At 71.5% G+C, this 56,012-nt stretch carries 51 protein-coding genes and 1 pseudogene (1 of these 52 running past the window's edge); 21 read left to right on the top strand and 31 right to left on the bottom strand.

The window, feature by feature from the left end; translation table 11 throughout:
* From ACFZCY_RS33710 to ACFZCY_RS33680, 7 genes are all read right to left on the bottom strand, one after another.
* Positions 1–1,498 carry the 5' portion of a DUF2264 domain-containing protein gene (locus tag ACFZCY_RS33710; protein ID WP_391181900.1) on the bottom strand. 425 nt of this gene lie to the left of the window's left edge, so only the first 1,498 of its 1,923 coding nucleotides appear in the window; the start codon lies at positions 1,496–1,498; its stop codon lies beyond the left edge, outside the window.
* Complete coding sequence (locus tag ACFZCY_RS33705; protein ID WP_391181898.1) at positions 1,495–2,544, bottom strand: GDSL-type esterase/lipase family protein; 1,050 nt, start codon at positions 2,542–2,544, stop codon at positions 1,495–1,497. Before ACFZCY_RS33705 ends, ACFZCY_RS33710 begins: the two co-directional genes overlap by 4 nt.
* Positions 2,545–2,699: 155 nt before the next feature.
* Positions 2,700–3,155 (bottom strand): peroxiredoxin, encoded by a 456-nt coding sequence (locus ACFZCY_RS33700; RefSeq protein WP_361476857.1) that lies wholly within the window; start codon positions 3,153–3,155, stop codon positions 2,700–2,702.
* A gap of 74 nt (positions 3,156–3,229) precedes the next feature.
* Positions 3,230–4,426 carry a Gfo/Idh/MocA family oxidoreductase gene (locus ACFZCY_RS33695; RefSeq protein WP_391181896.1) on the bottom strand — a complete coding sequence of 399 codons (1,197 nt, stop codon included), beginning with the start codon at positions 4,424–4,426 and terminating at the stop codon, positions 3,230–3,232.
* A gap of 14 nt (positions 4,427–4,440) precedes the next feature.
* Positions 4,441–5,820 carry an extracellular solute-binding protein gene (locus tag ACFZCY_RS33690; protein ID WP_391181893.1) on the bottom strand — a complete coding sequence of 460 codons (1,380 nt, stop codon included), beginning with the start codon at positions 5,818–5,820 and terminating at the stop codon, positions 4,441–4,443.
* 9 nt (positions 5,821–5,829) lie between these two features.
* The gene (locus ACFZCY_RS33685) at positions 5,830–6,777 is read right to left on the bottom strand and encodes an ABC transporter permease subunit (protein ID WP_391181891.1); all 948 of its coding nucleotides are present in this window, start codon (positions 6,775–6,777) and stop codon (positions 5,830–5,832) included.
* Positions 6,778–6,788: 11 nt separating this feature from the next.
* Entirely contained in the window at positions 6,789–7,685 is an 897-nt protein-coding gene (locus ACFZCY_RS33680; RefSeq protein WP_391181888.1) for an ABC transporter permease subunit, read from the bottom strand.
* A 174-nt stretch (positions 7,686–7,859) separates the two neighbouring features.
* Between ACFZCY_RS33680 and ACFZCY_RS33675 the strand changes: the two genes are divergently transcribed.
* A complete protein-coding gene (locus tag ACFZCY_RS33675; RefSeq protein ID WP_391181886.1) occupies positions 7,860–9,029 on the top strand; it encodes an ROK family protein in 1,170 nt (389 codons plus the stop codon).
* Between the two features lie 27 nt (positions 9,030–9,056).
* On the opposite strand, the gene ACFZCY_RS33670 is transcribed toward ACFZCY_RS33675, so the two are convergent.
* From ACFZCY_RS33670 to ACFZCY_RS33655, 4 genes are all read right to left on the bottom strand, one after another.
* Positions 9,057–9,365 carry a hypothetical protein gene (locus ACFZCY_RS33670; RefSeq protein WP_361475533.1) on the bottom strand — a complete coding sequence of 103 codons (309 nt, stop codon included), beginning with the start codon at positions 9,363–9,365 and terminating at the stop codon, positions 9,057–9,059.
* Between the two features lie 37 nt (positions 9,366–9,402).
* Complete coding sequence (locus tag ACFZCY_RS33665; protein WP_391181883.1) at positions 9,403–10,686, bottom strand: amidase family protein; 1,284 nt, start codon at positions 10,684–10,686, stop codon at positions 9,403–9,405.
* A gap of 37 nt (positions 10,687–10,723) precedes the next feature.
* Positions 10,724–11,569 (bottom strand): family 16 glycosylhydrolase, encoded by an 846-nt coding sequence (locus tag ACFZCY_RS33660; protein ID WP_391181880.1) that lies wholly within the window; start codon positions 11,567–11,569, stop codon positions 10,724–10,726.
* A 205-nt stretch (positions 11,570–11,774) separates the two neighbouring features.
* The gene (locus ACFZCY_RS33655) at positions 11,775–12,194 is read right to left on the bottom strand and encodes an ankyrin repeat domain-containing protein (protein ID WP_361475527.1); all 420 of its coding nucleotides are present in this window, start codon (positions 12,192–12,194) and stop codon (positions 11,775–11,777) included.
* 211 nt (positions 12,195–12,405) lie between these two features.
* Here ACFZCY_RS33655 and ACFZCY_RS33650 point away from each other — a divergent pair, with 211 nt between their 5' ends.
* Together ACFZCY_RS33650 and ACFZCY_RS33645 are read left to right on the top strand one after the other, a co-directional pair.
* Positions 12,406–12,600 carry a hypothetical protein gene (locus tag ACFZCY_RS33650; RefSeq protein ID WP_039936790.1) on the top strand — a complete coding sequence of 65 codons (195 nt, stop codon included), beginning with the start codon at positions 12,406–12,408 and terminating at the stop codon, positions 12,598–12,600.
* Between the two features lies 1 nt (position 12,601).
* Positions 12,602–14,203 (top strand): hypothetical protein, encoded by a 1,602-nt coding sequence (locus tag ACFZCY_RS33645; RefSeq protein ID WP_391181877.1) that lies wholly within the window; start codon positions 12,602–12,604, stop codon positions 14,201–14,203.
* A 47-nt stretch (positions 14,204–14,250) separates the two neighbouring features.
* Here the strand turns inward: ACFZCY_RS33645 and ACFZCY_RS33640 are convergent, their stop codons facing one another.
* A complete protein-coding gene (locus tag ACFZCY_RS33640; protein ID WP_391181874.1) occupies positions 14,251–15,798 on the bottom strand; it encodes an aminotransferase class I/II-fold pyridoxal phosphate-dependent enzyme in 1,548 nt (515 codons plus the stop codon).
* 98 nt (positions 15,799–15,896) lie between these two features.
* On the opposite strand from ACFZCY_RS33640, the gene ACFZCY_RS33635 reads away from it, so the two are divergent.
* Positions 15,897–16,628 (top strand): YitT family protein, encoded by a 732-nt coding sequence (locus tag ACFZCY_RS33635; protein WP_391181871.1) that lies wholly within the window; start codon positions 15,897–15,899, stop codon positions 16,626–16,628.
* 257 nt (positions 16,629–16,885) lie between these two features.
* Positions 16,886–17,263 carry an RNA polymerase-binding protein RbpA gene (locus ACFZCY_RS33630; RefSeq protein WP_055556980.1) on the top strand — a complete coding sequence of 126 codons (378 nt, stop codon included), beginning with the start codon at positions 16,886–16,888 and terminating at the stop codon, positions 17,261–17,263.
* A gap of 72 nt (positions 17,264–17,335) precedes the next feature.
* Here ACFZCY_RS33630 and fxsA read toward each other — a convergent pair whose 3' ends face one another.
* Entirely contained in the window at positions 17,336–17,968 is a 633-nt protein-coding gene (gene fxsA / locus ACFZCY_RS33625; protein WP_391181868.1) for an FxsA family membrane protein, read from the bottom strand.
* A gap of 127 nt (positions 17,969–18,095) precedes the next feature.
* Here fxsA and ACFZCY_RS33620 point away from each other — a divergent pair, with 127 nt between their 5' ends.
* The 6 genes from ACFZCY_RS33620 to ACFZCY_RS33595 are packed head-to-tail and all read left to right on the top strand — an operon-like array spanning position 18,096 to position 21,941.
* Positions 18,096–18,260 (top strand): hypothetical protein, encoded by a 165-nt coding sequence (locus ACFZCY_RS33620; RefSeq protein ID WP_167542470.1) that lies wholly within the window; start codon positions 18,096–18,098, stop codon positions 18,258–18,260.
* The gene (locus tag ACFZCY_RS33615; RefSeq protein WP_391181864.1) at positions 18,257–18,742 is read left to right on the top strand and encodes a monovalent cation/H+ antiporter complex subunit F; all 486 of its coding nucleotides are present in this window, start codon (positions 18,257–18,259) and stop codon (positions 18,740–18,742) included. The genes ACFZCY_RS33620 and ACFZCY_RS33615 overlap by 4 nt, the downstream gene beginning before the upstream one ends.
* Positions 18,739–19,023 carry a hydrogenase subunit MbhD domain-containing protein gene (locus tag ACFZCY_RS33610; protein WP_391181862.1) on the top strand — a complete coding sequence of 95 codons (285 nt, stop codon included), beginning with the start codon at positions 18,739–18,741 and terminating at the stop codon, positions 19,021–19,023. Before ACFZCY_RS33615 ends, ACFZCY_RS33610 begins: the two co-directional genes overlap by 4 nt.
* Positions 19,020–19,781: an MnhB domain-containing protein gene (locus ACFZCY_RS33605; RefSeq protein ID WP_391181859.1), complete on the top strand. Its 762-nt coding sequence runs from the start codon at positions 19,020–19,022 to the stop codon at positions 19,779–19,781. Before ACFZCY_RS33610 ends, ACFZCY_RS33605 begins: the two co-directional genes overlap by 4 nt.
* The gene (locus ACFZCY_RS33600; RefSeq protein WP_055556990.1) at positions 19,778–20,122 is read left to right on the top strand and encodes a sodium:proton antiporter; all 345 of its coding nucleotides are present in this window, start codon (positions 19,778–19,780) and stop codon (positions 20,120–20,122) included. The genes ACFZCY_RS33605 and ACFZCY_RS33600 overlap by 4 nt, the downstream gene beginning before the upstream one ends.
* A gap of 4 nt (positions 20,123–20,126) precedes the next feature.
* Complete coding sequence (locus ACFZCY_RS33595) at positions 20,127–21,941, top strand: proton-conducting transporter membrane subunit (protein WP_391181855.1); 1,815 nt, start codon at positions 20,127–20,129, stop codon at positions 21,939–21,941.
* A gap of 79 nt (positions 21,942–22,020) precedes the next feature.
* Here ACFZCY_RS33595 and ACFZCY_RS33590 read toward each other — a convergent pair whose 3' ends face one another.
* The 5 genes from ACFZCY_RS33590 to ACFZCY_RS33570 all read right to left on the bottom strand — a co-directional run bounded on the left by ACFZCY_RS33590 (position 22,021) and on the right by ACFZCY_RS33570 (position 27,691).
* Complete coding sequence (locus ACFZCY_RS33590) at positions 22,021–22,215, bottom strand: rho termination factor (protein WP_361475505.1); 195 nt, start codon at positions 22,213–22,215, stop codon at positions 22,021–22,023.
* A gap of 84 nt (positions 22,216–22,299) precedes the next feature.
* Positions 22,300–23,022 (bottom strand): polyprenol monophosphomannose synthase, encoded by a 723-nt coding sequence (locus ACFZCY_RS33585; RefSeq protein ID WP_050800284.1) that lies wholly within the window; start codon positions 23,020–23,022, stop codon positions 22,300–22,302.
* A 173-nt stretch (positions 23,023–23,195) separates the two neighbouring features.
* A complete protein-coding gene (gene lnt, locus ACFZCY_RS33580) occupies positions 23,196–24,938 on the bottom strand; it encodes an apolipoprotein N-acyltransferase (protein WP_391181852.1) in 1,743 nt (580 codons plus the stop codon).
* A gap of 587 nt (positions 24,939–25,525) precedes the next feature.
* Positions 25,526–27,169: an amidohydrolase family protein gene (locus ACFZCY_RS33575; protein WP_391181850.1), complete on the bottom strand. Its 1,644-nt coding sequence runs from the start codon at positions 27,167–27,169 to the stop codon at positions 25,526–25,528.
* Between the two features lie 81 nt (positions 27,170–27,250).
* On the bottom strand, positions 27,251–27,691 hold the full coding sequence (locus tag ACFZCY_RS33570; RefSeq protein WP_361475499.1) for an Lrp/AsnC family transcriptional regulator: 441 nt from the start codon (positions 27,689–27,691) through the stop codon (positions 27,251–27,253).
* Positions 27,692–27,908: 217 nt separating this feature from the next.
* On the opposite strand from ACFZCY_RS33570, the gene ACFZCY_RS33565 reads away from it, so the two are divergent.
* A complete protein-coding gene (locus ACFZCY_RS33565) occupies positions 27,909–28,283 on the top strand; it encodes a hypothetical protein (protein ID WP_361475497.1) in 375 nt (124 codons plus the stop codon).
* Between the two features lie 78 nt (positions 28,284–28,361).
* Here the strand turns inward: ACFZCY_RS33565 and ACFZCY_RS33560 are convergent, their stop codons facing one another.
* On the bottom strand, positions 28,362–29,534 hold the full coding sequence (locus ACFZCY_RS33560) for an acyl-CoA dehydrogenase family protein (protein WP_391181846.1): 1,173 nt from the start codon (positions 29,532–29,534) through the stop codon (positions 28,362–28,364).
* A 348-nt stretch (positions 29,535–29,882) separates the two neighbouring features.
* On the opposite strand from ACFZCY_RS33560, the gene ACFZCY_RS33555 reads away from it, so the two are divergent.
* From ACFZCY_RS33555 to ACFZCY_RS33540, 4 genes are all read left to right on the top strand, one after another.
* Positions 29,883–31,133: a glycosyl hydrolase family 18 protein gene (locus ACFZCY_RS33555; RefSeq protein WP_391181844.1), complete on the top strand. Its 1,251-nt coding sequence runs from the start codon at positions 29,883–29,885 to the stop codon at positions 31,131–31,133.
* 258 nt (positions 31,134–31,391) lie between these two features.
* On the top strand, positions 31,392–31,544 hold the full coding sequence (locus tag ACFZCY_RS33550; protein WP_361475491.1) for a hypothetical protein: 153 nt from the start codon (positions 31,392–31,394) through the stop codon (positions 31,542–31,544).
* Between the two features lie 43 nt (positions 31,545–31,587).
* On the top strand, positions 31,588–32,919 hold the full coding sequence (locus tag ACFZCY_RS33545) for a GAF domain-containing protein (RefSeq protein WP_391181840.1): 1,332 nt from the start codon (positions 31,588–31,590) through the stop codon (positions 32,917–32,919).
* Between the two features lie 67 nt (positions 32,920–32,986).
* On the top strand, positions 32,987–34,510 hold the full coding sequence (locus ACFZCY_RS33540; RefSeq protein WP_391181837.1) for an aldehyde dehydrogenase family protein: 1,524 nt from the start codon (positions 32,987–32,989) through the stop codon (positions 34,508–34,510).
* A gap of 75 nt (positions 34,511–34,585) precedes the next feature.
* Here ACFZCY_RS33540 and ACFZCY_RS33535 read toward each other — a convergent pair whose 3' ends face one another.
* On the bottom strand, positions 34,586–36,007 hold the full coding sequence (locus tag ACFZCY_RS33535; RefSeq protein ID WP_391181834.1) for an endo-1,4-beta-xylanase: 1,422 nt from the start codon (positions 36,005–36,007) through the stop codon (positions 34,586–34,588).
* 751 nt (positions 36,008–36,758) lie between these two features.
* Here ACFZCY_RS33535 and ACFZCY_RS33530 point away from each other — a divergent pair.
* Positions 36,759–37,582 (top strand): annotated as a pseudogene (locus tag ACFZCY_RS33530) (non-reducing end alpha-L-arabinofuranosidase family hydrolase); the annotation flags it as partial.
* 238 nt (positions 37,583–37,820) lie between these two features.
* Here the strand turns inward: ACFZCY_RS33530 and ACFZCY_RS33525 are convergent.
* The 3 genes from ACFZCY_RS33525 to ACFZCY_RS33515 all read right to left on the bottom strand — a co-directional run bounded on the left by ACFZCY_RS33525 (position 37,821) and on the right by ACFZCY_RS33515 (position 43,646).
* Positions 37,821–39,425: a carboxylesterase family protein gene (locus tag ACFZCY_RS33525; RefSeq protein WP_391181831.1), complete on the bottom strand. Its 1,605-nt coding sequence runs from the start codon at positions 39,423–39,425 to the stop codon at positions 37,821–37,823.
* 132 nt (positions 39,426–39,557) lie between these two features.
* Positions 39,558–42,017 (bottom strand): glycoside hydrolase family 3 C-terminal domain-containing protein, encoded by a 2,460-nt coding sequence (locus ACFZCY_RS33520; protein WP_391181828.1) that lies wholly within the window; start codon positions 42,015–42,017, stop codon positions 39,558–39,560.
* A 234-nt stretch (positions 42,018–42,251) separates the two neighbouring features.
* Complete coding sequence (locus ACFZCY_RS33515; RefSeq protein ID WP_391181826.1) at positions 42,252–43,646, bottom strand: prolyl oligopeptidase family serine peptidase; 1,395 nt, start codon at positions 43,644–43,646, stop codon at positions 42,252–42,254.
* 405 nt (positions 43,647–44,051) lie between these two features.
* Here ACFZCY_RS33515 and ACFZCY_RS33510 point away from each other — a divergent pair, with 405 nt between their 5' ends.
* Complete coding sequence (locus ACFZCY_RS33510) at positions 44,052–44,183, top strand: hypothetical protein (protein WP_391181823.1); 132 nt, start codon at positions 44,052–44,054, stop codon at positions 44,181–44,183.
* 23 nt (positions 44,184–44,206) lie between these two features.
* Here the strand turns inward: ACFZCY_RS33510 and ACFZCY_RS33505 are convergent, their stop codons facing one another.
* Complete coding sequence (locus ACFZCY_RS33505; protein ID WP_391181821.1) at positions 44,207–44,809, bottom strand: TetR/AcrR family transcriptional regulator C-terminal ligand-binding domain-containing protein; 603 nt, start codon at positions 44,807–44,809, stop codon at positions 44,207–44,209.
* 122 nt (positions 44,810–44,931) lie between these two features.
* On the opposite strand from ACFZCY_RS33505, the gene ACFZCY_RS33500 reads away from it, so the two are divergent.
* Positions 44,932–45,117: a DUF6243 family protein gene (locus tag ACFZCY_RS33500; RefSeq protein WP_391181818.1), complete on the top strand. Its 186-nt coding sequence runs from the start codon at positions 44,932–44,934 to the stop codon at positions 45,115–45,117.
* Between the two features lie 95 nt (positions 45,118–45,212).
* Here the strand turns inward: ACFZCY_RS33500 and erm are convergent, their stop codons facing one another.
* A complete protein-coding gene (gene erm, locus ACFZCY_RS33495) occupies positions 45,213–46,037 on the bottom strand; it encodes a 23S ribosomal RNA methyltransferase Erm (protein WP_391182270.1) in 825 nt (274 codons plus the stop codon).
* Between the two features lie 230 nt (positions 46,038–46,267).
* The gene (locus ACFZCY_RS33490; protein WP_391181816.1) at positions 46,268–47,542 is read right to left on the bottom strand and encodes a cytochrome P450; all 1,275 of its coding nucleotides are present in this window, start codon (positions 47,540–47,542) and stop codon (positions 46,268–46,270) included.
* A 264-nt stretch (positions 47,543–47,806) separates the two neighbouring features.
* Here ACFZCY_RS33490 and ACFZCY_RS33485 point away from each other — a divergent pair, with 264 nt between their 5' ends.
* Together ACFZCY_RS33485 and ACFZCY_RS33480 are read left to right on the top strand one after the other, a co-directional pair.
* Positions 47,807–48,970 carry an acyltransferase family protein gene (locus ACFZCY_RS33485; protein ID WP_391181812.1) on the top strand — a complete coding sequence of 388 codons (1,164 nt, stop codon included), beginning with the start codon at positions 47,807–47,809 and terminating at the stop codon, positions 48,968–48,970.
* Positions 48,971–49,006: 36 nt separating this feature from the next.
* Complete coding sequence (locus tag ACFZCY_RS33480; RefSeq protein WP_391181809.1) at positions 49,007–49,672, top strand: class I SAM-dependent methyltransferase; 666 nt, start codon at positions 49,007–49,009, stop codon at positions 49,670–49,672.
* 119 nt (positions 49,673–49,791) lie between these two features.
* On the opposite strand, the gene ccrA is transcribed toward ACFZCY_RS33480, so the two are convergent.
* The 5 genes from ccrA to ACFZCY_RS33455 form a co-directional block, all read right to left on the bottom strand.
* Positions 49,792–51,141 carry a crotonyl-CoA carboxylase/reductase gene (ccrA, locus tag ACFZCY_RS33475; protein WP_391181806.1) on the bottom strand — a complete coding sequence of 450 codons (1,350 nt, stop codon included), beginning with the start codon at positions 51,139–51,141 and terminating at the stop codon, positions 49,792–49,794.
* Positions 51,142–51,169: 28 nt separating this feature from the next.
* Positions 51,170–52,435 (bottom strand): activator-dependent family glycosyltransferase, encoded by a 1,266-nt coding sequence (locus ACFZCY_RS33470; protein ID WP_391181803.1) that lies wholly within the window; start codon positions 52,433–52,435, stop codon positions 51,170–51,172.
* Between the two features lie 46 nt (positions 52,436–52,481).
* Complete coding sequence (locus ACFZCY_RS33465; protein WP_391181800.1) at positions 52,482–53,699, bottom strand: P450-derived glycosyltransferase activator; 1,218 nt, start codon at positions 53,697–53,699, stop codon at positions 52,482–52,484.
* Between the two features lie 63 nt (positions 53,700–53,762).
* Positions 53,763–54,476, bottom strand: a complete 714-nt coding sequence (locus ACFZCY_RS33460) for a methyltransferase domain-containing protein (protein ID WP_391181798.1) — start codon at positions 54,474–54,476, stop codon at positions 53,763–53,765.
* Positions 54,476–56,012, bottom strand: a 1,537-nt coding sequence (locus tag ACFZCY_RS33455) for a thioesterase domain-containing protein (RefSeq protein ID WP_391181795.1), incomplete at its 5' end; no start/stop codon positions are given. The genes ACFZCY_RS33455 and ACFZCY_RS33460, both read right to left, overlap by 1 nt.

The raw sequence follows: 56,012 nt of genomic DNA, 5'->3' as shown, positions 1-56,012 counted from the left end.
CCAGCACCAGACCGGTGATCCGGACCTCGTCCGGCCGCTCCTCCCCCACCACCCGGGCGCGATGGCGGGAGGCGGCCCAACCGTCGCCCGCGCCCAGGGGCTCCAGCCGGGTCCGCAGGGAGGCCCGGTCGCCGCTCAGCAGGCCGAAGTGGTTGTCGGGCGCGGCGCCGTACGGGACGGGGCCGGTGGCCGTGGAGTAGGCGAGCCGGGCGTAGTACGGGTCGTCCTGGTCGGGGTCGCCGGGCGGCGGCAGGTGTTCGCTGCCGTGGTTGTGGAGGCGTACCAGGCCGTCGGCGGCGGTGGACTGGAGCAGCCAGTTCGGTCCGGGCACCGGGCGGATGACGTCGGTGCCCTCGGTGGTGGGCCCCGGCTCCTCGCGCGCCGTCCACACCTCGTGGCCCTCGGGGAGCAGCAGCCCGAGGAAGCCCTTGGCGGCCCAGTAGGGGGACGCGGGGCCGGAGTAGGGCTGGGCCAAAGCCTCGTACCGGCCGTGCCAGCCCGGTGACAGCAGTCCGCCGCCGGAGGCCGCGCCCCGGTCGAGGAAGTAGCGCAGCGAGCCGGAGGCGAGGCGGCGGGTGGTGCCGGGGGTGAGCGGGGTGTGCCCGGTGAGGGCGCCCAGCCACAGCGGGGCGGCGGCCGCGAACCGGTAGATGAGCGAGCGGCCCTGGTGGAGCGGGGCGCCGTCGCCGCCGAAGAGGTGGGCGTAGTCGGCGAGATGGGCGGCCAGCCGCTGCCCGTAGCGGGCGAGCCGCTCGGTGTCGCCGGACAGCCATGCCTCCAGGGCCGGATAGAGGTGCAGGGCCCAGCCGTTGTAGTAGTCGAAGGCGCGGTTCGCGCCGTCGCTGTACCAGCCGTCGCCGGTGTACCAGGGCTCGATGCGCGTGAGGCCCCGGGATACGGCGGCGCGGGCGGCCTCCGGTTCCACGTCCGCCTCGGCGAGGAAGCCGCCGACGGCCACGGGGAACAGTTCCCAGTTGGTGGGCACGGGGGTGGCGGTGAGCGCGTCCGTGAGCCAGGCACCGACGCGCTGGCGTACGCCGTCGTCCAGCCGGTCCCACAGCCAGGGGCGGGTGATCCGCAGCCCGAGTGCGATCGAGGCGGATTCGACCAGCGGCTGGCTGCGGTCGGCGATCCGGGGCCAGTCCTCGGGACCGTCGCCGCCGGGCCGCCGGGTGCCGGTGGCGAACCCGTCCGCGTACCGCTCCAGCAGGCCGTGCGGGTCGGCGCCGCGCGCCCCCGCGACGCGGAACGCGGCGAGCAGGAAGGTGCGGGCGAACCCTTCGAGCCCGTCGGAGCGGGCGCCCGACCAGCTCGGCCGGAGGCCCGGCAGCTGGTAGAGGGCCCGGCCGGGAGTGGCGTACGGGGCGACGGCGGCGAGCAGCCCGTCGGCGGCGGCCTCCCAGTGGGCCCGGGTCCAGCCGGTGTACGGGCTGGTGGCGCGGTCCTCGGCGGGCAGCGGGAAGGGATGGGGTACCTGGGTCCCCTGGGGGTGCGTCACCGGATCACCCCGCCGGGGACGAGGCGCTGGGCGCGCAGCTCGCCGAGCACGAGCCGGGCGAACTCGGTGGCGCCGTGGGCGGAGGTGTGGGTGTTGTCCCGGGCCTCCTCCGTGAGGTACAGCGCCTTGGAGTCCTCGGGGCCGAGCCGTTCCACCAGCTGCCGGGTGAGGGCGGTGAGGTCGATGAGGGGGACGTGCCGCTCGGCGGCGAGGGCGCGCATCTCGGCGGGAAGGTTCACGCCGAGGCCGTTGATGTGCAGGGCGGTGGCGTTGTCGAGGGTGCCGTCGTCGTTGAACCAGCGGCGCACGATGGGCGTGACGAGGACGGGCTTGCCCCCGCGTGCCCGTACCCCGTCGAGCAGCGCGGTGAGGTGGGTGCGGTAGTCGGCGGCGGTCGTCTGCTTGTCGTTGTGGGCGAACTGGATGAGGACGGTGTCGCCCTTGCGGATCAGTGGCCGCATGGTGGCAAAGAGCCGGGGGTCGGCGAGGAAGGAGCCGGAACTCTCTCCGGAGTCGGCGTAGTTGGCGACCGAGAGACCGCCGCGGAAGAACTGCGGAAGCTGCTGCCCCCAGCCCGTGTACGGGGCGGCGATCTGGTCGCAGACGGTCGAGTCCCCGGCGAGGAAGAGCTGCGTCCGGCGGCTCGCGGTGACCCGCAGATCGGAGAGGCGGGGAGCGTCGCCGCCGAAGGAGAGGTCGAGCCCGGGGGATCCGCTCGGCCCGGTCGGCTCTCCTTCCGGCTCACGCACGTTGACGGTGAAGGTCCTCGTCAGCCGCTGCCGGGCGGCGGTCGATGTCGCGGGCAGCAGCGTGCGCCGCGACTCGGCGGTCACGGCGGTGCTGCCGGGGTCGGCGCCGCCGAGGACGGCGGTGACGTCGTACGTCCCCGGGGCGACGTCGAAGTGACAGGTGATGGGCGCGGTGCCGGTGCAGTTCCGCAGGGCGTGGCCGGGGTGGTGTCCGGGGGTCTCGGCCCACGCCGGGGCGCCGGGCAGCAGGGCGAGGCAGGCGGTGGCGGCCAGTAGTGCGGTACCGGCGCGTCTCATGTCGGGCTCCTCAGCTCGGCGCATGCGGCGTGGGCGGGGCGTAGGGTCGGGCGGCCCGACCCTACGCCGCTCGGCAAGCGCTTGCTAGGGGTCTCACCAAGGTTTGCCGGGCGGCGCGGCGCACCGTCCGTGCAAGTGTTTTCGAGCCTGGCTCGCTACGCGGCCCGGCGCCGGAGCGCGTCGAGCGCCCGGTCCGCGTGCACCCCCATCCGGAACTCGCTCTTGACGACCTCCAGCACCCGGCGGTCGGTGTCGATCACAAAGGTGACCCGCTTGGTCGGTACGGCCGCGATACCGCGCTTCACCCCGAACCGCTCCCGTACCGTCCCCTCCGGATCCGACAGCAGCGGATAGCCGAAGGAGTAGGCGCGGGCGAACTCCGCCTGCTTCTCGACCGCGTCGGCGCTGATGCCGACCGGTTCCGCCCCCAGCTCCCTGAACTCCGCCGCGATGTCGCGGAAGTGGCAGGCCTGCTTCGTGCAGCCGGGCGTGAAGGCCGCCGGATAGAAGAACAGCACCACCGGGCCGTTGGCGAGCAGCCCGCTCAGGGTGCGGGTGGTACCGCTCTCGTCCGGAAGTTCGAAGTCCTCGACCACATCACCGATGTCCATGAGGATCAAGCTATACGGCCGGACCGCCGGAGGGTGGGCGGTCCCCCCGGACGGTCCGGCTGACCGTGCGCCGGTTACGCCGGGGCGTCCCCGAAGTCCGGTATCTCCAGGCGGGCGCCGCCCTGGAGCGCGGAGCGGTGGGCGACGATGCCCGGCAGGGTGTAGCGGGCCGCGACCCACGCGTTGACCGTGGGCAGGGTGCGGGTGGTGACGGCGGTGACGAAGTCGTGGACGAGGAAGTGGTGGCTGCCCTCGTGCCCGTTGGGCAGCTCGGCGAACTCCTTCGGCAGCCGCGACCGGTCGTGCACGGGAGCGCTGCCGGAGGTGAAGGCGTCCCGCAGCGCGGGGGCGACCTCGGCGAGCGACGGATCGTCGGCGGACAGGGTCGGCGCGGGCTGGAGGTGCGCGGAGACGTCCTGCACGCCCTTCTTGTCCTGCCAGAAGCTGACGGTGGCGAGCTGTTCGAGACTGCCCTCGGTGCCGAAGAAACGGAACCGCGACTCGCGGATGTGGGAGGGGTAGCCCACCCGCCGGAACTCGTTGATGCGGAACGACCCGCCCCCGGCGGCCTCGAAGAGCGCGGTCGCGTTGGAGAAGTCGTTGTCGAACTGGCTGACCTCCTTGTCGAAGACGCCGTCCCCCCGCTCGTCCCGGACGCCGATCGCGGACACGCTCACCGCGTGCGTCTGCCACGCGCCCAGCACCCCGCCGACCGAGTGGGTGGGGTAGAGCAGCGGCGGATAGCTCGCGGTGGACTTCCAGTGCTCGCCGCCGCTGTACTGGTACGCCTCGTAGAAGCCGAGATCCATGTCGTGGACGTAGTCGCCCTCGGCGTAGAAGAGCCGCCCGAAGCCGCCCTCGGTGATCTTCTGCCGGGCGTAGACGGTGGCCGGGTTGTACTGGCTGGTCTCGCCCATCATGTACGTCAGCCCGGTCTCCTTGACGGCCTCGACGATGGCGGCGATCTCCTCCTCGCTGACGGCCATCGGCACGGCGGAGTAGACGTGCTTCCCGGCGCGCAGGGCCCGGACGACGAGGGGACCGTGGGTCCAGCGCTGGGTGAACAGCGCGACGGCGTCCACGTCGGATTCCAGCATGGCCTCGAACGTGGGGTGGGTCCCGGCCAGCCCGTACTGGGAGACCAGCCGGTCCGCGCGCTCGGGCAGCAGATCGGTGACGGTGACGTCCCCGACGCCCGGGTGGGCCTGGAAGAGCTTGGCGAACTGGCCGGCGAACTGCCCGGCGCCGACGATGCCAAGGGTGAACGGCATGGAGTGCCCTTTCATCAGGAGTGGTCCTGGTCGAAGAGGAAGTTGATCTGCTCGTTGGTGCGGTCGAGCACGCCGGAGACGGACACCCCGTTGGCGTAGATGTCCTGCATCGCCGGGCTCATCAGGGCGTCGATGTCGGCGGCGTAGTCGGTGACGGGGAAGGGGAAGGTGGTGCGGTCGGCGACCGGCTTGGTGAAGGCGGTGGTGTCGATGCCTTCCTTCTTGTACGCGGCGACGGCCGCCGCCGTGCCCGCCTTGGTCGCGGGGAAGACGATGCGGTGCTCACCGACCGTCTTCTGACACGCGCTCGAGGCGAGATAGGCCACCCACTTCTCGGCACCCTCCTTGTTCTTCGCGTGTTTGCTGATGGAGTCGGCGAGGCCGTTCATCATGGTGGCGCGGTGGCCGGACGGACCGACAGGGGTCAGGGCGGTGCCGACGTCGATGCCCTTCAGCCCGGCGAATGTGGAGATCATCCAGGAGCCGTGCATCGCGATGGCGGCCCTGCCCGAACCCAGCTGCACCTCGGGACCGTTGGACTCGGAGAAGTCCGTGAACGGTGCGAGGTATCCCTTCTTCGCGAGCCCGAAGTACCAGCGGATGGCGTTCTTGAAGACGGGCTGGTCGTAGTTGTAGTGATCGCCCCACTGCCGCTTGTTGGTGTAGTGCCAGCCGGCCGAGCCGGTGAAGGGGCTCCACTGGGTCTGGCCGTCGGCATGGCCCGCGTCATTGGTGGCGAGGCCGTAGGTGCGTACGTGGTGCTTGTCGAACCCCGGCTCGTCGCCCCGGATGCCGTTCCGGTCGACGGTGAGATGGGCGATGGTCTTCTCGAAGGTGCCGCCGTCCTTGGGATTCCAGGCGAGCGAGTTGAGATCCTCGGCGGACACCCCGGCGGCCTTGGTCATCTTCTTGTTGTAGAAGAGGGCGACGGTGTCCCAGTCCTTCGGGGCGCCGTAGCGGTGGCCGTCCTGGCCGATCCACGAGGCGCCGAGACCGGGCTGGTAGTCGGCGTTCTTGATGCCCTTGGTGGCGGGCAGTTCGTCGAGCGGGGCGAGCACGCCGAGGTCGGCCAACTGGGCGAACTTGGAGACGTGGTCGGTGAAGACGTCGGGCGCGGTGTCCGCGATGAACGCGGCCGTGAGCTTGGTCCAGTAGTCGTCCCAGCCCACCTGGGTGATCTTGACGTTGAGCCCGGGGTTCTTCTTCTCGAAGTCCCTGGCGCAGCCCTGGTAGGCGGGCAGCTGGTTGGCGTCCCAGAGCCAGTAGCTGACGGTCCGCTGCGCGGAGACCGACGTGGAGCCCTGTGGTGCGCAGCCCGCCGACAGGGTGAGCGCGGCGGCTCCGCCGAGCGCGACCGCGCCGCGGAGGGCGCGGAGTTTTCGTGCCGTTGCCATCGCTGCCTCCTACTTGATTCCGGTGAAGCCGACGGAGTTGACGATGCGCCGGGCGAAGGCGGCGAAAAGCAGGAGCATCGGAAGCGCGGCGACCAGCGTCGCCGACATCAGCCCGGCCCAGTCCATCCCGGTCTGCGGCGACTGGGCACGGAAGATGCTCAGCGCGACGGTGAGCACCCGGGAGCTGTCGCTGTACGACACCATGAGCGGCCAGAAGTAGTCGTTCCAGGACGTCATGTAGGTGAGGACGCCGAGGGTGGCGATGGGCGCGCCCGCCATGGGCAGGATGACCCGGAAGAAGACCCGCACCTTCCCCGCCCCGTCCAGCAGCGCGGCCTCCTCGATCTCCGCGGGGATGTTCATGAAGAACTGACGGAGGAAGAAGACGGCGAACGGTGTCATGAACATCGTGGGCAGCGCGATGCCCAGCAGGCTGTCGACCAGGCCGAGCTGCTTGATGAGGACGAAGTTCGGCAGCAGGGTGAAGACGGCGGGCACCATGAGCCCGGCGAGCACCAGCCCGAACACGGTGTCCCGGCCGCGCCATCGCAGGCGGGCGAAGGCGTAGGCGGCCATGGCGGAGAAGAGGACCTGGCAGCCGGTGACCAGGGTCGAGACGAACACCGAGTTGAGCAGGTAGCGCCAGAAGTCGAGGCTGCCGCCCGAGCCGCCCTGGGCGAGGGCGTCCTTGGTGCTCTGGAGGCCGAAGACCCGGGCGAAGCCGCCCAGGTTGATGTCGACCGGCAGCAGGGAGGAGGGGTGGGCGGCGAGCGCGGCGTTGGAGGACAGCGCGGTCCGCAGGATCCAGTAGAAGGGGAAGAGCGTCACCACCGTGATCCCGCCCATGAGGACCCAGGCGATGATGCGGCCGGGCGAGGGCCTGCGCCGCACCCGGAGCACGGGCCGGGTGGTGGCCGGGCTGGGGGCACCGAGTTTCGTGGATGTCGCCAATGCCATGACGGGCCTCCCTAACCGAGGTCGGTCTGGCCGGCCTTGGTGAGCCGGTACTGGACGATGGTGATCACGCTGAGGACGATCAGCAGCGCGACGGACATCGCGGAGGCGTAGCCGAACTGGAAGCGTCCGAACGCGGCGCCGTAGATGTAGTACTGCAGCACGTTGGTGGCGTTGGCCGGGCCGCCGGCGGTGGTGACCGCGACCGTGTCGAACACCTGGAACGACCCGATGACGGTCATGATGAGCACGAGCGCCAGGATCGGGCGCAGCAGTGGCAGGGAGATCCGCCAGAACATCCGCCACTCCCCCGCCCCGTCGATCCGGCCCGCCTCGTACATGTCCTTGGGGATCGCCTGGAGCCCGGCGAAGAGCAGCAGGGCCGTGTAGCCCACGTGCCGCCAGACGTTGACGAGCGCGATGGTGGGGATCGCCCACTCCTGGCTGCCGAAGAAGGCGATGTGGCCGGCGCCGAGGGCGCCGAGGATCTGGTTGCCGATGCCGAGCTGGGTGTCGAGCATCCACAGGAAGACGATGCCGGTGACGACGTTCGAGACCAGATACGGGGTGAGCACGATGCCGCGCACCAGGGCCGACTGGGTCAGCCGCTGCATCAGGACGGCGATGAGCAGGGCGACGACCGTCTGCACCCCGATGTTCATGACCACGTAGATGACGGTGACGCGCAACGAGTCCCAGAAGATGGGGTCGTTGACCATGCGCACGTAGTTGTCCAGGCCCACCCACTCCGGCGGGGTCAGCAGGTTGAAGCGGGTGAAGCTCAGATAGATGCCGCGCAGGGTCGGCCAGAGGAGGAAGACGAGGAATCCGAACAGGGCGGGGGCGATGAACGCCGCCGCGAGCAGCCCGTCGCCGCGGGCGCCCTCGCGACGGGGCGAGGCGATGGCCATAAGACTCCCTTGTCCATGACGTGGTCCATGGCCGTTTAGTTTCGTGACGAAAAAATAGAGCTGTCAAGACCTGTGCATAAGTCGCCGAGATCCGGTTGTCCACAGCCCACAACCCCGCCATTGTTTTCGTCAGGAAAGATATATAGGCTCCGGGGTGTGGATAAAAACGGCTCGATGAGTGCGCCGGCGGACAGTTGGGCACCGCTGAGTCCCGCCGAGCGGGCGGTGGCGATCGAAGTGCTGATGCACGGACCGCTCTCCCGCGGTGAGATCGCCAGACGGCTGGATCTGTCGGCGGGCAGCCTCACCCGGCTGACCAAACCGCTGATCGAGTCCGGGCTGCTGGTCGAGGAGGCATGGCCGCCCTCGTCCCGCCCGGTCCGGCCCAGCGGGCAGGGGCGGCCCTCCCAGCCCCTGGACATCGTGGCCGAGTCGCGTTACTTCGCCGGGTTCAAGATCACCGGTGACGCGGTCTACGGCGTGGTCACCACGCTCAAGAGCGAGGTCGTGGCCCAGCGGACCCGTCCGCTGGGCACCCATGACCCCGAGGAGGTCGCGGATCTCCTCCAGGCGCTCGTCCAGGACTTCAGCCGCGACTTCCCCCGGCTGGCCGGGATCGGCGTCGGCGTGGGCGGCCATGTCCGGGGCCGGTCCACCGTCGTCGACTCCGCCTTCCTGGACTGGGACGACGTCCCGTTCGCCGAGTTCCTGGAGCGGCGCACCGGGCTGCCGGTGGTGGTGGAGAACGACGTGGCGGCCCTCACCGAGGCCGAGACCTGGTTCGGCGCGGGGCGCGGGCTGGACCGCTTCGTCGTGCTCACGATCGGCGCGGGCATCGGATACGGTCTGGTCATCGGCGGCACCCTGGTCCGCGGGTCGGAGGACGGCCACGGCCTCGGCAAGCGCTGGATCATCGATCCGAACGGCCCCCTCACCCCGGACGGGGAGCGCGGCAGCGCGGTCGCCCTGCTGTCCATCCCCAGCATCCGCTACCAGGTGCAGGCCGCGCTGGGCCGCGAGATCGACTATCCCGGCATTCTCGCCCTGGCCTCATCCGGCGACCCGGTCACCGGCCGGGTGATCGACGAGGCGGCGCGGGGGCTCGGCATCCTGGTGGCGCAGATCGCCAACTTCGCGATGCCGCAGAAGATCCTGCTCGCCGGGGAGGGGGTCGGCCTGGTCGATGTGGCGGGCGAGACCATTCAGCGGACCATCGCCGCCCATCGTCATCCGCTGGCGGATCCGGTCGATCTGGAGACCAAGGTCTCCGACTTCAACGACTGGGCGCGGGGAGCCGCCGTGCTGGCCATCCAGGTGCTCGTCCTCGGCAAGACGGACGGCTAGCCGATGCCTGGGCCCGGCCGCGGGGCTTCAGTAGCGCAGCCGGGCCGTGTGACCGTCGATCCGCAGGATGCACTCCGTGAACAGCGCCATCGAGGGGCTGCCGTCCGCGGGGACCAGCCGCAGTTCGAGGTCCATGATGGACCTGATGACCTGGGCGGTGCGGCTTCCGTCCGGGTCCGGGCCGCGCAGCGCCGACCATGATTCGAACTTGTCCCGGGCGTTCTCCCAGGCGGGTCCGGGCGTGAAGTGGCACAGGAAGACCGGCTGATCGACCCCGTACTGCCGTAACTCGCCGACCGTGTCCTCTCCCTGCATGAGCCACCACGTGGCAGACATCGCGCCCCCAACTCCACCCCATAGGACTGGATACCGATCATACGGGTGCGGAAGGTCCGCCGAGGACCAACTCGATTCCGGGGCCCCACTCCAGCAGCCGCTCGTCCGCCCCCGCCCGGGCCACGCACTGCAGGCCCAGCGGAAGGGAGTTGGCGGCCCGGCCGGCGGGCAGGCCGAGGACCGGCACTCCCGCGACGCTCCAGGGCAGGCACATGATCGAGTCACCGGTGCTGTCAAGGCCGCGCGGCGCCGGGCCGGTGGCCGCCGGGGTGATCCACAGGTCGATGCCCTCCTCGTCCATCACCGCCGTCAGCCGGTCCCGGAACCGGTCGCGGTCGCGCAGCGCCGACGCGTACTCCTCATGGTCGATCCGCTGCCCCTGCCGGATCTTCGTGGCGGTCTGCTCCCGGTACAGCTCGGCGTAGCGCGGGAACCATTCGGCGTGGGTGCGGGCGACCTCGTAGCGGTTGATCACCTCCTGCCGGGCGACGAGGGCGTCGAAGTCGGCCGGGAGGGGGACCCGGCGGACCGGGAATCCGGAGTCGGCCAGCCGCCGTGCCTGTTCCTCGAAGGCGTCCGCCGCCTCCGCCTCCGCCCGGTCGAGGTACGGGCCGGTCGGCACGGCGAGCACCGGCCGCCGCCCCTCCACCGGGCCACCGCCGACCGGGCCCCCGCCGTCCGGTTCCTGCCGCCAGTCGTCGCACAGCTCGCCCACCGCCGGGCTCAGCCCGGCCGTGTCCGGGGCGAAGACGCCCACCGTGTCGAAGGTCGGCGCGTTGGGGATGACGCCGTCGGCCGGGATGCGGCCGTGGGTCGGCTTGAAGCCGACGACCCCGCAGTACGCGGCCGGGCGGATCATCGAGCCGATCGTCTGGGTGCCGATGGCCAGCGGCACCATGCCCGCGGCGACGGCCGCCGCCGAACCGCTGCTGGAGCCGCCGGGGGTGTGGCCCACATCGTGCGGATTACGGGTCGGGCCGGGCGCGGTGACGGCGAACTCGGCGGTGACGGTCTTGCCCGCCACCAGCGCCCCCGCCGCCAGCAGCCGGTCGATCAGCGACGCCTGCGGACCGGCCAGCGCCTCGGCGGGGACGGCCGAACCGGCCCGCGTGGGCAGCCCGTCGACGTGCACGATGTCCTTGACGCCCACCGGCACCCCGTACAGCGGCGGCCGGCCGGCGGGATCGGGCCACCGCTCGGCCGCCGCCCGCGCCTCGCGCCGCAGCCGTGTCCGACGGCCGGGCTCGGGGACGAAGGCGTGTAGGCGGTGGTCGGCGGCCTCGATCCGGTCACAGAGGTCCATGGGCGGCGCGGTCTCCATGGACGCCAAGGTTACGGGCGTGCCGGAGGAAGACGCGTCAGTTGCCGCCGGTCACCTTCACGTAGTCGACCACCAGTTGCTGCGGGAAGGTGGTGCTGCCGTCCGGGTCGCCGGGCCAGTAGCCGCCGACCGCGAGGTTGAGGATGAGGTAGAAGCGGTGGTCGAAGGCCCATCGGTTGCCGCCCAGGTCGGCGGGGGTGCGGGTCTGGTAGACGTTGCCGTCCACCGACCAAGTGATCTTGTTGGGCGACCAGTCGACGGCGAAGGTGTGGAACGCGTCGGCGAACTTGGCCCCGCCCGGGAGGGTGTACCCGGCGCCGATGCCGCCCGAGCCGGAGTAGCCGGGGCCGTGGATGGTGCCGTGGACGGTGCCGGGCTCGTAGCCGACGTTCTCCATGACGTCGATCTCACCGCAGTTGGGCCAGCCCGCGCTGCCGATGTCGTTGCCGAGCATCCAGAAGGCGGGCCACATGCCCTGGCCGCGCGGCAGTTTCATGCGGGATTCGACATGGCCGTAGGCGGTGGTGAAGGTGCGGGCGGTGGACAGCCGGGCGGAGGTGTACTCGCAGCGGCCGTACCAGCAGGAGTAGTTGGCGGGGTTCTCCTTGCGGGCGGTGATGACGAGGTTGCCCTGGCCGTCCAGCGCGGCGTTCTTCGTGCCGTCCGTGTAGTACTGCCGCTCGTGGTTGCTGACGTTGTCGCCGGTCTCATAACCCCATCGGGAGGCGTCGACCGCGCCGCCCGCCGGGCCGTCGAAGTTGTCGGTGAAGGCGGCGGTGGGGGTGCGCGGCCCGGCGGCGGCCGGGGCGGTGAACCAGGGGGTGGCGGCGAGCGCGGTCGCCGAGAGCAGGCCGACCAGGGTGGTGCGCAGCGTCCTTCGCATGGCGCGGTTGCCTTCCTGTGTGGGGGGTCCCGGACATCGGCGCGCGGGCCGGTCCGGGAGGGAAGGTGCGCGCACAATCTCCAGCGCTGCGCCGTTCATGTCAATAGGTCTGGACCAATCCCTCCCGCCGCCCGGGGAATCGGGTCCGGCGGGAGGGATCGACCCAGGGGTCCGGCGGGCCGGGGCGGTCCGGCGCGGTCCGGCGCTACGAGCCGGCGGGCCCGAACAGCGCCAGCAGATCGTCCCGTCCGAACATGCGCGCCGTATCGACCGCCGAGGGCGAGCCCGCACGCGGGTCGGCACCGGCGGCCAGCAGGACCCGCAGCACCTCCTCCTCGCCCTTGAACGCCGCCCCGGCGATGGGGGTCTGCCCCCGGTCGCTGACGCGGTTGGGGTCGGCGCCGCGCTCCAGCAGGGCGGACACGGCCGCGGCGTGGCCGTGGTAAGCGGCCAGCATGAGCAGCGAATCGCCCTTGTCATTGGTGAGGTTGGCCGGAACGCCCGCGTCCACGTAGGCGGCGAGCGTGTCCGTGTCACCGTGCCGGGCCAGGTCGAAGACCTTGGCCGCCAGTTGCAGCACCTCCGGGTCGTGAGCGGGCTCGCTCTCGGGGTTCGGTGCGCTCATCGCGTATCGCCTCCGGCTTCGCTAGCTGTGCGTTCACTGCCTGTGCATGCCGCTACCCGCGCACGCCCAACCTGTGCATGTGATCACCGGCACGTGACCATTGTGGCGCCTGCGTCGCCAATCTCCCCATTTGCACCTTTCTCCGGATGGATACATGCTGTGACCCTGGAATGACTCATGGTGAGAGTCCCCCACCAGCCAGGAGACCGAGATGATCCTGTCCATTTCCGGTGTCGTCCTGCTCGGCATCGTCGTTTTCATCTTCTTCCGCAAAGACGGCCTCAAGGCATCCCACGGCGTCGTCTGCGCCCTCTTCGGCTTCTACCTCGCGAGCACCGCCATCGCCCCGAGCATCAAGGCCGGTGGCGCGAGCCTCGCCAGTCTGCTGGGCGGGATCAAGATCTGACGTGGGCCTGCCACCGCTCCCCCGGCTCCGCATCGGCGGCGCCGGGCGCGCCCCGTTCCGCCGCGGCCGTGAGTTCGCCCGCACCGCGGCCGACAGCGCCGCCGACGTGCTCCACCCGCTGCTCGCCCTCTCCCGCGGGCTGCGGGTCCTGGCCGCCGGTGGGCGGCGCCGATGGACGGAGCTTCCGGGCGAACAGCGGGGGCCCGCGTTCTTCGTCGCGGCCGCCTGCGTGTTCGTCGTCTTCCTGCTGCCGTACGGGCCGCTGGCCTCGGCCATCGGCCTGGTCGGCGCCGCGGGCTGGGCCGGGCGGGTGCGCGCCCCCGCCTCCCCCGGGCCCGGCGCGGACGGGACCGAGCGGCTGCGCCTGATCTACGAGGCGCTGGTGCCGTACTTCGCCGCCGCCGAGGACCCGGACCCGCTGTACCGCCACGGCGGGGAGTGGTCGCGCCCCTTCGAGTCGTACGACGTCGATGCGGACGGGCGGCTGACGCGGCTGCTGCTGCGGTACCCCGCGTACTTCACGGACGGCGAGCCCGAGTCCCGGACCCGCGTCGAACAGCTGCTGTACGCGAAGTCCGGGCGCGACCGGGAGTACCTGTTCACCTGGGACGAGGAGGCGAACCGGCTCACCCTGGCGGTGCTGCCCGCCCTGTCCACCGCGATCTGCGCCCAGCGCTTCGTGACCGCCCCGGGCGAGACGGTACTCGGCTTCACGGACGCGTCATCCGTACGGCGGACCCTGCCGGTGCTGGAGGGCCTCGACGACGAGACGGATGCGGATACCGATGCGGGCGAGAGGGCCGGCGCGGCGACGACCCGGGACGTGCCGCCCGTCGTCTGGCGCACCGGGCCGCGCTCCACCGAACCGCATCTGCTGGCGCTCGGCCGCCCCGGCAGCGGCACCACCACCCTGCTCCGCTCCATCCTGCTGCAGGCGCTGCCGCACGGCGATGTGCTGGTGGTGGACGGCAGCGGGACAGGCGAGTACGCGTGCCTCGGCGGCCGGGCCGGAGTGCTGGCCGTCGAATGCGGCCTCGCCGGGGTACTGGCGACGCTGGAGTGGGCCGGACACGAGACCGAGCGGCGGCTGCTCGCCGCCAACCGCGCCCGCCAGTTCGGCCACCCGCCGCCGGAGGACATCCAGCGCCCGCTGTGGATCGTCGTGGACCGGCCGTCGGCGCTCAGCCATGTGGCGGCGGCGGACGGCCGCACCGACCCGCAGGAGCTGCTGCAGGTGCCGTTGCGGCACGGACGGGCGGCGAACGTACGGGTCGTGGTGGCCGATCAGCTCGACGCGGCGGAGGGCCTGAGCGAGGCCGTACGGCTCCACACCCGCGCCCGGGTGATCCTCGGACCGGCCTCACTCGAGCAGACCACCGCCGTGCTGGGCGCCCCGCCGCCCACCACCCCGGCGCCGGAGGTACCGGCGGGCCGGGGGTACGCCCGGCTGGGCGCGGGCCCGGTGCACCGGCTCCAGGTACCGGCCACGCCCGATCCGCACGACGACGCGACGAGCGAGGGGCAGCGGCGGGCGGTGCTGCGGCTGCTGCCGGAGCCGGAGCCGGGCTCCCGGGGCGAGCGGGTGGTGGCCACGAAGGGGTGACCCCGGCCGGGGCGGCGTTCGGTGTCAGGCCAGGTGCGGGGCCTGTGTCAGGCCACCCACGTACGGGGGGCCTCCGCCTCCGCCGTGGCACCCGTCGCCACCAGGTCCGCGGCGGCCGCCAGGCGCTCGGCGGCCTTGTCGGCCACCGCGCCCGCCACCGTGAACGGAAGCCGGACGTAGCCCTCGAAGGCGCCGTCCACGCCGAAGCGCGGGCCCGAGGGGACGCGGACGCCGAGGCGGGCGCCCGCTTCCGCGATGCGGGAGCCGGACAGGCCGCCGGTGCGGGCCCAGAGGGTGAGGCCGCCGTGCGGGACGGTGAACTCCCAGTCGGGGAGGTGCCGCCGTACGGCGGCCACGAGGGCGTCCCGGTTGTCGCGGGCGAGGGCGCGGCGGATCTCGATGGCCTCCTCCCAGCCGCCGGTGTTCAACAGCCAGGCGACGGCGAGCTGTTCGATGACCGGGGTGCCCAGGTCGGCGTAGGCGCGGGCGGCGACGAGGCTGCGGATCACGTCGGGCGCGGCGCGGACCCAGCCGATGCGCAGCCCGGCCCAGAAGGTCTTGCTCGCGGAGCCGACGGTGACGACGGTGCTGCCCGCCGGGTCGAAGGCGGAGACCGGGCGGGGCAGCTCGACGTCGTCGTCCAACCGCAGCTCGGCCATGGTCTCGTCGGCGATCAGGACCGTACCGGCGGCGCGGGCGGCGTCGACGAGGCTGCGGCGCTGCTCCTCGGTGGCGAGCGCACCGGTGGGGTTGTGGAAGTCGGCGACGACGTAGGCCATGCGGGGCGCGGCGGCGGCGAGGACCTGGCGCCAGGCGGGGATGTCCCAGCCCGCGAGGTGGTCGGCCATCGCGACGGGCACCAGCCGGGCGCCCGCTTCCCGCATCAGCTGGAGCACATTGGCGTAGCTGGGCGAATCGACGGCGACGCGCTCACCGGGGCGGGTCATGAGGCGGCAGGTGGCGGCGACGGCGCCCATGGCACCGGTGGTGACCATGATCTGTTCGGGCATGGTCGGTACGCCGCGGGCGGTGTAGCGGTCGGCGAGGGCCTGGCGCAGGGCGGGCAGGCCCGCGGGGTAGTCGCCGTGGGTGTGGGCGTACGGCGGCAGCTCCTCCAGGGCGCCGCGGGTCGCGCGGGTCAGCCAGGGCTCGGGGGCGGGGAGCGCGGCGCAGCCGAGGTCGATGACGGAGGCGGCCGCCTCGGGGGGCAGCGGGTCGAGCCCGCGGGTGGGCAGCGGGCTTCCGGCGGGCATGGCGGTCCAGCTGCCCGCGCCGCGCCGCGACTCCAGGAACCCCTCGCCGCGCAGCGCCTCGTAGGCGGCGGCGACGGTGGTGCGGCTGACGGTGAGCGCCGCGGCGAGTTCGCGCTCGGCGGGGAGGCGGGCCGCGACCGGGACCCGGCCCTCCAGCAGGAGCAGCCGTACGCCGTCGGCGAGCGCGCGGTAGGCGGGGACGCGGCGGTTGCCGTTCAGTACGGCGACCGGGCTCGCGGCCGGACCGTCGGCCGGGCTCGCGGCCGTCGCGTCGCGGGTGTGCTGGGAGCCGAGCAGGCGGGCCAGTTGAGGTGCTCCCACCGCGGAGGTCCACGGACTCATCGGATGCGGTCCACCTTTCCCGGATTGGCCATGGAACTGGACTGCTTTCAGGCATCAGAGTGACATGTCACCGGTCAACGGCACCAGCCCGGGCGGAAATGGCCACTCACCACCAGGAGAACGCGTTGCCCAAGGAACCCTCGGGGGGCTCCCGCCTCGCCCGTCGCCTCGTCCAGCTCTACGGAGGGCTCGTGCTGTACGGCGTGGGCATGGGGCTCCAGCTGCGCGCCGCACTCGGGCTCGACCCGTGGGACGTGTTCCACCAGGGGATCGTCAAGCGCACGCCGCTGTCGTTCGGCACGGTGACGGTCATCGTCGGGGCCGTGGTGCTCCTGCTGTGGATTCCGCTGCGCCAGCGGCCGGGGCTCGGCACGGTGTCGAACGTGATGGTGATCGGGGTCACGGTGGACGCCACTCTGTGGCTCGTACCGCAGCCGGACGCGCTGGCGCTGCGCATTCCGCTGCTGGTGGTCTCGATCGTGCTGGGCGGCGCGGCCACCGGGCTGTACATCTCGGCGCGGTTCGGGCCGGGGCCGCGGGACGGCCTGATGACGGGGCTGCATCAGCGCACCGGCCGGTCGGTCCGGCTGGTGCGGACCGGGATCGAGCTGGCGGTGCTGGCCACGGGGTTCGCGCTGGGCGGTTCGGTCGGAGTGGGCACCGTGCTGTACGCGCTGGCCATCGGGCCGCTTTCGCAGTACTTCCTGGGCCTGTTCGCGATACCCTCAGCCACCGGCGAGACGGCCGATGGCACTCCCGGCGTGACGACGGAGGGTTCATCGGTGGTGGCGCAGGGCGGTCCACGCGGTCCGGTCCGTGACCTGATTTAGCCCTGGCGCACGTGGAGCGGTAGTGTACGCCCTTGGCCCACCAGGCGGACCGTTACTGCGCGCTAAAGCATGAGAAACGCTGGGTGACATCTGCTGCCAGATGTGACAAACCGGGCGCCTGTGGGTACAACAACGGGGCGGCACGACGGGCGACGCATGTCCCAGTACGGGAATCTTCACCGCCGACCGGACGTTGACCGGATGACGACGACAGCGACACCTGTCCTGTGGGCGAGAAAGCCCGGGAGGCACGATTCATGAGTGAGCGAGCTCTTCGCGGCACGCGACTTGTGGTGACCAGCTACGAGACCGACCGCGGCATCGATCTGGCCCCGCGCCAGGCGGTGGAGTACGCATGCCAGAACGGACATCGATTCGAGATGCCGTTCTCGGTAGAGGCGGAGATTCCGTCGGAGTGGGAGTGCAAGGCGTGCGGCGCCATGGCACTCCTTGTGGACGGCGAGGGTCCGGAGGAGAAGAAGGGCAAGCCCGCGCGCACGCACTGGGACATGCTCATGGAGCGGCGGACCCGTGAAGAACTGGAGGAGGTGCTGGCCGAGCGGCTGGCGATCCTGCGGTCGGGAGCCATGAACATCGCCGTGCATCCGCGCGACACCAGCCGTAAGTCTGCCTGACCTTCACGGCAGTACTGACGCACAAGGGCCGGGGCCACGCTTACGCGGTGGCCCCGGCCCTTGTGCGCGCGCTCAGTCCTTGTCGTCCCGGACGATTTCGGGTCGGCCCGCGTCGCCGCGCGCCGCGTCGTCGCGCCTCACGTCATCGCGCGGCACGTCATCGTGGACCACCTCGCCCTGGATGACCTGGCCGTCCCGCGAGCCGCCGCCCGGCCCCGGCCACCGGCCCTGCCCGGCCTGCCGGAACGGGCCGCCCAGGGAGCCCGGCGTGTAGCCCATACGGCGCGACAGCGCGCTCTCGGCACGCCGCCGCAGCAGCGCCGCCGTCGGCGGGAAGAGGCACAGCAGCGCGGCCACGTCGGAGACCAGCCCCGGGATCATCAGCAGCAGCCCGCCGAGCATGGTGAAGGAGTTGCCGGTACGCCCCGGCTGCTCGGCGGGCTCGGCGGGCTCGGCGCCCGGCTGCATGGTCCGGGCCAGGTTCTGCCAGGCCCGCCGCCCCGCCCGCTTGACGACGGCCGCGCCGCCGACCGCGCCCGCGATCAGCAGCAGGAAGACGGTGAGCCCGCCGGCCGCCTCAGCGACCAGGGTCAGCAGCCAGATCTCCAGCACCAGCCAGGCGGCGACGCCCAGCGGTACGAACGTGCGGGCGCGGGTGCGCTTCGGGCGGGTCGGGTCGCTCTGCGGAGATGCGCCGGTCATCATGCCTCCAAGTGTGCCCGGGCCCGAGCGCTGTACGGACTCCGGGTCGTGGATCCGGAAGGCCCCGGGCGTGAATCCACAGGGAATCGGCGGCGGCGGTCCGGGTACCCGCCGCCGCGGAGGTGGCGGAATGTCCGGTGTGCTCGAAGTGCTCGCGTGGTGGCTGGTGCTGACCGGGGTCTGGCTGGTGCTCATCAGCACCGTCGACTCCCTGGAGGTCATGGTCGGCGCGGCCGCCGCGCTGCCCACCGCCCTCGTCGCCCGCGCCGCGCGCCGGGTGGTGACCGGACGGTGAGCGCGGCCGACGGCTGGCTGCTGGTGGCGCTGGTGCCGCTGCTCGCCCTCGGACCGGTGCTGTGGCGGGTCTCCCACGGGACGCCGGAGGACCGGCTGATCGCCCAGAACCTCAGCTCGCTGCTCGGCGGCCTGGCGCTGCTCCCCGCCGCGCAGGGCTTCGGCCGCCCCGCGTACGTGGACGTGGCGCTGGTGCTGTCCGTGCTCGGGCCCGTCGGCACGCTGATCTACGCCCGCTTCCTCGGCGTCCTGCCCGACTCCCGGCTGGTCCGCTGGACGGCCCTGCTCGGGGTTCCGGCGATCGTACTGCCGCTGTGCGTCGCGACCGGGCCCGGCCGGGCCATGGGCAAGCTGCTGCTGATCGGGGCGCTGCTGATCGCGGGCAGCGTGGTGACCAGCGCGGGCGGCAGCCGCCCGAACGGGGCCGCGGCGAACGGAAGCGCGGCGGACGAAGGCACGGCGAACGGGGGCCGTACGGCATGACCGATGCCCTGATCGTCGTCGCGCTGCTGCTGGTCGCGGGCGCCGCCACCGCCGCCGTCCTCAACCGCGACCCGGTGCGGCAGGCGCTCGTGCTCTCGTTCCTCGGGCTGGCACTGGCCCTGCTGTTCACCTTCCTCCAGGCCCCGGACGTCGCACTGTCCCAGCTCGCGGTCGGCTCCGCGGTGACCCCGCTGATGATCCTGCTGACCGTACGGAGGGTGCGCCGCCGCCCCGGGGACGAGCCGGGCGAGCCGGATCAGTCGCGCGAGCGCGGGCGATGAGCGCCCGCGGCCGGCTGTGGCTCTTCCTGGCGGGAGCGGCCGTCTTCGCGGCGCTGTTCGCCACCGCCTGCTTCTCCCTGCCGCCGTTCGGCGCCGCCCACCATCCGTACGGGGAACGGGCCGTACGCGCCGCCCTCGGCCACCACACGGCCAACGTGATCGCGTCCGTCAACTTCGACCTGCGCGCCTTCGACACGCTCGGCGAGGAGACCATCCTGTTCGCCGCGGTGCTCGGCGCCGTCGTACTGCTGCGCCAGACAGCCGACGAGGAGCGGAGGCGGCCCGCGCCCGCCGTGGTGCGTCCCCGGGTGCGCCGGTTCGCGCTGCCGATGCTGCCGCTCGCGATGCTCGTCGGCCTCTATGTGATCGCGCACGGCCAGGTCAGCCCGGGCGGCGGCTTCCAGGGCGGGGTGGTCACGGCGACCGCGCTGCACCTCCTCTACATCGCCGCCGACTACCGGGCGCTGGAGCGCGTGCGGCCGGTCCCCCTGTACGAGATCGGGGACGCCGTCGGCGAGGCGGCCTACGTGGTCACCGGGCTCGGGGCGGTCCTCGCCGGGTCGGCGTTCCTCGCCAACGTCCTCCCCCTGGGCACCTTCGCCACCCTGTCCTCCGGCGGCACCGTCATCCTGCTGAACGCGGCCGTCGGCATCGAGGTCACCAGCGGGATCGTCGTCCTGCTGGCCCAGTTCCTGGACCAGGCGGTGGAGATCGAGAACGCCAACGACAGCGGAAACGACGGAAAGGAGCGGGTGTGACGGTCCTGCCGTACCTGATCGCCGGATGGATCTTCCTGATCGGGGTGTACGGGCTGGTGACCAGCCGGAACCTGATCCACGCCGTGGGGTGCCTGGCCGTCGCCCAGTCCTCCACGTACGTGCTGCTGCTCGGCGTCGGCTACCGCCGCGGAGGCACCGCCCCGGTGTTCTCCGACGCGCCCACCGACAGCCGCGTGGTCGACCCGGTGGTCCAGGCGCTCGCCCTCACCGACATCGTGGTGGGCGCGACGGTGACCGCGCTGCTGCTCGCCCTCGTCGTCCAGCTCCGCAAACGGCACGGCACGGTCGACCCGGACGCGCTGTCCGAGCTGAAGGGCTGACCGGGTGGACACCGCACGGCTGCTGCCGCTGGTGGTCGCCGTACCGCTGCTCGGCGCTGCGGTGCTGGTGGCCACCGGGAGGCGGCTGCCCCGGCTCGCCTCCGACGTCCTGGGCTGCGCCTTCGCCGCCGCCACCGCCGTGCCGGCGCTGATCCTGGCGGGGCGTTCCACCGGCCAACCCGTGGAGTGGGTGGGCGGCTGGCGCCCGGTGCACGGCGAGGGCGTGGGCATCGTGCTGGTCGGCGACCCGCTGGGCACCGGGCTCGCGGCACTGGTCTCGCTGCTGGTGGTGACCGTCCTGGTCTACTCCTGGCGCTATTTCGAGGAGCCGCCCGTCCGCCACGCCGGCTCCTTCCCGGCGCTGATCCTGCTCTTCCAGGCGGGCATGTGCGGCTTCGCGCTGACCGGGGACCTGTTCAACGCGTTCGTCTTCTTCGAGCTGATGGGCGTCGTCGCGTACGCGCTGACCGGCTTCCGGGTGGAGGAGCCCAAGCCGGTGCAGGGGGCGCTGGCCTTCGGCGTGGTGAACTCCCTCGGCGCGTACTGCATGCTGCTGGGCATCACGCTGCTGTACGCGCGCACCCGGGAGCTGGGCTTCGCCCAGATCGGGCGAGCGCTGGACGCCGAACGCCCGGACGGCCTGGTGCTCGCCGCGTTCGTCCTGGTGACGACGGGTCTGCTGGTGAAGGCGGCCGCGGTGCCCTTCCACTTCTGGCTGCCCGACGCGCACGCGGTCGCCCCCACGCCCGTGTGCATGCTGCTGTCCGGCGTCATGGTGGAGCTGGGGGTGTACGGGGTCGGCCGGGTCTACTGGACGGTCTTCGCGGGCCCGGGCGGCATCGCGCACCCCGCCTTTACCCGCGCGCTGCTGGCCCTCGGCGTGCTCACGGCCGTGCTGGGCGCGCTCATGTGCTGGCAGCAGCGCCATCTCAAGCGGCTGCTGGCCTTCTCCACGGTGTCCCACACCGGGCTGTTCCTGATCGGGCTGGCCGTGCTCTCCCCCGACGCCGTCTCCGGGACGGCGCTGTACGTCGTCGGCCACGCGGGCGTGAAGGCGGCCCTGTTCGCGTGCGCGGGCATCCTGCTCGACCGGTATGCCTCCGTCGACGAGCACGAGCTGTACGGGCAGGCCCGGGAGCTGCGCCCGGTGGGCGCCCTGTTCATGGTGGGCGGCCTGGCGCTGTGCGGGCTGCCGCCGTTCGGCCCGGGGCTCGGCAAGGCGGTCGTGGAGGAGGCCGCCGGGCATGCGGCGGGCTGGCTGCCCGCGCTGTACGTCCTGGTGTCGGCGGTGACCGGCGGCGCGGTGCTGCGGGTGGGCCTGCGGGTCTTCGCCGGAGCGGGCCGGGCGCCGCACGACGAGCGGAACGCGGGGCCGGAGACCACCGGCGAGGAGGAGCCGGAGACCGGCGGCCGCCTCGGGCGCATCCCGGCGCCGATGCTGGCCGTACCGGCGGTGCTGCTGGCCGGGGCGCTGGCGGCCGGGCTGGTCCCGTCGCTCACCCACGCCGTCGGCCGGGCCGGGGCGCTGTTCACCGACGGCTCCGGCTACCGGCACGCGGTGCTCGGCGGACGCGCGGCGTCCGCCCCGGCGTTCGCGCCGCCGCACTGGTCGGCGGCCGGGATCCTGCTCGGGCTGCTCTCCACGGCCCTCGCCATCGCCCTGGCCGCACTGGCGGTGCGGCGGCCCGTCCGCACCGGGGCGGCCGCGCTGCTCGCGCCCGTACGGCGGCTGCAGTCCGGGCACGTCGGCGACTACGTCGCCTGGATGGTCGCCGGGACGGCACTGCTGACCGCGCTGACCGTCCCGGGGATCCGCTAGCGGATCGTCTCGGCGTCCGGGTGTCCGGGCGTCTGGCCGCCCGGATGTCCTGCTGTCCGGCTGTCCGGCTGTCCGGGCGTCAGCGGCCGCGGCGCAGAGCGGAGATCAGCTGACTCTTCGACATCTGCGACCTGCCCTCGATCCCGGCCTTCTGGGCCTCGCGGTACAGGTCCTCCTTGGTACGCGCCTCCATGCCGCCGGACTTCGCACCCCCCTTGGGGGCCATCGTCCTGCGCTGTGCGCTCTTGCTGCTCTTCATGGTCGTCTTGGGCATGTCCGCCTCCTTCCGCCTTCAGTGTCCGGCAGGTGACGGACCGCCGCCCGTGGGACTACTCCGAGCGCGCACGGCCCGGGGCTGCTACGGCTCCTTGCGGCCCAGCAGCTTGTTCACCCGCGAGCCGACGCCCCAGGACATGACCCGCCAGGCCGCCTCGGTGACGATGTCCCGGCTCATCTTGCTCTCCCCGCGCTCCCGCTCGATGAACGTGACAGGGACCTCGATGACGTGGAAGCCCGCCTTGACGGCGCGCCAGGCCAGGTCGATCTGGAAGCAGTAGCCCTGGGAGGCGACGGCCTCCATGCCGAGCCCTTCCAGGGTCTCCTTGCGGAAGGCCCGGTAACCGGCCGTCATGTCGCGGATCGGCACGTCCAGCATGAGCCGGGAGTACGTGCTGCCGCCGCGGGAGATGAACTCGCGGGACTTGGGCCAGTTGACGATCCGTCCCCCCGGCACCCAGCGGGAGCCGATCACCAGGTCCGCGCCCTTGAGCGCGGTGAGCAGCCGGGGCAGTTCCTCGGGCTGGTGCGAGCCGTCCGCGTCCATCTCCACCAGGACGCCGTAGCCGTGCTCGATGCCCCAGCGGAAGCCCGCCAGGTACGCGGCGCCCAGGCCCTCCTTGCCCTTGCGGTGCAGGACCTTGACGTGGTCGTCCTCGACCGCCAGCTCGTCGGCGACCTTGCCGGTGCCGTCCGGGCTGTTGTCGTCGGCGACGAGGATGTGGGCGTCCGGTACGGACTCCCGGACCCGGGCGACGATCGGCGCGATGTTCTCCGCCTCGTTATAGGTCGGAATGATCACCAGAACGGTGCCGAGCGGACCGTACTTCCGCCGTCCGCCGTCGTCCTGGCCGGTGCGGCGCGGCCGCGGACCCCCGTCCTCGGTGCCGGTCCCGTCGGCCCCGGTGCGCGGCTGGTCGGCCTCGGTGGTCGGCTCCTCGGCCTCGGTGCGTGGCTCCTCGGCCTCGCGTGCGTCGCTCACGGCTGCTGCCCCTTCTCGTCCGTACGTCCCCGACGGCCGATCATGATCGCGGCCGCGCAGGACAGAACGCCCACCATAGCGAGCACCCACTCCGGGGTCGCACCGACGCGGTCGGCGAGGGTCGTGCCGTCACGCAGCGGGATGCGCGCGGTGAGCACATCTTGCGTGAATTCTTTCGTCCGCTGCTCGATCGTGCCATCCGGCGCGACGACCGCGCTGATCCCGCTGGTGGCCGCGGTGATCACGGGACGGCCGTGTTCGATGGCCCGCAGCCGGGACATGACCAGCTGCTGTTCGGGCTGGCCGCTGCGGCCGTAGGTGGCGTTGTTGGTCTGGACGACGATCGCGCGGGCGCCCGCGTTGACCGTGTCGCGGACGATCTCGTCGTACGCGACCTCGAAGCAGATCACGTCGCCCAGCCGGGCCGGGCCGACCTTCAGCAGTCCGGTGTGGTCACCGGGGTAGAAGTCGCGGGGGATGCGCTGCAGCCGGGTGATGATCTTGCTGAGCTGCTGGCGGAACGGCACGTACTCGCCGAAGGGCACCGGGTGCTGCTTGGTGTAGGAGGCGCCGGGGCCCTTCTCGGGGTCCCAGACGATGCCCTCGTTGAACACATACCCCTGCTTGGAGGGGTGGTCGACCAGGGCGCCGACCAGGACCGGAACGCCGATGGCCTTGACCGCCTCGTCGATCCGGGCGTAGGCCTCCCGGTACTGGAAGGGGTCCAGGTCCGAGGAGTTCTCCGGCCATATGACGAGGTCGGGCTTCTTGATCCGGCCGGCCTTGACGTCCTTCGCCAGGTCGAGCGTGGCGTTCACATGGTTGTTGAGGATCTTCATGGGGCGGCCCAGGAAGTCCATGCCCGCCTGCTGCACATTGCCCTGCACGACCGCGACGTCCACGCTGTCGTCCGCGCGGGTCGGGATCGGCACCGCGTATCCGGCCGCGGTCACGGCGGCCGCGACGACGACCGCGCCGGCGGCGGGCAGCGCGCCCCGCACCGACAGGCCGCCGTCCGCCCCCCGCAGCCGCCACAGGGCGAGCGCGGCGGAGGCCAGCAGTCCGCCGGTCAGCGCGACGCCGAAGGTGACCAGCGGGGCGCCGCCGAGCGCGGCGAGCGGGGTGAACGGCGACCCGGTGTTGGCGAAGGCCAGCCGCCCCCAGGGGAAGCCGCCGAACGGCACCCGGTCCCGGGCCAGCTCCTCGGCCACCCACAGACAGGCCGTCCACAGCGGCCACAGGGACGGCACGGGCAGCCGGGAGACCAGCGCGAAGCCCGCGCCCATCAGCACCAGGAAGAGCGATTCGATGACGGACAGGCCGATCACCGCGTCCCAGCCGATCACGCTCAGCCACTTCAGCAGCAGCACGAAGAACGGCAGCCCGAAGGCGAACCCCGTCCAGGCGCCCTGGCGGGCGGTGCGGCCGTACGTGAGCAGGCTCAGGGCCGCCACGGACAGCAGGGACAGCGGCCAGACCCCGAACGGCGGGAAGGCGAACCCGAGCGCGAGCCCGGCGACGGCCGCGAGCACGCTGCGCCACGCCTCGCGGCGGGCGAGCCGGGCCAAGCGGCGCCACCGGCCGGGGCGGTCCCCACCGGGGGGCGTGGACGCCTCCGCCGCGGCGTCGCCCCGGTCGTCCGTACGGGGCGCGGCGGCGGGCGTCCGCGGCCCGTCCGGTCGTTCTTCGGCCGGGCCGGACGAGGCGGCTTCGGCGGTGGTGTCGGAACCCGAGGGCACGGTGCGGCCTTCCTGCAAATCAAGCTGTGATGAGGTGACCGTATAACGCGGGCGCGCGGCTGTGTCCCCGAGGTGCGGAACGCAGGGAAGAAGACCGGGGTTCCCGGTTCGGGCCCGTTCGGGTCTCTTCGGGTCGCTGTTCCTGATTTCGGCGGATGCCGCCCCCTCGCGGGGGGCGGTCCGCCGTGTGCGTGCGGATGGGGGCCCGACGCCCTTCGGGCCGACCTGGGACCCGCTGGCTGCGGGTCGACCGAGAGCCGTTGTCTACTGAGCGTCCGGGCCCCTCCCGGGTCGCACCTGCCGACCCGGCGACCCTCCCTCGCCCCCGTGCGCTGGACCTGGCTCCCAGTGGTGACGGCCTGGGCGGCGCGTCTCCCTCTGGCCCAGCGGCGTTCGACGACTGCGTGAAGATTCCCCGGTCGGGTGTCCAGTGGTGGACGGGGCCGAACCTACCGGCCACCGACCGGACCCTGTCAACAGTCGCATGACCTGCGCCGTTTCCTCAAATGACCAGGTCAGTACGGACAATGTTCAGCTGTCGCGACAGGCCGGTGGCACATCGTTCGGCGGTACGCGGCGCGCTCGCGTCACTCGTCCGGACGGCTGTGCACGGTGCGTCCGCCCACCACCGTGCGCACGCACAGGGGCAGTTGGCGGCCGGGCGTGAGGTCGGGCAGCCCGGGCGTGCCGGAGCGCGGATCGGTCGACCAGCCGGCCACCCGCGTGTCGGGGACCTGGACGACGAGTTCCCCGGTCCGCCACACCGCGTAGTCGGCGGGCGCGCCGGGCACCAGGACGCCCGCGTCGTCCCGTCCGACGGCCCGCCAGCCGCCGCGGGTGTGGGCGGTGAAGGCGGCGCGGGCGGAGACCCGGTGCCCGGGGGTGCGGTGGAAGGCGGCGGCGCGCACGGTGGCCCACGGGTCCAGCGGGGTGACGGGGCTGTCGGAGCCGAGCGCCAGGGGCACCCCGGCCCGCAGCAGCGCCGCGTACGGGTTGAGGGTGCGGGCCCGCTCGGGGCCGAGCCGCTGGGCGTACATGCCCTCATCGCCGCCCCAGGCGGCGTCGAAGGCGGGCTGGACGGAGGCGGTGAGGCCGAGGTCGGCGAAGGCGGCGATGGTCTCGTCGGTGAGCATCTCGGCGTGTTCGACGCGGTGCCGGGCGGCCCGGACCCGGGCCAGGCCGACCTTGTCGGCGGCGGCCCGTACGCCCTCGACGACGGCGGAGACGGCGGCGTCGCCGATGGCGTGGAACCCGGCCTGGACGCCGCCCTCGGTGCAGACGGCGACATGGGCGGCGACGGCGGTCGCGTCCAGGTAGGCGGTGCCGGTGTGCGGCGCGTCGGCGTAGGGCTGGTGGAGGCAGGCGGTGTGGGAGCCGAGGGCGCCGTCCACGAAGAGGTCTCCGGCGGCTCCGGCGGCGCCCAGCGCCCGTACCTTCGCCAGGCCGGCGGGGCCGGTCACGGCCTCGGCCCAGTAGCCGTGGACCCGGGGGCCGGGTTCCTCGGCGGCGAGCCGCAGCAGCCCGGTGAGGTCGTCCTCGCCCGAGATGCCGGGGCCCGCGCATTCGTGGATCGAGCCGATGCCCACCGAGGCGGCGTGGGCGAGGGCGGCGCGCTGGGCGTCCTCGCGCTGGCGCGCCGTCACGCTCGCGTACGCGGCGGCGCGCACGGCGTGGTGGGCGTCGGCGGTCAGCGGCGCGTCGGGGTGGTAGCCGGTGCGGCCGGTGATGTCCGGGACGCGGTCGAGCAGCGCGGTGGTGACCACGGCGGAGTGCACATCGGCCCGGCTGAGGTAGAGGGGCCGGCCGCCGGTGGCCTCGTCCAGTTCGGCGCGGGAGGGCGGGCGGCCGCCGGGCCAGCCGCTGGCGTCCCAGCCGTGGCCGAGAAGCATCTGGTCGGTGGGGTGGGCGGCGGCGTGCGCACGGACCCGCTCCAGGGCGTCGGCGAGGGTGAGGGTGCCCGTCAGGTCGAGGCCGGTGAGGGCGAGTCCGGTGGCGGTGGTGTGCACATGCGCATCGGTGAACGCGGGGGTGACCAGCGCCCCGTCCAGCCACATCACCTCGTCCACGCCGTCGGCGAAGCCGTCCGCGGCCCCCTCGGAGCCGACCCAGGCGATGGTGTCGCCCTCGACGACCATCGCGGTCGCGAACGGATCGGCGGGGCTGTGCACCTCGCCCCCGCGCAGCAGGACGGTACGGCCTTCGTCGGCCTGGACGGGGGTGGGGTCGTTCACGGCGGGCTGCCTCGCGGGGTCGGTTTTCGGACGATCCGGGCACCGGGGATCACACGTCCGGCCGGGCCCGTACGGGGGTGGTCAGACGCGCGGCGGGCGCGCCTCGTACGGAGTGGACAGGACGACGGTGGTGCGGGTGGAGACACCGGCCAGCGAGCGGATCCGGCTGAGCAGGTGCTCCAGCTCCAGCGGGGTGGCGACCCGCACCTTGAGGATGTAGTTCTCGTCGCCCGCGACGCTGTGGCACGCCTCGATCTCGGGCACCTCGGCGAGCCGGTCGGCGATGTCGTCCGGCGCGCTCGGGTCGAAGGGTTTGACCGAGATGAAGGCGGTCAGGGGCAGCCCCACGGCCTCCGGGTCCACGACGGCCGCGTAGCCGCGGATCACGCCCCGCTGCTCCAGGCGGCGGACCCGCTGATGCACGGCCGATGTGGACAGGCCGGTGGCCTTGCCCAGGTCCGTGTAGCTCATCCGCCCGTCCTTGACGAGCAGCTCCACGATTTGTCTGTCCAACTCCTCCACAGCCGATCACCTTATGTGGTCGGAGGCGTCCGGGCACAGCGGGCACACCCCGTGGATCGGCCCGGAACGCGAAGCATCTGCACGGGGCATGTGACGAACACCACATCTCCTGGTGGGTGTCCTATGAGATGCGGCGATTACCTATGCGACCGCGAGGGAAATGCTTGCTGTGGTCGAGGCCGACGCGCCTGGCCAGCCCACCCGAGGGGGAAATCTCATGCCCTACGTCGAGCGCCTCGATGAAGGCGACATCGAATCGTACGAAACATACGAAATGTTCCGGGTCATCTGCCCGGACTGCGCGCAGCCCATCGCGCTGCTCGCGGACGAGGACGTTCTCCCGGAGCACGCGCTGTGCCCGTCTCCGTGGAACCCGTTCGGACTGACGGTGTGCGCCGGCACCGGGCGCGGGGTGGCGGACGCCGCCGCCGCTGACGCCTCGCTCGACGCGCACGAGCGGGACGCGGCGCTGCTGCTGACGCTGCCGGAGGGGCTGGACTGGCGGAAGCAGCCCTTCTCGCACATCGGCGGGCCGGGCTCGCGCCCGATCAGGACGCCGATGACGGTGCGCCACGCCGCGTCCCGCCCGTAAGGCCCTGTAAGCCCGTAAGACCCGTAGCGAACGCGAATACGGCGGGGGCCCGGCACGGCCGCGCCCCCTACCGCTCACCTACCGGCTCTCGGGCCCCGCGACGCTGCGCGCGATGACCACACGCTGGATCTGGTTGGTGCCCTCCACGATCTGCAGGACCTTGGCCTCGCGCATGTAGCGCTCGACCGGGAAGTCCGCCGTGTAGCCGTAGCCGCCGAACAGCTGGACCGCGTCGGTGGTGACGCGCATCGCGGTGTCGGTGCAGAACAGCTTGGCCATGGCCGCCTGCTTGGAGAACGGCCGCCCCGCGTCCCGCAGCCGGGCGGCGGCCAGGTAGAGGGCGCGCCCGGCCTCGATCTGGGTGGCCATGTCGGCCAGCATGAAGCGCAGCCCCTGGAAGTCGGCTATCGGACGGCCGAACTGCTTGCGCTGCGCGGTATACGCCAGCGCCTCGTCCAGCGCGGCCTGCGCGAGGCCGATCGCACAGGCCGCGATGCCCAGGCGGCCCGCCTCGAGGGCGGACAGGGCGATGGCGAAGCCCTGGCCCTCGTCGCCGATCCGGCGGGTGTCGGGGACCCGGACCCGGTCGAGGTGGATCTGCGCGGTGGGTGACCCGTTCATGCCCATCTTGCGCTCGGGGGCGGCCGCGGAGAGCCCGGGGGCGTCGCCGGGCACCAGGAACGCGCTGATGCCACGGGTGCGCTCGGGGCCGGTGCGGGCGAGGACGGTGTAGAAGTCGGCGATGCCGCCGTGGGTGATCCACGCCTTGCCGCCCTCCAGCGTCCAGGTGTCGCCCTCCCGGGTGGCGCGGGTGGTGAGGGCGGCGGCGTCGGACCCGGAGGCGGGCTCGGAGAGGCAGTACGCGCCGAGCAGCCCGCCGCCGAGCATCGCCGGAAGGTGCTCGGCCAGCTGCTCCTTGGTGCCGTACCGGGCGAGGCCGTGGCAGGCCAGGGTGTGGACGCTGACGCCGAGGCCGACGGTGAGGCGGGCCGCGGCCAGCTCCTCCAGGACCTGGAGGTAGACCTCGTACGGCTGGTCGCCGCCGCCGAACTCCTCGGGGTACACCAGCCCCAGCAGCCCCGACTCGGACAGCAGGGTGAACAGTTCGCGGGGGAAGTGCCCCGCGGCCTCCTCCTCGGCGGCACGGGGGCGGATCTCCCGTTCGACCAGCTCGCGGACGAGCGAGATCAGGTCGCGGGCTTCCTCAGTGGGCAGTTCGCGTTCCACCGGCTGCGGGCCGTGGTCGGTCATGGCGGCGCTCTCCTCTCCCTGTAGGGCGCGGCGGCGGCGTACGCGCCCGGTGGGGCGGCGCCGCCGGTGTCCTGCCTCGCCGCCGGTCGTCCCGCCGGATCGCGAACGGGTGATGACCTGCACCGTGGCGGTTGGAGTATGCCCGATCGAGGGGCCCGCGTCACCGATGTATCGATCTTCAACCACATTCCTCCGTCCGGGTGTTGCCCGGACCGGATTGGCCCAGACCATTGACCCCACTGGTCTAGTCCTTCTACCGTTCTCCCACCCTGCCCTGCGCGTGCATGTCAATATCGGGACAGGTCGTCGGGCACTTCATCTCCCCTCACCCCCCACCGAGGAGAACCCATGCTCAGACCACGCGGAATACGGGCCGCCCTCGCGGCCCTCTCGACGGCGGTGCTGACCGCGACCCTGCTGGCGGGCGCGGCGACGGCCAGCCCGAGTGCCACCCCGGCGGCACCCCCCACCGCGGCCAAGACCGCCCAGGCGGCCGGCAACAAGGTCGTCGGCTACTTCACCGAATGGGGCATCTACCAGCGGAACTACCACGTGAAGAACGTGGAGACCTCCGGGTCCGCCGCCAAGCTCACCCACATCAACTATGCCTTCGGCAATGTCACCGGCGGCAAATGCGCGATAGGTGACGCCTACGCCGACTACGACAAGGCGTACGACGCGGCGGGCAGCGTCGACGGCAAGGCCGACACCTGGGACGCCGGGGCGCTGCGCGGCAACTTCAACCAGCTGCGCAAGCTCAAGAAGCTGCACCCCAACCTCAAGGTCCTGTGGTCCTTCGGCGGCTGGACCTGGTCGTCCGGGTTCGGCGAGGCGGCCAGGAACCCCGCGGCGTTCGCCGAGTCCTGCTACAACCTGGTCGAGGACCCGCGCTGGGCGGACGTCTTCGACGGCATCGACATCGACTGGGAGTACCCCAACGCCTGCGGCAACACCTGCGACACCAGCGGCCGGGCCGCCTTCAAGAACGTGATGGCCGCGCTGCGCGCCAAGTTCGGCCAGAACAACCTGGTCACCGCCGCCATCACGGCCGACGCCTCGTCCGGCGGCAAGATCGACGCCGCCGACTACGCGGGCGCCGCGCAATACGTGGACTGGTACAACCCGATGACGTACGACTTCTTCGGCGCCTGGGCCGCGCAGGGCCCGACCGCCCCGCACTCGCCCCTCACCTCCTACAGCGGCCTGCCCCAGCAGGGCTTCTACACCGACGCAGCGATCCAGAAGCTCAAGGGGCTCGGCGTCCCGGCCTCGAAGCTGCTGCTGGGCATCGGCTTCTACGGACGCGGCTGGACCGGCGTCAGCCAGGCGGCCCCCGGCGGTACCGCGACCGGCGCCGCCCCGGGTACGTACGAGGCGGGCATCGAGGACTACAAGGTGCTCAAGAGCAAGTGCCCGGCCACCGGCACGGTCGCCGGGACGGCCTACGCGCACTGCGGCAACGAGTGGTGGAGCTACGACACCCCCGCCACCATCGCCGGGAAGATGACCTACAAGCAGCAGCAGGGTCTCGGCGGCACCTTCTTCTGGGAGCTGAGCGGCGACACCGGCAACGGAGAGCTGATCAAGTCCATCAGCTGAACCGGGCAAGAGACCGAAGGAGCCGGGAGCGCATGCGCTCCCGGCTCCTTCGTACCCGCCGGTAACGCGGCGCGCAAGCGCCTCGCGCGTATGCCGCACGCATGTGCCGAAAACCCGTGTTCCGGTGAACCGATCCGGCACCGGAGCCGTATCGCAACGCGGCTTGTTCTGACTATTGCGGGGCATCCGCCTCACAAGGAAATCTGAGCGCCGGGGTGGCCCTGACCGGCCCGTTGCGCATGAACCAAAGGATCGATCATGAGTTCCGAGCAGTGCCCGAGCTGTGGCGGCCAACTCGCCGTCAACCAGGACGGGTGGAAGATCTGCCACTCCTGCGGCTACGCCTCACCGCCCGGCTTCGCGCCCGCTCCCGCGCCCGGCGACTGCGTCGCCCCCGCCACCCCCACCTGACCCTCCGTCCCACCCGCCCCTTCGTACCGTTGAGCGAGGCCCCGTGGTCAATCCCTGGCTGGCGATGGCATCCGGCACCGATCCGGCGGAGCGCACCCGGGTGGTGCGCCGTGCGCACGAGGTGTTCCTGACGGAGGGGGCCATGGGCCCGGCCGTCCGCCCGGTGGTGGCGGACTCCTGGCGGCGCTCGGCCGACGCCCGGGTGGCGCAGGAGTGCGCGGCACCGATCGATCTGGTGGACGACGCGCTGGAGGCGTACCGGGCGGACCATCCGCTGGCCGGGGTGATGCCGCTCTTCCGCGAGCTGCTGGGGAGCATCGCGCACGACGGCGCCCATCTCCTCGCGGTCTGCGACGACCTCGGCCGCATGCTGTGGGTGGAGGGGCACGCGGGGATACGCCACCGGGCCGAGCGGATGAACTTCGTCGCCGGGGCCCGCTGGGACGAGCGCCACGCCGGCACCAACGCGCCCGGCACCGCGCTCACCCTCGACCACGCGGTGCAGATTTTCGCCACGGAGCACTTCAACCGCAGCGTGCAGCCCTGGACCTGCGCCGCGGCCCCCATCCACGACCCGCACTCCGGGCGGCTGCTGGGCGCGGTGGACCTCACCGGCGGCGACCATCTGGCCGCCCCGCACAGCCTCGCCCTGGTCCAGGCGACCGCCCGCGCCGCCGAGGCGCAGCTGGCCGCCCTGGCGCCCCCGGCGCGCGGGCCGCGCGTGGCGCTGACGGCGCTGGGCCGCGACGAGGCGCTGCTGGTCACCGAGGGGCGGCGGCTGCGGCTGGGGCGGCGGCACAGCGAGATCATGGTGCTGCTCGCGGGCCATCCGGAGGGCCTGAGCGGCGCCCGGCTGGCGCTGGAGCTGTACGGGCAGCGGGCCGACCACCGGTCGCCGGTGACGCTGCGCGCCGAGATGTCCCGGCTGCGCAGGCTGGTGGGCCCGCTCCTGGGCTCGCGCCCCTACCGGCTGTGCGCGCCGCTGCGGACCGATGTGAGCGTGGCGGCCGAGGAGTTGGCGGCCGGTGAGGTGGCCACGGCGCTGCGGGCGTACCCGGGGCCGCTGCTGCCGATGTCGGAGGCGCCGGGGGTGTGCCGGATGCGGCGTGCGCTGGAGGACGGGCTGCGGCGGGCGGTGCTCTCGCGCGGTGACCCGGAGCTGCTGCGGCGCTGGGCACAGACGTCGTGGGGCGAGGACGACCTGGAGGTGGCGGAGGCACTGCTGGCGGCCCATCCGCCGCACTCCCCCGGCCGGGCGGCCCCGGCGGCGCGGGTGCGGCGGCTGCGCGAGGTGTACGGAGTGCCGGGCGGCGGCCCGGAGGACACCTACCGGGAGCACGGGGACGCAACGTTGCCGCAACGTTGCCGCGCCTAGCCTCCTCACATCTCCGTCCGCCCCGTGGCGGGCGGAGCCCGCAGGCACGACAGGGAGGGCCGCCCCCATGACGCGTTACGCAAACCCCGGCTCCGAGGGATCGGTTGTCAGCTACCAGCCGCGCTACGACCACTGGATCGGCGGGGAGTACGTACCCCCCGCCAAGGGCCGCTACTTCGAGAACCCGACGCCGGTGAACGGGCAGCCGTTCACCGAGATCGCCCGGGGCACCGCCGAGGACGTCGAGCGGGCCCTGGACGCCGCGCACGCGGCCGCGCCCGCCTGGGGCCGTACCGCGCCCGCCGAGCGCGCCGCGGTGCTGCTGAGGATCGCCGACCGCATGGAGCAGCATCTGGAGGAGCTGGCGGTCGCGGAGAGCTGGGAGAACGGCAAGCCGGTGCGGGAGACCCTCGCCGCCGACATCCCGCTGGCCATCGACCACTTCCGCTACTTCGCGGGGGCGATCCGGGCCCAGGAGGGCAGCCTCTCCGAGATCGACGAGGACACGGTCGCCTACCACTTCCACGAGCCGCTGGGGGTGGTGGCCCAGATCATCCCGTGGAACTTCCCGATCCTGATGGCCACCTGGAAGCTCGCCCCGGCGCTGGCCGCGGGCAACGCGGTGGTCCTCAAGCCCGCCGAGCAGACGCCCGCCTCGATCCACGTCTGGCTGAACCGGGTGGCCGACCTGCTGCCGCCGGGCGTCGTCAACATCGTCAACGGCTTCGGGGTGGAGGCCGGGAAGCCGCTGGCCTCCAACGCGCGCGTCGCCAAGGTCGCCTTCACCGGCGAGACCACGACCGGCCGGCTGATCATGCAGTACGCGAGCGAGAACCTGATCCCGGTCACGCTGGAACTCGGCGGCAAGAGCCCGAACATCTTCTTCGACGACGTCTCCGCCGCCGACGACGACTTCCTCGACAAGGCCCTCGAGGGCTTCACGATGTTCGCCCTCAACCAGGGCGAGGTGTGCACGTGTCCGTCGCGTGCGCTGATCCAGGACGGCCACTACCAGGACTTCATGGACGCGGCCGTGGCCCGTACGGAGAAGATCACGCAGGGGCATCCGCTGGACACCGGCACCATGATGGGCGCCCAGGCGTCCAACGACCAGCTGGAGAAGATCCTCTCCTACCTGGACATCGGCAAGCAGGAGGGCGCCCGCGTCCTCACCGGCGGCACCCGCGCCGAGCTGGGCGGCGAGCTGGAGGGCGGCTACTACGTGCGGCCCACCATCTTCGAGGGCGGCAACCACATGCGCGTCTTCCAGGAGGAGATCTTCGGGCCGGTGGTGGCCGTGGCCCGGTTCGCGGAGTTCTCGGACGCGATCGAGATCGCCAACGACACGCTGTACGGGCTGGGTGCGGGCGTCTGGACCCGGAACGGCACCGCCGCGTACCGGGCCGGGCGGGCGATCCAGGCGGGCCGGGTGTGGACGAACTGCTACCACGCCTACCCGGCGCACGCCGCCTTCGGCGGCTACAAGCAGTCGGGCATCGGGCGCGAGAACCACAAGATGATGCTGGACCACTACCAGCAGACGAAGAACATTCTTTGTTCTTACAGCCCTCGGAAACTCGGCTTCTTCTAGAGCCCGAAGCCGGTTGCCAGGAGGCACGGCGGAGTGGAGCCAGCGTCATCCTGGCTCCACTCCACCGACGTCCCATCAGGTGCGGGTCCAGCGTTGGTTGCTGTCGTTCGAGCAGGTGTAGAGCTGGATCAGGGTGCCGTTGGCGGTGCCTCCTGCGACGGCGTCGAGGCAGAGGCCGGACTGGACACCGACGATGGATCCGTCGGAGTTGAGGCGCCATTTCTGGTTGTCACCGCCCCAGCAGCTGTAGATCTGGACTTTGGAGCCGTTGCCGGTACCAGCGGCGTCCAGGCACTTGTTGCCGTAGACCCTGAGCTCGCCGGCGTCGGTGTACGTCCACTGCTGGTTGGTGCCGTTGTGGCAGTCCCACAGGTTGAGCTGGGTGCCGTCGGCGGTGCTGGTACCGGGCACGTCCAGGCAGCGGCCCGAACCGACGCCCTTGATCTGTCCGGAATCCGCAGGGGGCGTGGTGGAGCCGCCGTTGAGTGCGTTGAGGACGGCGGTGTAGGCGGGCTTCTTGCTGCCGTTACCGTTGAACAGCAGCGGCGTCTGCTCCGATCGCCAGGAATCGGTGTCGCGCACACCCCAGACGGTGATGCCGAGGCAGCGCGGGACTGCCAGGCAGTCGTTGGTCACGTTGGCGTAAGTCGCGGCCGGGGCGCCCTGGATGTCGAGTTCGGTGATGGCCACATCGACGCCGAGGGCAGCGAAGTTCTGCAGGGTGGTGCGGAAGTTGCTGTTGTACGGGCTGTCGTTGTTGAAGTGCGACTGGAAGCCGACGCAGTCGATCGGCACACCGCGCTGCTTGAAGTCCCGGACCATTGCGTACACGCCCTGGGTCTTGGCCCAGGTCCAGTTCTCGATGTTGTAGTCGTTGTAGCAGAGCTTGGCGGCCGGGTCGGCGGCGCGCGCGGTGCGGAAGGCGACCTCGATCCAGTCGTTGCCGGTGCGCTGCAGGTTGGAGTCGCGCCGGCCCCCCGAGTTGCCGTCGGCAAAGGCCTCGTTCACGACGTCCCACTGGGCGATCTTGCCCTTGTAGTGGGCCATCACGCCGTTGATGTGATTGATCATCGCCTGGCGCAGCGTGCTGCCACTGAGGCTCTGCATCCAGCCGGGCTGCTGGGAGTGCCAGGCCAGGGTGTGGCCGCGCACCTGCTTGCCGTTCTGCACCGCCCAGTTGTAGACGCGGTCACCGGCGGTGAAGTTGAACTGGCCCCGCTGCGGTTCGGTGGCGTCGATCTTCATCTCGTTCTCGGGCGTCACCATGTTGAACTCACGGCCCGCGATCGTCGTGTACGCCGAGTCGCCCAGCCTGCCCGAGGCGATGGCGGTGCCGAAGTAGCGGCCGCTCTGCGCCGCCGCGGCGCCGAGCGTGTTCTCGGCGGCGTGTGCGGTCGGCGGCGCGACCAGTGCGGCGACGACGCCGACGACCAGCGCCAACAGCAGGCCGCGGATCTTCCGGCGGATATCGGGTCTGGGAAGGGCATAGGAGCCCATGACTGTGCCTCCAAGGTAGGAATCACGGAAGGACTGAAGGCGCAGGGGATGCGTCGTCCGCTCCCCCTCGGCAGACGGACGGGGGACCGGAACACGGGCAGCACGGAATCACCGGACACCGCGGTCATGGGGTACCTCTCCAACTGCGCGAAGAGCCTGGATGCGCTGGTACGAACCTCACCGGAACGTGACGGGGTGGCGCAGGTTTTGGTGCGCGGGTCTGTGGTGCAGCCATGCGGGGATCTGCCGTGCAGCATCGACGCGGTTCGATATATCGAACTATGGCCGGTCCCTCAGGCAGGGATGATTGAGGCACTGACGATGGATCGTCAGTGCTCCCCGCAGGAAAAGTTTCCGTTCCTCGCCCGAAAATTTCCGGAATCCCGGCGAGCCGGACGGCGAACCCCGGCTGCCGCCGTCGACGGGTGACGTAGGGCCGGGGCCGGGACGAGTGCGTGTGTGCGGACACCGCTTGCCAAGCCCAAAGGGGAGGCGCTGTTTGTGGACAGATCGGCGACAGGCCTTGACCAGGGAACCCCACATTCCTAGCTTGTGGCGTCAGAGCATCCGGAATTTCTTCGAAATGTTTCGAGATTGCCCCTGCCCCAGGCACGTCCGCTCCGCGGTTCATCGGGGACACCCATCCCGCCCCCCAAGGAGGCCCGCTGATGTGGTTTCGCCACCCGCCCCCAGGCCGTCCAAGACGCTTACTCGCCGCCCTTGCGCCCTTGCTGCTCGTGGCCACCGCCACTCGGGCAAGGTGCTGGACATCTACAACCGGTCCACCACGAACGGGGACTCGATCGTCCAGTGGGCCGACCTGAACAGCACCAACCAGCAGTGGCAGCTCGTCAAGGTCGGCGGCGACAACACCGGCCCGTGCGATCTTCCGTCGACATACCGCTGGACATCAACGGGCGCGCTGGCGCAGCCCAAGCCGGGGTGGGTCTCGCTCAAGGACTTCACTGTCGTCCCCTGCAACGGCAGGCAACTCGTCTACGCGACGACGCACGACACGGGGACGAAATGGGGTTCGATGAACTTCGGCCTGTTCACCAACTGGCCGGAGATGGCCTCGGCCGGCCAGAACACGATGTCAGCTTCCACCGTCGCGCCCACGCTCTTCTACTTCGCACCGAAGAACATCTGGGTGCTCGCCTGCCAATGGGGTGGGACCGCCTTCTCCTACCGGACGTCGAGCGACCCCACCAACCCGAATGGCTGGTCATCCCAGCAGGTGCTCTTCTCCGGAAGCATCCCCGGCCCCGGAACCGGACCCATCGACCAGACGGCTCCCAGGGCCGCTACTTCCGCTCGTTCACAGCCACCAGTCTGAACGGCTCATGGACACCCCAGGCCGCGACCGAGAGCAATCCCTTCGCCGGCAAGGCCAACAGTGGCGCCACCTGGACCAACGACATCAGCCATGGCGAACTGATCCGCACCAGCCCCGATCAGACCATGACCGTCGATCCCTGCCATCTGCAGTTGCTCTACCAGGGGCGCAGCCCCAACTCCGGCGGCGACTACGGCCTCCTGCCCTACCGTCCGGGTCTGCTGACTCTGCAGCGCTGACGGCGTGACACGAGTCCGGCTCCGGTATGGAGCCGGCCGGTGCGGGCTCGGCGGAAGGCCGAGCCCGCCCGGGTCACGCGACAACGTCAGCGCTCACGGGGCCGGGCTGCAACGCTCACCAGCCCGAGGGCCATCCCGTAACGCGGTGCCGCCGCCGGCGGCGCTTGCCAATAGTGGGGGTGAGCAGGGTCGGGGACCGGCGCGGTGGCTGATGCTCCGATTCCAGTCCCCGGCCTGCTCAGGAGTGCTGTGTGCCCGGCATCGTGTCCCAGAACGCGCACTGGTGTTCCGTCGAGTACCGGTCGTCGTCGATCAGGGCACTCCTGCCCCCAGCCCGCAGCGACAGCATCAGGCCCTTGCCCCTGTGATAGCCAGGCCAGACCGTCTGCCGGGCGACGGCCGGCCGGCCGGTCTTCGTGAAGGCGCCCCAGTACCGCGTCATCTCGCGGGCGAGCCGGCGCTCGTCGGCGTTGAACAGCGGGGCGATGGGTGTGCCGTTGTTGAAGCTGGGCCAGATGTAGGCGAGTTCCGCGGCGTGGCCGGCCCCCCAGACATAGCCGGGGATCTGCGTCAGGCCAGGGCCGGTCCGGTGGTCGAACTCGTACGCATAGGTGGGGGTGTACCGCTCAAGGGTCCGGGCGAGCGAGCGGAGCCCGCACCCGCCGATCCCCGCGACACTCCCCGAGTCGGTCATGATCCCGCCGATGAGGTACGCCGCGGTGTACCGGTCGGACGTATCGGGCCAGGGGTAACGGGCGAGGACCTCGTCGGCGCGGGCGCCGGCGAGGTTCTGGACGAAGGCGAGGTAGTCCTCCTTGCCCGCGCCTATGTAGCCCGCGGCGAAGGTGCGGCCCTCGTCACGGTTGGCACCGACGACCACGGGCACGCGGGTGAACGCCCCGCTGTCCAGCGCCGCGCGTACCCCGGTCGGGAACGTCGGAGTTCCGTCCACGAAGCCGGCCGAGAAGGTCCGGCTCGCGTCGAGGAGCGTACCCGCCGAAGCCGACCGCAGACAGCCGAGGACGGCCGCCTGAGCCGTGCCGTCGCAGCCCGCCTGCCGGGCGAACGCCGTCCCCGCGGCCTCCGCCCGGGCCTGCGGCCCGCTGCGACAGGAGCCGCTCTGGATCATGGCGCGGGCGAACAGCCCGCGCGAGCCGGGCGAGACGAGATGACCGCAGACGGACCAGCCGCCCGCGGACTCGCCGTCGATGGTGACCTCACCGGGGTTACCGCCGAAGGCGGCTATGTTGCGCTGCACCCAGCGCAGCGCGGCCTGCTGGTCCATGAACCCGTAGTTGCCGGACTCGCCGCCCTCCTCGGTGAGGGCGGGCAGGCCGAGGAAGCCGAAGGCGCCGAGTCGGTAGTTGAGCGAGACGCCGATGACACCTGTCTCCTTGACGAGCTTCGACTCGTCGTTCTGCGAGCCGCTGCCGTTGGTCAGGCCACCGCCGTGGATGAAGACGTGCACCGGAAGACGGGCGCCGGCCCGCACGCCCGACGGCCGCCACACGTTGACGTCGAGGCAGTCCTCGGTCTCGCTGCGTGGTCCGTTGCCGCTGGGCAGGACGGGGCATGGATTGCCGAAGTCGGCCGCCTCCCGGACGCCGGTCCACCGCGCCGCGGGCCGCGGCGGCTTCCAGCGCAGGGAGCCGGTGGGCGCCGCCGCGTAGGGGATGCCGAGGAACCTCTCGACGCCCTTCGAGGTGGCGCCGCGCACGGCGCCCTTGTCGGTGGCCACCGCGGTCGGCGCCGTCGCGGACGCCGTCGCGGGCAGCAGCCCGGCGACGGCGAGGGACAGGACCAACGCGCCGCCCAGGGCAGTACGGATTCTGCTGGCAGTCATGGATGGGGACCTCTCTGGCCGGGTGCCGGCCGCACGGTGCGGCCGGCACCCTTGGTGGGGGAAGGAGCCGGGCCGGGGCCGGCCCGGCATCGGACGCCGCTCGTCACCCGGCCGATGTCGCGAGCCGGGCGGTCAGCGGGTGACCTCGACGCCGCCGTGCAGGGGGAGCGTCCGCGACGAGGAGCCGACCCACACCTCCCGGTGCCCGGTGCCGAGCTCCCAGGCGTGGGAGGAGGTGTTCCAGTACTTCAGCTGCTGTGCGTCGACCTGGATGCGTACGGTCGTCGACTGACCGGCGCGCAGATGCACCTTCTGGTAGCCGCCGAGCGAACGCACCGCCTGGGGCGCGGTGGTCTTCGGGCTCGCACCGACGTAGACCTGGGCGACCTCGTCACCGTCGCGGGTGCCGGTGTTCTTCAGCGTGAACGAGACGGTCAACTTGCCCTGACTCTGCCGAACCGCGAGGTCGCGGTAGGCGAAGGAGGTGTACGACAGGCCGTAGCCGAAGGGAAACAGCGGGGCGGCCTTCTCCTTGTCGTACCAGCGGTAGCCCACGTAGATGCCCTCGGAGTAGTTCTCCTGGTTGTCCACTCCCGGGTACCTGAGCGGGTCGCCGGCGACCGGTGTGGCGGACTCGCTCGCGGGGAACGTCTGGGTGGTCTTGCCCGACGGGTTCACGTCGCCGTAGAGCAGGCGGGCGGTGGCCTCGGCCCCGTTTTCCCCGGGGTAGTACGTGTCGAGCACCGCCTTGACCTTGGACAGCCACGGCATGGTGATCGACGATCCCGTGTTGAGGACGACAATTGTGTTCGGGTTGGCGTCGGCGACGGCGGAGATGAGCCCGTTCTGGTCGGCCGGCAGGGAGAGGTTCTTCCGGTCGGCGCCCTCGGTACCGTCGTCGTGGGCGAAGACGATGGGGGTCTTCACCTGGCGGGCCAGGGCCACGGCCTGCTCCCGGGCGGCCTGCGCGGCCTGCGGGGTGACCCAGTTCAGCCGGATCTTGGCCGGTGCGCCCTGGATGGCTTGGGCGTTGGCCGCGAAGCGGTGCGTTCCCGCCGTGAGGTGCACCGTGGCGCTGCTGGAGCCCAGGAAGCCGGAGATGACGCTCTTGCCGTCGATCTTCAGCGCGCCGTACGCGGCGGGAAGGTCGTAGACGAAGGAGTAGTCGCCGTCGGCCGGCACCGTGAGGGTGCCGCTGTAGTCGAAGGACTTGTCCGGGGTGACGGTGATCGTGCCGTCCGAGCCGACCGGCAGGGCGGGGCTGAGGGCCGTCGCGGGAATGGGGGCGCCGGTGTTGTCGACGCCGGCCGCGTAGCGCACCGTGGCATTCCGGCCGGCCCGCTGCGTGATGGTGGCCAGCGGCGAGGCCGCGGAGTCCGGTACGACGTTGGAGCTGCCGCCGCCGGTGACCTTCGGTGTCTTCGCGGTCGGGCCGATGAGTCCGATGCTGGTGTCCTCGCCGGTCAGCGGAAGCGCCTTGCCGGTGTTCTTCAGCAGGACCGAGCCGGACTCGGCCACCTTCTGCGCGACCTTGGCGCCGCCCTTCGGGTCGCGTGCGGGCCGCCGGCCCGCGGTGCCGTCGAGGAGACCGAATGTGTTCATCTGGCCCAGGATGCGGGCGACCGAGTCGTTGAGCTCCGAGACCGGAATGGTGCCGTTCGTTATCGCGGTCTTCAGTTTGTCGCCCAGAAAGACGCCGCTCGGCATCTCCTGGTCGAGGCCGTTCACGATGTCGGTCGTCGCGTGGGCCGCGCCCCAGTCCGACATGACCCAGCCCTGGAAGCCCCACTGCTCTCTGAGGATCGAGTTGAGCAGTTCGTCGCTGCCGCAGCCGTGACTGCCGTTCACCGAGTTGTACGAGCACATCACCGCACCGGCGCCGGCCTTGACGGCGGCCTCGAAGGCGGGCAGCTCGATCTGACGCAGGGTCTGCTCGTCGACGTTGACGTTCACCCCCATGCGGTTGTCTTCCTGGTTGTTCTCCGCGTAGTGCTTGACGGTGGCGATCAGGCCCTGGCTCTGAACGCCCCCGATCTCGCCGGACACCATGCGGGAGCTGAGCAGCGGGTCCTCGCTGAAGGTCTCGAAGTTCCGCCCCGCGTACGGCACCCGGATGATGTTCGTCATCGGTGAGAGCAGGACGTCCTGGCCGAGCGCACGGCCGTCGCGTCCGATGACCTGGCCGAACGTACGGGCCAGTCGGTCGTCGAAGGACGAGGCGAGCGCGACCGGCGCCGGCATCGCGGTGGCGTGCGCGTTGACCCGTACGCCCGCCGGACCGTCGGTGAGCCGCAGTTCGGGGATGCCGAGGCGGGGAACCCCGGGGATGTATCCGGCCTGGCCGAGGGCACGGGGATCGGTGCCTCCATGAACGAAGGACAACTTCTCGTCCAGCGACATCCGGGCGATGAGGGCAGCGACGCGGGGAGACACGCTGACGGTGCCCCGAGCGTCACCCGCGCCCACGCCCGAGGCGCCAGGGGCCACGGCCGTGCCCGCGGCAAGGAGCATCGCGCTCGCTCCCGCGATCAGGGCCGTGCGGCGCAACCGGCCTCTCCTGCGACGCCGTACCGATATCCGATTGAACTCCATGCGGACTCCTCACCACGTGTCTCTGATGGACGGAATTGAGATGGCGAATCGGGCTGACGGCAGACGGCAGACGGCAACACAAGTGATTCCTGTGACCGGCAACTGATTGACCGATCCCCGCACGCTTGCCGGGGGCTGCGACTGCGCCGACGCTGCCGGAGTTGCCGGGCCGTGCGGTCGGACTGGGTTGTGTCCGCCACGGTGGTGGACCGGGTGGCCGCCGCGTGCGGCCGGCTACCGGGACTGTTCGAAGAGCCAGTCGATGACCACGTCGTTCTCGTACGTCTGGGCCCATGCGAAGTGTGGGCTCACCGGTGTCGTTCCGGGCGTATAGCTCGTGAACAGGATGTGACTGCGCGCGACCCGGGCCTGCCGTAGGAGCTCCCGCGACCGGGCCTCGAATTGCGCCTTAGGCAGATCGTTGGCCCACTCTCCGCGGCTGACCGGTGCACCGGCGGACTCGAGCGCGTTCATCAGTGTCCAGGTACCGGGGTTGCCGAACCGGCCCTCCCGGTAGGGGACGACCGGGTCGTCGACGGAGTGGTCGGCCCACATCGGAATGTGCGTGATCCTCTCCATGGTGGCCGGGTCGCCCCAGCCGGCCGTGGGCAGGGCAGCCGCGAACGCCTCGGGTCGCTTCGCCAGCAGGCTGTAGATGCCACGCCCGCCCGAGGACAGGCCGACGACGTAGAGCCGGTCTGTGTCCACGTTGCGGGAGTGCTCGCTCACGAAGGTGTCGATGAGTTCGATCAGCGCGGCCTGGACCTTGGCGTCGGTCCAGTCCGTACCGTCGGGTCCGTCCATGGGACGGGGCAGGGGGATCTGCGGAGAGAGGACGAACGCGGGGTTGCGGCGCTGTCGTTCCGGCTTGGCGAACGTGACCGCGATCCGGTTGGAAGTGAGCTGGGTCATGTTGTTGTCCGCGACTTCGCCACCGCCGTGCAGGGTGACGACGAGCGGGTACCGCGTGCGCGTCCGAGGATTGCGTACGAATCCCTCGGGCTGGTACAGCCGGAAGTCCAGTTCGAAACCCGCGGAGTCGGTGAAGGAACCGGCGGCGAATTCGTCGACCACGGGAGTGATGACCTCGTTGTTCCGGCTTGCGAACGGACCAGCCTTGAGCACCAGTTCACCTCCCGGGGTGCGCACGTCCGCGACCTGTCTGACGGAGTATGCGCGGTCGAGCGGAAGGGGATCGGTGCCGGCGGCCCGCGCGTTGGAGTCGTTCGGGTCGAGTTCGACGATCAGGCGGTCCCCCGGCCGTCCGGGATCGGATCGGTCGTCCACTTCGGCGACGGTGTTGGGGTAGACCCGGGTCACCGTGCGAGCCGCTGTCTGCTTGCCCACAGTGGCCTTCACCTGGAAGGCGGTTGGCGGGATCACCCCGCCGCGTAAGTCGATGCGATGCGAGTACTGGATGGCGACGGCTGTCACCAGCCAATTGTTCCTCGGCGTCACCCGCGTGACGAGGTCCGTTCGCAGGACCGGATGGGGTCCGGAGGCCGCCTGTCGTCCTTCGGATGCCGCTGTCGTGGTGTCGGCGGCCGCGGCGGTCGCCGTGCTCACGGCCGGCGCCGTGACCGCACCTGCCGTGACGGTGAGCACCGTGCGTCTGGTGATCCCTCTCATGGGTCCTCGTCTCAGTCGGTGGGGCACCCGGACCAGGTGCCTCTGTGTGGTTCCGGCGCCCGACTCCGGACTCCCGGAACCGGTCGTGGGCCCGAGCGGCACGTGCGGTGTCTCCGGCCGACGGAGGCTCCGCTCGGGCCCGGGACGCCGGTCACAGGGAGAAAGCGCCGGCCACAGGGCGCCGACGGTCATGACGAGGGTGGTGGCTGAGCCCAGGGCTGCCGGCATGGCGGCGCTCGCTTTCTCGGGGACGGCCCTCGGCGGCGGTGGGCGGGGCTGAGGGACAGACCGAGGTGTTACGCGAGAGTGTCGAAGCACCAACGGATCGGCGTCCAGCATCGAACCGAGATCTGTTCATGCGATAAGCGCATCAATTCAAGCAGGTGCGCCCTGTACTCGTGGGCCGTGGACCACCTTGCGTCAACTGGGCGCGTACACGGCCGTCGCCCGGGCCGCGACCTCGACTGCAGCAAGCAGCCGGGGCAGACGAAGAACCTGCTGGTGTCGTACTCCCCGAAGAAGCTCGGCTTCTTCTAGGCGCTCACCGGCGACGGTAACCCTCAGCGCGGGGCCAGGCCGTGGAGTGCGATGTCGACGAGGGCGTCGACGTACTCGTGGGTGAGCGGCGCGTCCCTCAGCAGCCAGCGGCGGGCGAGGGGGCCCGCCAGCATCTCCACGGCGATCCGAGTATCGATGTCCGGCGCGATCTGGCCGATTCGCTGCGCGGAGCCCAAACGCTCCAGGCAGAGGTGCAAGGTGGGTTCCACCAGGTGCACCGCCAGCTCCTCACCGAGCTCCGGGTCGGCTATGCCGACGGCGGCGAGCGCGCGGGCGGGGGCGTCGTACCCCGGGTGAATCATGATGTCGACGGTGGACCGCAGCACGGCCTTGAGGTCGGCCTCCAGATCACCGGTGTCGGGGATCGCGATCCCGGTCCGTGCAATGTCCTCGGTCAGGCAGACGACCGCGTCACGGAGTATGGCCGCCTTGGAGGGCCACCACCGGTAGATGGTCTGTTTGCCGACGCCTGCCCGGGCTGCGACACCTTCGATGGTCAGCTTGGGATATCCGACCTCGTGAACGAGTTCCAGCGTGGCGTCCAGGATCGCGCTGTGGGTACGGCGGCGCGAGCGAGCGGTTTCGGGTACGCGGCGGGAGGACATGACGCGTAGCGTAGAACACGACGAGACGATACGTCTCGTATTGACAGCGCCACTACGCATCGTCCACACTCGGAAGCAGACCGAGACGGTACGTCTCGGTTCGCCGACGAAAGGAGAAGCCCATGGCCAAGGGTGCAGGAAACATGCTGGGCCTCGGCGGAACCCGCGCCAACCTCTCCCGCAGCGCGATGCGCGGCGGGAGCAAGGGACGAGCTCGCGGTGGCGGCCTCAATCCGCAGGAGCAGAAGCGGGAGCTCCTACGCAAGCTCAGGGAAGCGCGGTCCTCCGATGAATCCCCCGCGTCGTAAGGACCCTTCCGTGAGAGGACCGGCTGCGTACGGCCTTTTGTACGCAGCCGGTTCACCCCCGCGTCCGACGCCCGGCGGGGGCGACGGCCGGCCGACTACCGGGATGCACGGAACAGCGCGACCCAGTCCCGGACCGTAAGAGCCTTGACCTGATCGGCGGGCTGCACCCCGGCACTCCGCACGAACTGGGCATGGCCGCGCCGCAGCAATTTCCGCATGGCCTCTCCGATCGTCATCTGACCCGTGTCGTAGATCCGTTGGGTGAACAGTTGATACTCGGTACGCTCGCGCCAGGGCACGGGCGGACGGCGACGCGGCGTCACCATCAACGTCTGGGTGTCGGCGCGCGGTACGGGGCTGAAATCCTGGCGGGAGAAGGACAGCCCTCCGTCGAACGCGTACCACGGCTCCCATTGCGCGTTGAAAAGGTTCCCGCCCCAGGCGCCGAGCCGTTTGCCCACGTATTCCCGCTGCAGCAGGAATACCCCTTGTCGCATCCCGTCCGGCCCCAGCTCCAGGCAGCGCCTGAGTATCTTGGTGCCGGAGACAAAGGGCAGATTGCCAATCAGACGGACCGGCTGTCGAGGCAGTTGCAGGGTCAGAAAGTCCTCGTTCACCACCGTGACACCGGGCAGCGATTCGGCGGCCAGCCGATTCGCCCAGTGGGTGTCGATCTCCACCGCGAGTAAGGGACGTCCGGCCGCCGCCAGAGCTTTGGTCACCCGGCCGGAGCCCGCGCCTATCTCAACGGTTAAAACATCGGACGGGGACCCGGGCGAGTCCGTATACGAACCGTCCAGCTGGTCGGAAAATCGGCAGGCAGCGGCGGCCGACCGGAAGAAATTCTGACCCCACTCCCGTCGGGCGGCGCCGCGCGACGCGGTGGGAGCGGGAGCGGATGCAGGCCTCGGCCGTACCACATGTTTCGGCTTCACCCAGGCAAACTTACCTTTCCATGACCGGAAGATCCATCAACTTTTAGCATGTCTCCTGAATTTCAGCCATCTTCAGACTTGATCACGACATCGGTCGACGGATCCTTCGCCATCTGATAATGCAGTCCTGGAATACGCCGGCCCGAACGCATCCGGCCGTATCGGCGTTCCCCCACCATCGAACCGGACGAAAAGGCCGGCGCCAGGGCGGGGTGTCAGAGCCTCAGCGGCAGCGCCTTCAGCCGCCAGGCACCGGGGAAGAGTTGGCGCTCCAGGTCGGACGCGGCCACCGCCAAGGAGAGGCCGGGGAAGCGGTGCAGCAGTGCGTCGATCGCCACCTCGGCCTCCTGGAGCGCGAGGGCCGCGCCCAGGCAGTAGTGCGGACCGGACCCGAAGCCGACATGGGTGTCGCGGCGGGCGCCGGGCGTCCGCGTGATGTCGAACCGCTCAGGGGCGGGGAAGACCTCCGGGTCGTATCCGGCAGCGGCCAGCACGGCTATGACCTGCTCGCCCTTGCGCACCGGCATGCCGCCGACCCGGAGGTCGCGGGTGGCGAAGCGCGGCTGGGCGATCTGCACCGGGCCGCACCAGCGCATCATCTCCTGGACCGCCGCGGGCAGCAGCTCGCGGCGGGAGCGGAGCAGCGCGAGTTGGTCGGGGTGGGTCAGCAAGGCGGCGACGCCATTGCCGATCAGCTGGGCAGTGGCCTCGTTCCCGGCGCTGATGAAGGCGAGGACGAGGGCGACGATCTCCACATCGGTGAGCCGCTCCCCGTGGTCGCCCTCGGCCTGGACCAGGCCGGTGAGCAGGTCGCCGGTCGGCTCGGCCCGGCGCTGCTCGATCATGACGTGGAGACGGTCGACCATGCCGCCCACCGCGGGCTCCAGGAGCGCGGGGTCCATGGTGTAGAAGGCCGAGCTCCAGATCCGCCACTGGTTCCGCTCGGCCTCGGGGACGCCGGCGATCTCGCAGATGGTCGCGATGGAGAGCGGGTAGGCGAAGTGCTCCAGGAGGTCGACCGACCCGTCCCGGGCGCGGCCCGGCAGCGCCTGGACCAAACCGGCGGCCATCTCCGCCATGGTGGACCGTAGTCGCGCGACGCGACGCGCGGTGAAGGCGCGCGCGGACACCTTCCGCAGCCGTGTGTGTTCCCGGCCGTCCTGGAACAGCACGCTGTCCAGTAGATAACGGGCATACCGCTGGGGGAAGTCGGCGTCGTCGAGGCCCTGTGCGTAGAGGTGGGGCAGGTCCATCCCCGGTACGTTACGGGGGTTGTTCACCAGGTCCGGGTCGGCGAGCGCCGCCTTGACGTCGGCGTAGCGCGTCGCCATCCAGAAGGGCTCGCCCCAGGGATATCGGCCACGCACCAGCGGCGCCTGTTCCCTGATCCGGGCATAGGTGCCGAACGGATCGTTGAGAACCCGCGGGTCCATCATGTCGACGACCTCAACAGCGGCCGTGGGGGCGTCATCGCCGGTCGGTGTTCTCATCACTGCCTTCCGAATCGTGGTGCGGGCGGCACATCTTCCGGGGTATCGCGACAGTGTGGCGCTGCGACGGCCAATGACAGGCATCACCCGCATTATCGAAGAACGACTTCGTCAGGTTTCACGTGGCGTCGGGCGTCCGAGATCGCCGGCCGGTGACTGTGTCACCTCCGCGTTGTCGGCAAAATTCTCCGCGCGGCAGACTGCCCCGACCCGTTCTCTGCGGTCAACTGGCAGTTTCCCCTTCCGAAGGAGAGCGAGATTCCGATGCTCCATAGCGTCGCCCGTCTGCCGTCGCTCACCGCCCTCCGCTGGTTCCCGGCTCTCGCGGTATTCGCCTGCCACATCGTCCAGCGGGGATTCTTCGCCGACCGGCGGGTCGGTGCCGCGCTGATGCGCATCACCACGCTCGGCTCGATCGCCGTCTCGGTCTTCTTCGTGCTCAGCGGATTCATTCTGACCTGGTCGGCCCGCGACGGCGACTCGGTCGCGACCTTCTGGCGGCGCCGATTCGCGAAGATCTATCCCCTGCACTTCGTCACGTTCATCATGTCGGCTCTCATCATCTTCTCCATCGGGGAACCGGTACTGCCCGGTGGCTCGGTATGGGACGGTCTGGTTCCCAATCTGCTGCTGATGCAGTCCTGGCTTCCCGAGCCCAGGATCGTCTCGGGGTTCAATACCCCGAGTTGGTCGCTCTCCTGCGAATTCGCTTTCTATCTGACGTTCCCGCTGTGGTACCGGCTGGTACGGAAGATCCCGGTGCGGCGCCTATGGTGGTGCGCCGCCGCTCTTGCCGCGGCCGTGATCTGTGTGCCGTTCGTGACGAGCCAGTTCCCGGCGAGCGCCGAGACGGCCCCCGGGATGCCGCTCAATGAGCTGTGGTTCGCTCACTGGCTGCCTCCGGTGCGGATGCTCGAGTTCGTCCTCGGCATCGTGATGGCGCTGATCCTGCGCGCGGGGGTGTGGCGGGGCCCCGGAGTCGGGATCTCAGCGCTCCTGCTCGCCGCGGCCTTCGGTCTCAGTCAGGTGGTGCCCCCGATGTTCACCATCGCCGCCTGCTCCATCCTGCCCGTCGCCCTGCTGATCACCGCTTTGGCCGATGCCGATGTGCGCGGAAGGCGTACGGGATTGCGCTCGGCGTTGCTGGTGAAGCTGGGCGAATGGTCCTTCGCCTTCTACTTGGTCCACTTCATGGTCATCCGCTACGGGCAGCGGTTGATGGGCGGCGAACTGGGCTACCAGCGCCTGTGGGGCACCGCCGAGGCCATCGTGCTGTCCCTGGCGATGCTGGCGGTGTCGATCGTGCTTGCCGGGCTGCTGCACACCGTCGTCGAGCGCCCCTGCATGCGCCTGCTCGGCGGGCGCCGCCCGGCCGCCACCACACCGCATCCCACCACCGGCACGGACCTCAACGTCACCCGTGCCTGACGCCGTGGACAAGCCCTCCTCGAAAGGATCGTGAGCGTGGCAGACCAGACCGCTCTCAGCCCCGCCCTGCTGGACTACGCCCGGAGCGTCGCTCTGCGGGACGACGACCTGCTGCGGGAACTGCACGACCTGACCGCGCGGCTCCCCGGAGGCCGCGCCATGCAGATCATGCCCGAGGAGGCGCAGTTCCTCGCCCTGCTGATCCGCCTCATCGGCGCCCGTCAGGTGCTGGAAATCGGGACGTTCACCGGTTACAGCACGCTGTGCATGGCACGGGCACTGCCGGCCGGTGGCCGGATCGTCACCTGCGACATCAGCGACAAATGGCCTGACGTGGGGGCCCCGTTCTGGCAGCGCGCCGGAGTGGACGGTCTGATCGACCTGCGGATCGGCGACGCCGCCCGGACCCTGGACGATATGCGGGAGCACGAGGGGGACGGGGTTTTCGACCTGGTCTTCGTCGACGCCGACAAGACCGGGTATCCGCACTACTACGAGCAGGCGCTGGCGTTGGTCCGCCCGGGCGGCCTGGTGGCGATCGACAACACGCTGTTCTTCGGGCGGGTGGCCGATCCGGCCGTCGACGATCCCGAGACCGTGGCCGTCCGCAAGCTCAACGACCAGCTGCGCGACGACGAGCGCGTGGACATCGCCCTGCTGACCGTCGCCGACGGGATCACCCTCGCCCGCCGGCGGGAGTAGAACCCGCGGTCCTGTCACGGCGCCGGCCCGCAAGGGCTGGATGACCACTCTGCCCCGCCGAGCGACTCGGCGGGGCAGAGCAGTTGGGCGCGCCGGAAGGTCCGGGGCCGGCCGAGCCGTCAGCGGAACCGGTTGATCGCGTCGATGTGCTTGGCGCGCGTTTCCTCGTCGCGCACGCCCAGGCCCTCCGCCGGCGCCAGGCACAGCACACCGACCTTGCCCTGGTGGACGTTGCTGTGCACGTCCTGGACGGCGAGCGCGGTGTCGGCCAGCGGGTAGGTGCAGGAGAGGGTGGGGTGGATCCTGCCCTTGACGATGAGGCGGTTCGCCTCCCATGCCTCGCGGTAGTTGGCGAAGTGGGTGCCGATGATGCGCTTGAGGTGCATCCACAGGTAGCGGTTGTCGAATTCGTGGCGGTAGCCGGAGGTGGAGGCGCAGGTCACGATGGTGCCTCCCCTGCGGGTGACGTAGACGGACGCGCCGAAGGTATCCCGGCCGGGGTGCTCGAAGACGATGTCCACGTCCTCGCCGCCGGTCAGTTCGCGGATGCGGGCGCCGAACCGCTTCCACTCCCGCGGGTTCTGGGTGTGCTGGTCGGTCCAGAAGCGGTAGTCCTCGGCCGAGCGGTCGATGATCGCCTCCGCGCCCATGGCCCGGCACACCTCGGCCTTGCGCCGGCTGGACACCACGCACACGGGGTTGGCGCCGCCGGCCAGTGCGAGCTGGGTGGCGTACGAGCCCAGGCCGCCGCTGGCGCCCCAGATCAGCACGTTGTCGCCCTGCTTCATGCCGGCACCGTTGCGGGACACCAGCTGGCGGTAGGCGGTGGAGTTGACCAGACCGGGCGCGGCGGCCTCCTCCCAGGTGAGGTGGGCGGCCTTCGGCATCAGCTGGTTGGCCTTGACCAGGGCTATCTCGGCCAGGCCGCCGAAGTTGGTCTCGAAGCCCCAGATGCGCTGCGCCGGGTCCAGCATGGTGTCGTCGTGCCCGTCCGGGCTCTCCAGCTCCACCGACAGGCAGTGCGCCACCACCTCGTCGCCGGGCTTCCAGGCGTTCACCCCGGGGCCGGTGCGCAGCACCACGCCGGCCAGGTCGGAGCCGAGGATGTGGTAGGGCAGGTCGTGCCGCTTGGCGAGCGGCGAGGTGCGCCCGTAGCGCTCCAGGAAGCCGAAGGTCGGCAGCGGCTCGAAGATGGACGACCACACGGTGTTGTAGTTGACCGAGCTGGCCATCACCGCGACCAGCGCCTCGCCAGGCCCCAGTTCGGGCACCGGCACCTCGTCGACGCGCAGCGACTTGCGCGGGTCCTTGTCCGCGCCGGTCATGCCGCGGAACATCTCGGTGTCCTCTCGGTGGACGGTCACGGCCCGGAAGGACTCGGGCAGGGGCAGCGCGGCGATGTCCTCGGGGGTGCGGTCCGGTGCGCTGATCGCGGCGAGCAACTCGCTCAGGGCATGGCTGTCGGGCATGGCGGATCGACTCCGTTCGGTCGTTTCGTCAGGTCGTGCGGTGCGCGGCGGTGAGGCGCTCCAGCGTGGAGACGACGGCGGCGGGCGTGGGGGCGGCGAGCACCTCCTCGCGCAGCCGCTGTGCGCCCGCCCGGATCGCGGGGTCGTGTACGGCCGTGTGCACCGCGTCGGCGAGGCCACGCGCGGTGAGGGTCGCGGCCGGCAGGTCGAATCCGGCGGAGAGGCGCTGGAGCTGCTGGGCCTTGAGCGGCGCGTCCCAGAGCGCGGGCAGCAGGATCTGCGGCACGCCGTGGAGCAGGGCGGTGGACCAGGTGCCCGCGCCGCCGTGGTGGATGATCGCGGCGCAGCTGGGCAGCAGTGCGTCGAGCGGGACGAAGTCCACGGGCACGACGTTGTCGGGAAGGCTGCCCAGGCGCTCCTGCTGCGAGGCGTCGAGGGTGGCCACCACCTCGATGTCCAGTTGGCCCAGCGCCTCCAGCAGCTCGGAGTAGGAGACCGCGTCACGGCCGTAGGTCTCGCGGGCGGAGATCCCGAGGGTGAGGCAGACCCGCGGGCGCGCGGGCTTCTCGGCGAGCCAGGGTTCGATCACGGCGCGGCCGTTGTACGGCACGTAGCACATGGGGACCGTGGTCTGTCCCAGGTCCAGTCGGGTGCTGCTGGGCCCGGGGTCGATCACCCAATGGCCGAGCACATCGCGTTCGTCGAAGGCGCACCCGTACCGGTCGAGGGTCCAGCCGAGCCATTCGGCGATGGGGTCCTCGCGCAGTTCCACCGGCACGCGGGCGAGCGCGTCGAGGAACCGCACCCGGGACCGCCCGATGGCGTCGGGGCCCCAGAGAACGCGCGCGTGGGCGGCGCCGCAGGCGCGGGCCGCGACCGGCCCGGCGTAGGTCCACGGTTCCCACACCACGAGGTCGGGACGCCAGTCACGGGCGAAGTCGACGATGTCGTCCATCGTGGCGGCGCCGTTGAACGGGGCGAAGCACAGGGCGGACATCATGGTCTGCTGGCCCAGCAAGTGCTCCCAGGTGGTCTCCTGTGCCGTCTCCACCTCCGAGAACTCGAAGCCCCGCTGGTAGGGAACGAGGTCGCCGCCCATCTCGGCGAGCAGTTCGGCGGCCGGCTCGTCGTCGCCGACGGGGACGGCGGGCAGTCCGGTGGAGACGATGACGTCGGTGAGCGAGGGCGGGCTCGCCACCCGCACCTCGTGCCCGGCCGCACGCAGCGCCCACGCCAGGGGCACCAGGGTGTAGTAGTGGGTGTTGTGGGCGAGGGAGGTCAGCAGGACGCGCACGGTGACTCCTGTCTGGGCCAAGGGCGTACGGCGGCGGGCGGCGAGGTCATCCGGGGTGGACCCGGAAGCGGGCACAGGCGCGGACGACCGGGGAGCGCGGCCGGGTCAACGGCTCGTCCACGGCCCGCAGCCCGGGGAACCGGCCGGCCATGACCTGGACGGCGGTGGTGGCGGCCAGCCGGACGAGCGGGAGGGCGAGCGCGAGGTACGGCCCGTCCGGGCCGCCGAGCGGCTCGGTCCCCGGGAGGTCGCGTCCGGCGGCGGCCAGCACCACGACGTGGTCGTCGGCGGCGATCCGGCGGCCGCCGAGCTCGACGTCGGTGCGGGCGACCCTGCTCTCCAGCCGGGCCGGGGGCCGCTCGCGCAGGGTCCGGTCGACGGCCCTGGCCGCAGCGGCTGTCCGCTGGACGCGCGCCCACTCCTCGGGCCGCTCCAACAGCCGGTGCGCCGTGTGCGCGACGGCGGTGACGGCGGGCTCCGGGACGCCGATGGCCAGGAGCAGGGCGATGCGCTCGACGTCGCGGGGCGGGACACCGTCACGCAGGAGGAGGCCGAGCACATCGGCGGGCCGGGTCCCGGTCCCCTCGACGGCCCGCCTCTTCTCGGCGACGAGGCCCGGGACGAGGTCGGCCAGGGCCGCCACGGCGTCGGCGGACTCCCGGGCGACGTCCAGCGTCTGCGGTGCGAACCGCGCGTCGAGCTGGGGAGCGCACCTGGCGAGCTCCCGCGCGACGGTGTCGCGGTCGCGGTCCGGCACGCCGAGGAGCCCGAGCACCAGCCCGACGGCGTACGGCCGGGCGATCTGGCCGACGAGGTCGAACTCGGCTCCGTCGGACGGCAGGAGACGGCGGAGCAGCCGACGGGCGGTGGTGCGCGCTTCGCAGGGCGCCTCGGCCGGGGCGCAGCGGTTCAGCACCGGGGCGGCGAGCGCGCGGAGCCGGGCCAGCTCGGCACGTTCGTAGGTGGGTAACGCCTCGGCGAGGGGCAGCAGTTCCTCGTCCGGGCGGCGGCCGGCACGGTCGAGCGTGTCGAAGCGCGGGTCGGCGAGGACGGCCGCCGCCACCTCGGGGTCCGCGGTCACCCAGGCGTCGGTCAGCTCGCTGCGGTACCAGGGCCCGTGGGCGCGGATCTCCCGTTCGAGCGGGGCGGGGTCGGCGAGGGCGCGCAGGATCAGCGCGTACGGATCGCCCTGGTTGCCCGCGCACCACTGGGAGGCGCGGGTCAGCTGGAGCCGACGGCCGAGCTCCCGAATGCCGGTGTTCACGGGTGCCGGCGCCATGGCAGGGGTGGGCATGGAGACCTCTCGTCGTCTTGAGACGGTCCCGCCTCAGCGGCGGGTGCCGATGAACAGTCCGCGGCCGGAGGAGCCGCCCTCCTGGTAGAGCACGTCGCAGCCGGCTCGCTCGAAGGCGCGTTCGTAGTCGGCGCGCGGGAACAGGGTGATGGTGTGGTCCTCGGTGAGGTAGCGGATGCCGCCGCCGGGCTCGGCGACGAGGTAGTGCACCTCGATGCGGGTGGCGTCCCCTTCCCGTACGGAGTGCGAGACCCGGCAGATGGTGCGCTCGCCTGCCTCGGTGACGCTGGCTCCGACGTAGCCGGGAGTGAAGGTCTCGGGGAACCACCAGGGTTCGACGACGATGACGCCGCCGGGTTCCAGATGGTCGGCGAAGCACCGCAGGGTGCTGTCGAGTTCGTCGGTGTTCCGCAGATGGCCGATGGAGCTGAACATGCAGATCACCGCATCGAACCGGCGGCCCAGCGCGAAGGAGCGCATGTCTCCCTCGTGGAAGGTGACATCAGGGTTCCGGTCGGTGGCGATGGCCAGCATGTCGCCGGAGAGCTCCAGGCCCTCGACGTGGTCGAAGAGGCCGTCGAGGTGGCGCAGGTGCTGGCCGGTTCCGCAGGCGACGTCGAGCAGCGACCGGGTGGCCGGCCGGTGGCTGCGCACGAGTGCGGCGATCTCATCGGCCTCCTTCCGGTAGTCCTTGCCCTTCCCCTCGTGGACCAGGTCGTAGATGGCCGCGATCTCGTTGGCGTACATCAGTGTTCTCCTCCGGTGGACGGGGTGGGCTCGGCCGGGTGCGGGAGACCGCCCAGCCAGTCGCTGACGACCGACGCGGTGTGCCGCGCGTGTGCGGTGAGCATGGTGAAGTGGTTGCCGGGCACGTCGGCGACGCTCTGGGCGAACGGGACTTCGGAGCGCCAGTCGCCCCGGCTGCCGTCGTCCGGCCATGCGCACAGCGGCTCGGACGCCCGGACGAGCAGGACGGGGGCGCGCAGTGCGGTGAGCCGGGTGGTGAGCAGCAGCCGCTGATAGCCGGCCATGGCGGTGAGCCGGTGGTCCTCCAGGGGGACGGTACTGCGGTCGAGGGCCCAGCGGAGCAGGTCGTCGCGCCAGACCCCCATCGCGCCGGGGTCCTCCGTGCGGTAGACGTCCATCAGCACGACGGCCGTGGGACCCGTGCCGCGCTCCTCCAGCCGGGCGGCCAGGGCGTGGGCGACGTTCGCCCCGGCGGAGTGGCCGGCGAGCGCGAACGGCTTGCCCGCGGCGTGCTCCAGCAAGGCATCGGCCTGGGTGTCGAGAAGCACGTCGAGTGAGGCGGGCAGTGGCTCGTCGGGGCCGCCGAACCCGGACAGCGGGAGGATGACGATGTCCCGGCTGCCGCGCAGCCCGTCAGCGAAGGAGGCGTACTCCCCGGGGCCCGAGGTGGCCGCGGTGCCGGCGCAGCAGTACAGCGTGGGGCGGGTGGGCGGTCCGGCCGCGAGGACCGCCGGCGCGGGGAGCGCGGTGCCGCGGTGCTCCCGGGTGAAGGCGGGCCGGAACGTGGCCAGCGACGCCATCAGCTCCACGGCCTCGGCCGACCTGCGCTGTTCGACGGCGGCACGGAAGCCCGCGAGCAGCCCGCTCTCGGTCGGTGCGGCGTCCTGCCGACGTCCGGTGGGCCCGGCGTCGAGGAGAGCCGTGAGGTGGTCCGCCAGCGCGACCGGGTTCTCATGGTCGAAGACGAGGCTGCCGGGCAGGTCGAGCCCGGTGTCCTCGGCCAGCCGGCGGCGGAGCCGTACGGCGGCCAGCGAATCGAAGCCGAGGCTCCGGAAGGCGGTCCGCCCGTCGACCCGGGTCTCCTCGGTGTGGCCGAGCACCGCGGCGATATGGCGGAGCACCATCTCCAGAGCGAGCCGCGGCTGATCCTCGGGCCGTGCCCGTACGAGGTCGGGTGCGGTCGGGGTGCCGTCGGCGGGTCGCGCGGCGGCGAGCGCCGTACGGACGGCAGGAATGTCGGAGATCAGGGGGCTGGGACGGAAGGCGGTGAACCCGGCGGCGAAGTGCTCCCAGTCGAGATCGGCGACGATCTCCGTCGGTGTGCCGTCGTCGAGGGCCCGGCGCAGGGCGGCGAGGGCCGTCTCCGGGCGGAGGGGGATGAGCCCGTGGCGCGCGAGATAGCCCTCGGGGGCGTTCTCGCCCATGCCGGTGCCACCCCACGGACCCCAGGCGATCGAGGTCGCGGGCAGGCCCCGCGCCCGACGCCGCTCGGCCAACGCATCCAGATGCGCATTGGCCGCCGCATACACCGACTGC

The organism is Streptomyces sp. NPDC007983 (assembly GCF_042958345.1).
GTDB lineage: Bacteria > Actinomycetota > Actinomycetes > Streptomycetales > Streptomycetaceae > Streptomyces.
This window is presented reverse-complemented; position numbering and strand designations above follow the sequence as displayed.

Coding starts and splice junctions, on each gene's coding strand:
- ACFZCY_RS33705 (WP_391181898.1), bottom strand. CDS start 2,544: ATGAGACGCGCCGGTACCGCACTACTGGCCGCCACCGCCTGCCTCGCC.
- ACFZCY_RS33700 (WP_361476857.1), bottom strand. CDS start 3,155: ATGGACATCGGTGATGTGGTCGAGGACTTCGAACTTCCGGACGAGAGC.
- ACFZCY_RS33695 (WP_391181896.1), bottom strand. CDS start 4,426: ATGCCGTTCACCCTTGGCATCGTCGGCGCCGGGCAGTTCGCCGGCCAG.
- ACFZCY_RS33690 (WP_391181893.1), bottom strand. CDS start 5,820: ATGGCAACGGCACGAAAACTCCGCGCCCTCCGCGGCGCGGTCGCGCTC.
- ACFZCY_RS33685 (WP_391181891.1), bottom strand. CDS start 6,777: ATGGCATTGGCGACATCCACGAAACTCGGTGCCCCCAGCCCGGCCACC.
- ACFZCY_RS33680 (WP_391181888.1), bottom strand. CDS start 7,685: ATGGCCATCGCCTCGCCCCGTCGCGAGGGCGCCCGCGGCGACGGGCTG.
- ACFZCY_RS33675 (WP_391181886.1), top strand. CDS start 7,860: ATGAGTGCGCCGGCGGACAGTTGGGCACCGCTGAGTCCCGCCGAGCGG.
- ACFZCY_RS33670 (WP_361475533.1), bottom strand. CDS start 9,365: ATGTCTGCCACGTGGTGGCTCATGCAGGGAGAGGACACGGTCGGCGAG.
- ACFZCY_RS33665 (WP_391181883.1), bottom strand. CDS start 10,686: ATGGAGACCGCGCCGCCCATGGACCTCTGTGACCGGATCGAGGCCGCC.
- ACFZCY_RS33660 (WP_391181880.1), bottom strand. CDS start 11,569: ATGCGAAGGACGCTGCGCACCACCCTGGTCGGCCTGCTCTCGGCGACC.
- ACFZCY_RS33655 (WP_361475527.1), bottom strand. CDS start 12,194: ATGAGCGCACCGAACCCCGAGAGCGAGCCCGCTCACGACCCGGAGGTG.
- ACFZCY_RS33650 (WP_039936790.1), top strand. CDS start 12,406: ATGATCCTGTCCATTTCCGGTGTCGTCCTGCTCGGCATCGTCGTTTTC.
- ACFZCY_RS33640 (WP_391181874.1), bottom strand. CDS start 15,798: ATGAGTCCGTGGACCTCCGCGGTGGGAGCACCTCAACTGGCCCGCCTG.
- ACFZCY_RS33635 (WP_391181871.1), top strand. CDS start 15,897: ATGGCCACTCACCACCAGGAGAACGCGTTGCCCAAGGAACCCTCGGGG.
- ACFZCY_RS33630 (WP_055556980.1), top strand. CDS start 16,886: ATGAGTGAGCGAGCTCTTCGCGGCACGCGACTTGTGGTGACCAGCTAC.
- fxsA (WP_391181868.1), bottom strand. CDS start 17,968: ATGATGACCGGCGCATCTCCGCAGAGCGACCCGACCCGCCCGAAGCGC.
- ACFZCY_RS33620 (WP_167542470.1), top strand. CDS start 18,096: ATGTCCGGTGTGCTCGAAGTGCTCGCGTGGTGGCTGGTGCTGACCGGG.
- ACFZCY_RS33610 (WP_391181862.1), top strand. CDS start 18,739: ATGACCGATGCCCTGATCGTCGTCGCGCTGCTGCTGGTCGCGGGCGCC.
- ACFZCY_RS33605 (WP_391181859.1), top strand. CDS start 19,020: ATGAGCGCCCGCGGCCGGCTGTGGCTCTTCCTGGCGGGAGCGGCCGTC.
- ACFZCY_RS33590 (WP_361475505.1), bottom strand. CDS start 22,215: ATGCCCAAGACGACCATGAAGAGCAGCAAGAGCGCACAGCGCAGGACG.
- ACFZCY_RS33565 (WP_361475497.1), top strand. CDS start 27,909: ATGCCCTACGTCGAGCGCCTCGATGAAGGCGACATCGAATCGTACGAA.
- ACFZCY_RS33560 (WP_391181846.1), bottom strand. CDS start 29,534: ATGACCGACCACGGCCCGCAGCCGGTGGAACGCGAACTGCCCACTGAG.
- ACFZCY_RS33555 (WP_391181844.1), top strand. CDS start 29,883: ATGCTCAGACCACGCGGAATACGGGCCGCCCTCGCGGCCCTCTCGACG.
- ACFZCY_RS33550 (WP_361475491.1), top strand. CDS start 31,392: ATGAGTTCCGAGCAGTGCCCGAGCTGTGGCGGCCAACTCGCCGTCAAC.
- ACFZCY_RS33540 (WP_391181837.1), top strand. CDS start 32,987: ATGACGCGTTACGCAAACCCCGGCTCCGAGGGATCGGTTGTCAGCTAC.
- ACFZCY_RS33535 (WP_391181834.1), bottom strand. CDS start 36,007: ATGGGCTCCTATGCCCTTCCCAGACCCGATATCCGCCGGAAGATCCGC.
- ACFZCY_RS33525 (WP_391181831.1), bottom strand. CDS start 39,425: ATGACTGCCAGCAGAATCCGTACTGCCCTGGGCGGCGCGTTGGTCCTG.
- ACFZCY_RS33520 (WP_391181828.1), bottom strand. CDS start 42,017: ATGGAGTTCAATCGGATATCGGTACGGCGTCGCAGGAGAGGCCGGTTG.
- ACFZCY_RS33515 (WP_391181826.1), bottom strand. CDS start 43,646: ATGAGAGGGATCACCAGACGCACGGTGCTCACCGTCACGGCAGGTGCG.
- ACFZCY_RS33505 (WP_391181821.1), bottom strand. CDS start 44,809: ATGTCCTCCCGCCGCGTACCCGAAACCGCTCGCTCGCGCCGCCGTACC.
- ACFZCY_RS33500 (WP_391181818.1), top strand. CDS start 44,932: ATGGCCAAGGGTGCAGGAAACATGCTGGGCCTCGGCGGAACCCGCGCC.
- ACFZCY_RS33490 (WP_391181816.1), bottom strand. CDS start 47,542: ATGAGAACACCGACCGGCGATGACGCCCCCACGGCCGCTGTTGAGGTC.
- ACFZCY_RS33485 (WP_391181812.1), top strand. CDS start 47,807: ATGCTCCATAGCGTCGCCCGTCTGCCGTCGCTCACCGCCCTCCGCTGG.
- ccrA (WP_391181806.1), bottom strand. CDS start 51,141: ATGCCCGACAGCCATGCCCTGAGCGAGTTGCTCGCCGCGATCAGCGCA.
- ACFZCY_RS33460 (WP_391181798.1), bottom strand. CDS start 54,476: ATGTACGCCAACGAGATCGCGGCCATCTACGACCTGGTCCACGAGGGG.